We start from the raw sequence: 57,671 nt of genomic DNA, 5'->3' as shown, positions 1-57,671 counted from the left end.
TCGTACCATTACCGTTGTCGTTAATGACGGTGCCGCTAACAGCAATGTTGCTACCACAACGATTAGCATCACACCAGTCAATGATCCACCCGTGCTGGATCTGGATGGTAATAACAGCAGCACAGCAACAGGTGCAGACTACAAAACCACCTTTACCGAAGGCGGCAGTGCTATTGCTATTGGCGATGTTGATGTCAGTGTAATGGATTTCGATAACACCAACATTGCCTCGGCAACCATTACCTTAACTAATCGCTTAGATGGTGCGGCTGATGTCTTGAGCGTTTTAGGGGCGCTACCGGGTGGCATTACGGCGAGTGCTTATAATCCAGCCACAGGCGTGATTACCTTGACGGGTGCAGCAACGCTAACCGCTTATCAAAGTGCGATCGCCCAAGTCACCTATAGCAACGCCTCTGACAATCCTACAGCAACCGATCGTACCATTACCGTTGTCGTTAATGACGGTGCCGCTAACAGCAATGTTGCTACCACAACGATTAGCATCACACCAGTCAATGATCCACCCGTGCTGGATCTGGATGGTAATAACAGCAGCACAGCAACAGGTGCAGACTACAAAGCCAGCTTCACCGAAGGTGGTAGTGCTATTGCTATTGGTGATGTCGATGTCAGTATAACGGATCTTGATAATGCCAATATTGTCTCAGCAACTGTCAAGCTGACCAATCCTGTAGACGGTGTGGCTGATGTCTTAGGCGTTGTTGGAGGGCTACCAAGCGGTATTACAGCAAGTGCTTATGACTCAACAACAGGCGTGATTACCTTGACGGGGTCTGCTACTTTGGCAGCTTATCAAAGTGCGATCGCCCAAGTCACCTATAGCAATACATCTGACAATCCTACAGCAACCGATCGTACTATCACCGTTGTCGTTAATGATGGGGCTGCCAACAGCAACATTGCTACCACAACGATTAGCATCACACCAGTCAACGATCCGCCCATGCTGGATCTGGATGGTAATAACAGCAGCACAGCAACGGGTGCAGATTACAAAACCACCTTTACCGAAGGCGGCAGTGCTGTTGCCATTGGCGATGTTGATGTCAGTGTAACGGAGCCTGATAACGCCAACATTGTCTCAGCAACTATCACACTGACTAATCGATTAGACGGTGCGGCTGATGTCTTGAGTGTTTTAGGAACATTGCCAAGCGGCATCACGGCGAGTGCTTACGATCCTGCCACAGGTGTAATTACCTTGACGGGTGCAGCAACGCTAGCCGCTTACCAAAGTGCGATCGCCCAAGTTGCCTACAGCAATACCTTGGACAATCCTACAGCAACCGATCGCACCATCACCGTTGTTGTCAATGACGGCACAGCCAACAGCAATGTTGCTACCACAACTGTTAGCATCACACCAGTCAATGATCCTCCCGTATTAGATCTGGATGCTGATAACAGCAGCACAGCAACAGGTGCAGACTATAAGACTAGGCTTACCAGAGGCAGCAGTGGCGTTGCCGTTAGTGATGTTGATGTCAGTGTGACCGATCTCGACAACACCAATATTGCTTCCGCAACCATCACGTTAACTAATCGGTTAGATGGCGCAGCTGATCTCTTGAAGATCGTGGGAACACTGCCAAGCGGCATCACGGCAAGTGCTTATGATCCAGCCACAGGTATCATCCTCCTCACGGGTTCAGCAACGCTAGCAGCTTATCAAACTGCTCTACAAGCGATCGCGTTCCAGAATACTAGCGCTACTCCAAATATCAGCGATCGCATTATCACGGTCAAAGTTAATGATGGGAATGCTGACAGTAACATTGCAACTACAACCGTCACCGTTAATGCTGTTCCCAATGCAGTCAATGACACCATCCCGGTAGAAGAAGATAGCAGCAGCAACGCCCTTAACGTTCTGATAAATGACCTTCAAGGAGATGGTCTCTCTACCATTACTGCGATTTCTGCGCCGAGCAAAGGGACTGCCGCTATTGATACTAAAGGTACATCTGACCCCACTGATGATGTCCTCCGCTATACTCCCAATGCTGATTTCAACGGTAGCGACACCTTTACTTACACGATCACGGATGCTGATGGGGATACCAGTGTTGCTACGATCGCAGTTACCGTTAATCCGGTTGCTGATGCGTTCAACGACACTCTAATCACCGCAGAAATAATACCCCGTAGCCTAAACGTACTGACCAACGATCGCTTCCAACCTGGCGCACAGCTGACAGGGATAACCCAAGGCATTCACGGTAGCGTTCTCTTTAAGCCGGACGGAACGGTTACCTACAATCCAATCAAGGGTTTTGTAGGTAGCGATAGTTTTACCTACACCATAACCACAACAGCAGGTAACACTGAAACTGCAACCGTAAATGTTACTGTAAATCGGGATACAGATGGAGATACGATCGCTGATCTGGATGATCTGGATGATGATAACGACGGCATCTTAGACACGATTGAACAAAACGGTAACCTCAATCGAGATACAGATGGGGACGGTATTATCGATCGCCTTGATCTCGATAGCGACAACGATGCTATCCTCGATATCAAAGAGGCGGGTCACAAGGGACTCGATACCGATGGGGATGGTAGAGTCGATGGTCCCTATGGCAAAAACGGCTTGGCAGACTCAGTGGAAACCGCCGCTGAATCTAATGCTCCCAACTATACACCTTTGAACACAGATGGCGATAGCACTCCTGATTTCCAGGATCTTGATAGCGACAATGACGGTATCTCCGATGTACTTGAGGCAGGGGGTAAAGATCCAGACGGCGATGGCATCATTGGTCAAGGCAAGCCGGTTGATACCAACGGCAATGGTTTAGCAGATACCGTTGATCCTCAGAAGAGCGGAACTCCCGTACCTATACCGGATCAAGATGGTGACGGTCAACCCAACTTCCGCGACCTTGATAGTGATAATGACGGTATTTCTGATCTGGTCGAACAAGGACTGACTCGATTAGACACCAACAGTGACGGCAGAATTGATGGCGCAGATATCGATCGTGATGGATTAATTGACACTCTAGATGGCAACAGCAGCATCTTCGGCAGCGGCACTACACCACTTCCAACTCCTTTAGATAAAGACGGAAATGGCATCCCCGATTTCCTAGAGCCACCTGTAGGAGCAAGAGGTTCTCAAGGTGGAGACAATGTTGTGGGAACCAGCGGTGACGACATCCTCAATGGCTTTAGCGACATTGATGTTCTACGAGGACTAGGAGGCAATGACCTGATCAATGGCGGCAGCAGCCGCGACACCATATACGGTGATGAGGGTAACGATATCCTCAACGGCGGCAGCGACGACGACTATATGGAGGGTGGTATCGGCAACGATCGCTTGAGCGGTGGGACTGGTAACGACACCATGTTTGGCGGTGATGGTGAGGACATCCTTGACGGCGGCGAAGGCAATGATCTCATTAGAGGTAATCGCGGCAAAGACATCATTAATGGAGGAGATGGTAACGATCGCCTTTATGGAGATCAAGACAACGACATCATTCAGGGCAATCGTGGCAAAGATTTGCTGGTAGGCGGCTTTGGCAAAGATACTCTGACGGGAGGGCAAGGACGCGATCGCTTTGCTTACACCTCTGTCAAAGAGTTTGCAGACATCATCACTGACTTTGAAATCGTTAAAGATCGGATCGATGTGAAGCCCATCAGAGGCATCAACTCAATTAAAGATCTAAGGTTTATTCAGCAGGGACATAACACCTCAATCCAGGCTCATGTGGGTAAAGGGTTTCAACCGCTTGCTGTTCTTCAAGATGTTCGTGCAAACACCCTGACCCGACATCACTTCATTTTCTGATGACCTCAGCAGAGACTATTGCAGCCGCCTTTGCGGTGAGGCTGATGAGGTCTTTAGATAGTGCGCTTCCGCACCAAAAATCTCATCAGCCAGATTCTCATCAGCCAGATAGTGATGGCTATACAATCCCCCTGCTAAAGCTACCAATAACTGACTTGATATAGAAACCGCCTTGGCGGTTAGGACCGGGAAATTTATGGTGGGACGCGAAGCGCCCCACCATAAATTTCCTAAGCAAACTGGCGACAGCTATATCTATGAGATGCCTAAGTCATCAGGGAGGAATGTCATTAAATCCGTTGAACCTAGAAAAAGTATTTTTTGGGAACAATAAACATGACTACGACCTGAAACTCAGCTGCCATATCAGGATTCTCTCACTATCTTTTTCACCATGACACTTATGAAATATGCCCCTTTTCTAGTCGCAACAGGGCTTTTGATAGCAGCAGCCATTTGTCCACCTGCGATCGCCCAAACTTCAGAAACCAGTTCTCCAGAATCCACCAATGCCCTTGATCTAGCTATCCCGGCTTGGGGTGGAGTGGGGCATACTTCATCCGGCGCAGGTTGGGATGGCGTAACCCAGTTTGAAGGATTCATTCCTTTGCGACAAACACCGGGTGAAAATATCACCTTCTTTGAGCCTCGATTTCTATTAGACAACAATGGCAACATTGGCGGCGGTTTACTGCTGGGACATCGGATTTATGACTTTCAACGCAATCGTACTTTTGGCGGCTATGTTGCCTTTGACCATCGTCAAACCCATGAAAGTAGCTTTTCTCAACTCGGCTTAGGGTTAGAAAGTTTGGGTGAAGTTTGGGATTTTCGCATGAACGGCTATATTCCTTTGGGAGACAATCGCCATCTGGTTGATGAAAGCCGTTCTGACACAGGATATAGTGTCTCAACCCAGTTTGAACGCAACCTGCTGCTCCTCTCCAGTCGTCGAGAACAACAGGTAACCCGTATTTATGAAGCTGGACTACTGAGTCTAGATGCAGAAGCAGGGGCAAAACTTGCGGAATGGACTGATGGAGATTTACGCGCCTTTGGGGGTGTCTATTTTTACGATGCGAAAGGCACGGATAGCACATTGGGATGGCGGCTGAGACTGCAAGCTCGCCCTACCCAAAATCTATCGCTAGGGCTGGCTGTGCAAGACGACAATCTATTTGGCACAAACATCGTTGCATCTATAGGCTTTACTTTTCCCAGGATTCGTCCTAGAGGGCCGATCACCCGTACGGAGGAAGTCGTTGCCCGATTGGGAGAACCTATTGCTCGCAATCCCAATATTGCTGTCGATACTCAGCGAGATACTCAGACGACCGTTGAAGAAAATGTAGAACCTCTGAAAAACCCTGAAGAAGAACAAGCCTATCGCTTCATCCATGTCACATTAGGGCAACAGGGCGGCAATGGCACCTTTGAGCGTCCTTTCGGTACCGTTCAGGAAGCCCTTGATGCAAGTGTTTCAGACGGTAACACCGTTGTCTATGTTGATGCTGGGAACAATTCAACGATAGCAGCATTTACCATTCCCGATCGCGTTCGCGTACTGTCTCAGGCACCCGTCCAGCTACTTGCAGGTCTGCCTTTCCCTGGTTTTCCAAGCGCGCCCGCTCGTCTGCCCTTCTCTCCGGTTGTCAACTATCGAAACGGGATTTTAGTAAGAATTCCTCTTTCGGGTGACAGACAGTTTCCTAATATCAGTCAAACAGGCACAGCTGATTTGGTGACCATGGGCGATCGCACTATTCTTTCCGGTTTTCAAGTAGCTAATTCATCGGTAAACGGAATCGCTGCTGATGGAGTGGAAAATATTGAGATTCGTGATAATACTATTATCAACGCCGCAGAGAGAGGCATTTTTCTCAATAACGTCTATGGTAGCGTCGTACTATTTAACAATCGTATTACTGGCTCTCAGGGGGGTGTTGGTTCGGGTCAAGGGTTACTCATTCGAGACGATGTCGATCGAGCAGTGGATGTTTCTATTCAACGACAGCAAATTGCAAACAATCGGGTAGGTATTGAAATCGCTGCCTCCGGAAGTCCAGCAGAGCAAATTGATCCTCAGCAAACTGTCAGCATCAGTCGCACTAACATTCAAGGTAGCCGCGAACAAGGCATTTTATTAACCGCAGACCAGTCAGGAAATCAACAGGTTGCCTTCCGCAACGGCAGCATTCAAAGCAGCGGATCAGAAGGGGTCTTTGCTCGCGCCACCACTACGGGCGCTCAAGAGCTTACTATTGAGGACAGCACCATTAGCGGTAGCGGCGGAGACGGTATTCGAGCACAGGATGGAATTCAAAATGGCTCTTCTACAGCTGCACAAGAAGTTTTTCTGAGACGTAATCGGATTGAAAACAATGCAGGGAATGGAATTACAATTGAAGCTAATGAAGTTGCAGCTCAAGAGTTTACGATCGATAACAACGTTATTCAAAACAATGGGGGATATGGCATTCAAGGTACGGTGAACAATGTTGCCTTTCAAGAATACATCACTGATCCAGATAATGGTTCTTTAGGCATTAGTAATAATACGATCGCTAACAACGGCAACCAGGGCATTAGTTTAACGGCAACAAATTCTGGTACGTTGGTCGCCGATATTCAAGGGAACAATTTGTCTAATAATGAAACAGGCAGCAATTCTGATATAGAGGTAACTGCCACCGCTAACACAAACGATGTCTGTATTGTCCTAACTGGTAATAGCAGCATTGATGGCGTTCAGTTTAACAACAATATTTCTGGAAGTCCTGCACTATTTCAAGTTGGAGACATAAACACTTTATCTACCAGAAATACTGGAAGCATAACGCTTCAGCCCGATCTAGCTGCATTTACCGATCGACCGGGGATCTCCTCTTGCTTTAGAGACTAGACAGGGCTAGGGGCAATGGTTCTAACTTCTTCATTAACCTTGCGGCAGTCAGCCTACTGCTTGACTACCTTGCTCTATCTCTTTCATCCAAATCTCATACCAATTTAAGACCCAAAAGGGGCAGATGATTTTCGAGAGTCGCGCGGAGCGCGCGACTCTCGAAAATCATCTGCCGCCTCATCAATTTTAAAGTGGTATCAAGTATAGCTGTCGCCAGTTAGCTCAGGAGATATAGGGTGGGGCGCGAAGCGCCCCACCCTATATCTCCTGAGCTAACTGTCTTGGCAATTGCTGTAGATTAGGATTGAGTCGGCGTTTCATACGCCTCATAGGCTGTCACAATCCGCTGAACTAGCGGATGCCGCACGACATCGCCCTGGGAAAGTTGACAAAAGGCAATCTCATCAATGTTGCGGAGAACTCGTTGCGCCACAGATAGCCCTGACTGCTGGGAAGTAGGCAAATCCGTTTGGGTAATGTCTCCCGTCACCACCATCCGCGATCGAAATCCTAGCCGCGTTAGCATCATTTTCATCTGAGCCGGGGTCGTGTTCTGGGCTTCATCCAAAATCACAAAGGCATTATTTAGCGTGCGCCCCCGCATGTAGGCGAGCGGAGCAACTTCAATCACGCCGCGCTCCATCAAACCTGCAATTTTCTCAGGGTCAACCATTTCATGCAGCGCATCGTAGAGCGGTCGCAGGTAAGGATTCACCTTCTGCTGCAAGTCTCCGGGCAAAAACCCCAGTTTCTCTCCAGCTTCTACAGCAGGACGCGTCAAGATCAGCCGCTCATACTGGTTGTCTAGGAGAGCCTGCGCAGCAACCAATGCCGCCAAAAAAGTTTTGCCAGTTCCAGCTGGCCCAATGCAAAACGTCAGATCGTGACTGCGAATTGACTCGACATAGCTACGCTGCCGAAAAGTCTTGGCGCGAATTGCCTCGCCGCGACGAGTGCGGACAATCACATCTTGTTGAATTTCGCGCAGTTCCTCTTGGCGATCGTCACTCAAGGCATAACGGGCTGTCACAATATCAGCCGAGTCAATCCGTCTGCCCTGACTCCAATAAGGTTCCAACGCTCGCACCAACCCCCCAGCCAAAGCAACCTGCGTTTCTGTTCCAGCGATGACTAATGACTGCCCTCGCAAGACAATTGTTGCGCCCGTCTGCTGCGTCATCAGCTTCAAATTTTCTTCCCGCTCTCCGGCAAGGGCGATCGCACTTTCGGGGCTAGGGAGGTCAAGCGTTAAATTCGTTCCCATGCAGTGGCTATCGGGAAACCATAGTTTATATGACTGATAAAAGTTAGATGAGTGAAAAGCTGAGCTAAGGAAAACCTACTGGGCTTGAGGGCGAACCGGACGAGGGGGAGCTACGCGAGGCGGATTCGGCCGCTCTTCTGATTCTTCGCGATCCAGCGAAGAGCTGCCAAACACCTCTAAGTGAGCCATTCTCCCTGCCGACTGCGCTACAGCCTGAAGCACAGTCCGAATTGCTTGAATATTTCGCCCACCCCGACCGAAAACGCGCCCTTTGTCCTCGCCCTCAAAGGCGACCCGCACCAAGACCCGCGAGGTGCGCGGCGAAATTTCGCAATCAACGCGCAGAGACTCAGGTGACTCCAGAAAGGGCAAAGCTAAGAAGCGCACTAGCCCAGCATAATCTGGGCTACTTGTGGCTTCATCTATAGCTTCATCTGAAGAAGGTAAGAGCGGAGGAATCTGATCAGGCACAGCTAACATCCCGTTGCAAGGCTAATCTTAGGCAGTAGGTGCCGCTTCAGGAGCGACCTGTTCATATACATTAGCTTTTTCCAGGAGGCGACGGACGGTTTTGGTAGGCTGTGCGCCTTGCTGCAATCGTTTTTGCGCAGCGGGCACGTTCACCCTCAGCTCGTCCGTTCTGGGGTTGTAGAACCCTATCTCCTCTAGGGGCCGACCATCACGGCGTGTATCGCTATTCATCGCCACAATCCGGTAGCTTACTTCAAATTTCTTGCCAAATCGCTTTAAGCGCAGCTTAATCATGCTGAAAAATCTTGCTCCTGTGAATCTTTAAAAATTATCAGCTAAGGTTGCGGGTCTAGCATTAGCCTGACTCAGCTTAACACTATAGCTTCAAAGCTGAAATTATATCATTTATTTAGGCGACCTGTAACCTATTGAATTAGCTTGCCACTACAGCGATAAAGCCGATATTCATAGCCGCTGATATAGGGGTTAGGCTGTGAGCCTGTCGGAGAATCTGGCTGGCAGCGCTGTTCATCCAGCGCGATCGGCGCATGGAAATTGACAAGCCACAAATCAACAGGCGCAAGGTTCTGCTCCAGAGCGTTCTGAAGGCTTGCGGTTGCAGCACAGTTCGTCATACAGGGATTTTGTCGCTCGTGAGCCAGCAAAAATTGCGGAGCATCCGATCTCCCTGCCTGCAAAAACTGCCAGCCAATTCCCATCATTTCACCCGTTTGCACTAGGGTATTTTGTGTAGTGGCAATTAAGATCGGATTCTGCGATCGCTCTGCCATCACAGACATCAGCACATCTGGGCGGTAATATTTGCGATATCCCAGATTATTCACTACCGTCAGGCTGCTGAGAAAGCCAACCAGCAGAACGATCGCCACACTCTGCTTAGACTTCCATACTGCCAGACTGGTGCCCAGCAGCAAAATGACTGCGGGAAAGTAGACAAAGCTGTAGCGTGCGCCCCGCGTAATATCTGTTCGCAAAACATAGCTGATGAAGAAAAAGAGCGCGATCGCTGCCCAAAAAACGCCGCTCATTAACCAAACGGTGCCTCCCGTATCTGGATCAGCAATCTGCTGTCGCCACCCTTGCCAGAACTTCGGCATCGCCCACAAAATGAACGCCAGCATGACTGACCCTGAAGCGATCGCTACCGCCAACCGATCGGACTCTATCGGCAGCAACACCAGCATAGTCACCCAAGCAGCCAGCGATTGAGCGATCGGATTAATCAGATCAAGCCAGTTGAACGGCTGGACATTACGAATCCACTGCGTAATATCCCGGCTGCGGATATCTTGGACAACAGGTATCCAGAGCGCTGCGGCGATCGCAGTTCCCAGCATTACGGCATAGAGCCGCCGCCAAGGCAAAGACAGCAGTGCTTTGTTATCCTCTCTGACTTGATGAATGGCTAAACCCAGGAGTGCCAGAGCCATAGCGCTGAGGCTGAGCATAAAAAAATAGTGGGTGGCAATGCCTAGAGCATTCACCACAACCCATAAGCCGCCTAACCAAAGTGGAAAAGCTCGATGCTGCATTCGACGAACTGCCACCACAAAGCAGCACAACGATGCAATCACCCACAACACTCCCAGCGTGTAGTGACGAGCTTCTTGAGCCAAATAAACTCCAAATGGTGATACTGCCATTAGCACAGCAGTTAAATGGCTAGCGATGGGCGATCGCAACGTCAGCCAGCTCAGCCCAAACATGGCAGGAATTGAGGCTACCCCCAGCAGGGCAGGCAGCGATCGCGCCAGCCAAAGCGATACTATTCCAGTGTCTGCTGAAAACAGGTGCAGCCAAGCATTCGCCAAGATAAAGTAGAGCGGCGGATGCACATCTTCCGCGAATAGGTAATGCCTCACGGCAGCGGCAGATTGAGGGGCAAGCTGGAGCGGCTGCATCAGGGTTTCTAGGGCGATCGCCTGGTTGAGCGGAACGGTCTCAAAGCTGTGACCCAAGCTAAACACCAGTGTGGCAAACTCATCTGTCCAGGGGGGCTTATCGGTCAAATGGGCAAACCGAACCGCTGCCCCAATGCTAATCCACAGCAGCAAAAGACAGGGCTGAAACCAGGCAGTTTGAACTAATTGTCGCTCCATGGGTCACAGATGTTTTTCTCAACCTAACCTGTATGTGCAACCCGTACAAGCAGCTCATGCAAAGTCTGCAATCAAAGTCTGCAATCTTACAAAGCTGGTCACCTATAGATTAAGATTCCGAGGTATTTGCGGCGATCGCTTCGTCGATTTCTTCTGTATTCTGAGCGTAGTAATTTCGAGCTGCTTTCAAGTCGTCTTTGGTAATCATGGGATAGTCACTCAGGAGTTCCGCATCTGATCCTCCCAGCGATCGAAAATGGATTAAAGTCCAAACTGGAACCTGAGTCCGACCTATGCAAGCAGCTCCGTTACAAATTCCAGGAGTTTTTCTAATCTTTGTTGTTGCCATATCTAATCTCAGAGATTTTTGCTTCGTGTTGGTTTGTGAGCATACTTCTATGATATCTCAAAGCACTTTTGAGCCAAGTATAGCAACCGCCAAGGTGGTTATGACGAGGATATTTAGGGTAGAGCGCTTTGCGCTCTACCCTAAATATCCTAAGCAAACTGGCGACAGCTATATTTCTAGCCTATTCAGCAAGACTAACGTTGAAATCCCGTCCCTAATTTCTTTTTGGTCTTAGTTTTAGACTTATCTTTGTTGACTTCTTGCAGAGCTTCTTGAAATAAGTTGTGTAAGTGGAGGGGCACACTTGCGATCTCTGGAAGAGCCGCTTCAGACTCTTTCCCAAACTCTTCTAGCAGTGCATTGAGCTGGCTAATCTGGAAGTCTGGACGCTGTAATGCCTCCTGCAATAGAGTCTGCATTTGCACGGGATATTTCTCAGCTAAGGAATGCCAGACAAAGCTATTGAAGTCTGGATCTTTCAGGTGCTTTTGAACAGCCTCTTTAGCCGCTGCCTGCTCCGCTTTGCTAACGGGGGGCGTTGTCAACAGCGTTTGGAATTGGGTGTAGGTTGGCAAAAACATTTGTCCCCAGCGCGGATGGGTCAAGATCGTCACTTGCTCTGCTTTCTTGAGCGGCGCGGGTAGCTCGATCGCAGGAGCCACCATTTTAGACTTGCCTGTGCCCTCCAGAATTTGAGAAACCGACTCTTCGTCAGCTCCTAGCTCTTTTGCAGCTTCAGCCATTTCTTCCTTAGAAACGCCCGATCGCTCTGCCAGTTCTTCTAGAGAAAGCGAGGGATCAACGCCCGCCGCTTCCAGATTTTTTTGCGTAATGATCTCCTGAAATTCTGCCAACTTTTTGTTGAGCTGGTATCCCGGCATTGTCACCTCTTCACTGCCAAAGAAGTCAACAAAGTTTTGGTGATGTTGTTCCACTGATTTCCAGGCTTCTTCAAGCAGCTCAGGAGCATCGCTGTAGAGATGCGTCTTATAGTTTTGCTTGAAGTTGCCGATCGCCACCGCTAATTTAGGTTTACCTAGCTTCCCAAAAGATGTCCAGGGGCTTGAAAACATCCATTCCGACTCAGTGACAGGAGCGATCTGAGCCAGCAGGACTTCTCCTTTCCCCAAACGGTTTTTCTCAGCTGATTCGCTCAGGTTAACTTGGTAGGTCTTAGCTGTCGTCCAGTTAAATAACTCAAGCGTATTCTCCGCCATCTCTTGAACAGCAAATAAACCCACAAAGCTGCGTTTCCAGCTGGATACTAAACGGCGATCGCTCCCGCTCAATTCTGGATGCTCTGCCAAAAATAGATCGATCGGGTTTGTATCCCCAACTGTTCCCTCTGTGATAAAGCGATCGATCAATAGAGTTCGCCGCTGCATATCCTGGTGAGCAATTCGAGCCATCTGAGTCGCGCTGTAGGATTCTAGGGCGACTGCAAGCTCGCCTTCCGCCTCTAGGACAAAATCAGTCAACTCTTGCTTTAAAGCTTCAGCACGACTCAAATCAGCTTGGCTCAAATCAGCTTGGCTCAAATCAGCTTGGCTCGAATTAGCTTGGCTTACAGTCTTCACGGCTATCCTCAACGTCTTGATCAAGTCTTGATTCTAAGGGTTCTCATGCAGAAATGTCTTAATCTCGTTTAATTCAAGCTCGCTCAAACGAAATTCCATCGCCCCAATGATGCCCTCAACCTGCTTACCGTTGCGTCCTCCAACGATCGCCGCTGTAATTGCCGGATGCCGGAGCGTCCAGGCGATCGCCACCTCGCCAGGAGAGCAATCGTGCCGTTGCCCAATCTGCCGCAACAGCTCAACCAGCTTGAGATTACGCGATAGCCGAGGCTCTTGAAACTCAGTGCTATTGCGCCGCCAATCGTCGTCTGGCAGTTTGACAACTCGCTCAGCCGTCATTGCACCCGTCAGCAAGCCCGACTGCATAGGGGAGTAATTGATTACACCAATATGCTGCTGCTGACAGAAGGGCAAAATTTCGCTCTCAACGTTCCGATTCACTAACGAGTAGGGCGGCTGTAACGAAGTAATGGGGGCGATTTGCTGAGCGCGGCGCATCTGCTCTACGTTAAAATTGGACACCCCAATATAGCGAACCTTGCCCTCTTTTTGAAGCTGTGCCAGCTTTGTCCAGCCTTCTTCTATCTCTGGGTCTGGATTCGGCCAGTGAATCTGGTAGAGGTCAATTGTTTCCACATTCAGGCGACGTAGGCTGGCTTCTACCTCTCGCTGCAGAGAATCAGCCTTGAGGCTTCGCCCAATCTCGCTTTTCTCATTCCAGATCATGGAGCATTTTGTGAAAACATAAGGCTGGGTCGATCGCCCCTTCAAAGCTTGAGCCACGACTTCTTCGGAGTGACCCAAACCATAAATTGCCGCAGTATCAATCCAATTGACACCCAGATCTAACGCCCGATGAATTGCCTCAATAGACTCCTGATCTTCCTGATGCCCCCAGCCAAATGCCCAGCCGTTACCCCCGATCGCCCAAGCTCCAAAACCAACGGGTGTAAGGTGGAGATCAGAGTTACCTAGCTGTTTCGTTAGCATATTTATTCTCTTAGTACGGGACAAATAGTACGGGACACAAGCTTGTAGAAGGGGGCATGAGGATTACCACATCTGACCTGAAGCCTCATGCATCAGGCTACTTCAATTCAAAAAAAAATGCAGCCTCACCTGCGGTGGCATGGCGTCAGAGTGAAGTTTCTCGCCTGTTCTTGATCGAAAAAAATGAGACATAGGGCTGATGTGGGGCGATCGCATTGAGATGACTGACTTGCTCAAGTCACCGGATAATGCAAGGATTACATCAGATCACAAGGGGATCTACCAGAGAGTAGCATGAGGCTCATTATCTCTACGCCAATAGGAATACAACCATGGATCTTCAACTCACAGATAAAGTTGCGCTGGTCAGCGGTTCCACGGCTGGGATTGGGCTGGCGATCGCCACCACCCTGGCTCAGGAAGGGGCAATGGTGATAATTAACGGACGGACACAAGACCGGGTGGATGCAGCGATCGATCAAATCAAGCAGAAAACGACCGATGCCAAGCTGCAAGGCATCGCTGCCGATTTAGGCACCGTCAATGGCGCAAATGCTCTATTTCAGCAGATTCCAGAAGTAGACATTTTGGTGAACAATTTGGGCATCTATGGTGCCCAAGCCTTTGCTGAAATTTCTGATGACGAATGGATGAAATTCTTGGAAGTCAATGTCATCAGCGGCGTTCGTCTATCTCGTTACTATCTGCCGAAAATGTTGCAGAAAAACTGGGGACGGATCATTTTTATCTCTAGTGAATCGGGTATCAATATCCCAGCTGAAATGATCCATTATGGAGTCACAAAAACTGCTCAACTGTCTCTAGCGCGAGGGTTAGCAGAGACGACAGTAGGTACGAACGTTACAGTCAACTCGGTCTTGCCAGGGCCAACGCGATCGGAAGGTGTAGAAGACTTTATTCAAGGTTTAGCAACCGATCAGAACATCTCATCGGAGCAGGTTGAAAAAGAATTCTTCGCTAAAATGCGTCCCTCTTCCCTGATTCAGCGATTTGCCACATCCGAAGAGGTTGCTGCCCTGGTTGCCTTTGTTGCTAGCCCGCTATCCTCTGCCACAAACGGTGCGGCATTACGTGTAGATGGCGGCGTTGTGCGTTCTATCACATAATGCTCAAAATAAATAGGCTCTGGTGACGGGGGCATTTCATGTTTTTCCATTGGTAGTCCTTAAGAGGTAAGGATTTTTTGTTGCGTGGGCAAAGCCCACGCAACAAAAAATCCTTACCTAAATACCACTACCCATGAGCAGCGAGTTTTAGGGCAGAGCTTCAGAGCATTGGGCTAAAGTATCCAGTATGTCTGGGCTTGCATATTTCCGGAGGGTCTGGAAGAAGGGGAAAGCATCCCAGCGGTTTGCCACATCAGGGTAGAGCTGCAAGCTCTCAACGATCGCATCGGCAACGTTGTAAGCCGGATCGCTACCGTAGTTGAGGATGAGGTATTCCAGCAGCTCTAGGGCATAGTCAGAAAACTCCAGCACATCAGCAAGGCAAGCTAGCTTTAGAATTTGCTCCGGGGTTTTTCGGCGCATTTTAGCCTCGCTACTCAGGTCAGAGCCAATGAGATCGCAGAAGTAGTAGGCATCGCCCCACAAGAGCTGTCCAGGATGGCGGCTGGTCTGCAAGAGCGATCGCGCCCGTCCGCAGGCGGTATGACTCAAATCAAACAACGTGAAATCATTTGTCCGCATGAAGGCATCCACATCGGCAAATAGCGGCTGACCTTTGTACAGATGAGAAAATTCGACTTCCACCTGTGTTGCCAGCACCGTTTGCAAAATTTGATTGGCTCCCTGCAAGACGTTAAGATCGGCACCTTGCACATCAATTTGCAGAAAGTCGATCGCCTCAATGCCTTCCTGCCGACAAAATGCGTCCAGCGTAGTGGTTTCGACCTCGATCGTGAAATCGGTTGCGACCAGTTTTATCAGTCCGGTAAAGCGCTCTAAGTATTCCTCGTTGGGCGGATACAAAGAGCTACACATCGGATTTTGAGTTACATACAGCGTTGCCTCACCGATCGCATTGCTGAGGGCAAGCGGAATATGGTGTTCTGTCCAGGGCACCTGCTGCGCTGTTGAGCGATCGTTTGCGGCTTCACAAGCATCGGCATCGGCATCAAACCCGTAGATGGTCAAGTTGGGAGCAAATATGCTCCAATCTAGACTGCCATAATCATCCTTATCGTTGATTTTGCGGGAGCCAACATTACAAACTGTCAGATGAATGCGATCGAGATGACCGCGCTTTTTGAGGCTGTGTAAAAAAATAGACATGAAGGCGTAGAGATAGGGGGATAAATGAAAAGTTGGCAGCATTACTCCGCTATCAGCGGATGACCATCTGGAAGCGCAATGATGTTCAGGTTGCCCTGGAGCTGTTCGGTCGTCTGGATTGGAATTAGGGTTTGCAGGTAGGGCTGATAGCGAAAGAGGCTGTAGCCCTTAGCTTGCAGAAGTTCAGCGACGGGAGTGTTGCTGCCGCTTGCCCCAGCAATGTTTTCATAGAGGATAGCAGGTGCGAAATGGGTCAGCAGGCGATCGCTGCCTGCCAAGACCTGCATCTCGTGACCTTCAGCATCGATCTTCAGCCAATCGACCTGCTGGAGATTTTCTTGCTCGATCAGATCGTCTAGGGTGAAGCAATCAATATCTTCAAAACTGCCCGATGCTCCGCCAAACGAACTGCTATCAGCATCTCGAACCACTTCATTGAGTTCGCTAGAGCTATGGAGCGAGAGACGAGCGGTGCCAGAGCGATCGCTAGCGGCTCCCGCGCAGACCGTAACCCAATGCAGCTGATGCAGGCGACAAGTTTCTCGCAGGCAGCGAACGCAGCTAGAGAATGGTTCGATCGTCAGCACCCGACCCGATGTGCCCACCTGCTGAGCTGCACTGAAGGTGTAAACCCCTACATTCGCGCCTACATCAATTACCGTCATACCGGGCTGAATTTGGGCGCGCCAGAATTCCATTTCAGTTTCAAACCAATCGCCCTCCGCCAATAAAACGCTGGTGACAATGCTGTGGAAGCTCGGATCAACCGCTAGTAGAATACCGTCTGGAGTTGGCACATAGGTAAACGGGCTACCTGTTCCTAGGGTTGTCCATTGCCATTCAGAGGCATCTGGGGCTTGCTGAGCAGTGCCTTGGGCTGTGCGCAGCCAGGAATCTGCAACATCCTGATTCAACTCTCGGTAGGTCAAGTAAAGCGCTTGGAGGATAGCGGGATCGGCTGGCGCAATTTGGTGGGCCTGCTGCAAATCCACCAGACCTTCCCAGAGCTGGTTCATGAGCTTTGCCAAGCCCAGCTTGAGACGCAGAGAGGCGGATTGAGGGATGAGGGTGACAGCAAGCTGCAAAAATCTTAATCCACTGGCGCTGTAGAAGACCTGCTGCGATCGCCACAGCGCCTCAGTCAGCAAAAGCAAAGCCTGAGTCATGCCATCCTTAGCTTGGAGGATCAGTGGCAAATGATCGGTGGGGCGATCGCCAGGTAGATAAACCAGCCCTAAAGGGAAAGCCTCAGAAGGCTGGAAGACAGGCTGAAGCCCTTGCAGCAGATTGGCAAAGCTGATTTGAGCAGCGGCAGCATTTTCACCCGTCAAATGACGAGCGATCGCCAGATGCGCTGCACAAAGTGGATGACTGGGCTGTTGCTCTATGCCCTGCTCCAGTGCTTCCAGGGCAATTTCTAAATTCATCGATCGCAGCATCATGTCGTTACACTGGTCTGCCTCAATCAACGCCATCACCGCGAAATTGTTCAAATCTAGCGCTGACTCAGGCTGTTCCCAAGCCATGCCTTCTAAATCGTCAGACAAGCCTGAAAGCGTTTGAAGATCTAATGCAGGGCAAAGACGCTGAAGATACTGCCAATACGAAACAACTGGAGATACCACAGAAGAAGTCATAGGTGCCAAGGGGGATTAGTTGCCTCTATATTGCCCATTTCGACGAAGTTTTTCACATTGAGCTGATCGCGCCTGTTGGAACGATTAACCTATCAATTCTTAGCAGATCGTAAAGTCCCCCTGATTTTTCCAAAAGCTGGATTTCAAAGGCGCACTGCGCCTTTGAAATCCAGCTTTTGGAGTTTTGTGGCGCGCGCCGCGCGCCACAAAACTCTAATTTGCGATCGACTGATTCTTAACAAGTTATGCGATTTGTTAGCCTCTGTAACTAAATTGTCAATTGCCCCCATTCTCAATGATTAGAATGGGAATGTTAAAGGAGTAACGATATACAACAATCTTGAAAAATCAGCGCTGCGTCAATCGGTTTTTCCAGAAGGTTTTCTAGACTGTATTCGATCGCTCCACACTCATTGTTTTAATTATGGCCATTGCAACAATTAACCCCGCAACCGGGGAAAAGGTTCAGGCGTTTGAGCCGCTGCCCGATACAGCGATCGCCCAAAAGCTTGATCTAGCTCAGCGTACTTTTGAGAAATATCGGCATACGAGCCTTGCCCAGCGTGCCGAGTGGCTGCTGACCGCCGCCAAAATCCTAGAGGACGAAAAAGAAAGCTTCGGTAAAATCATGACGCTAGAGATGGGAAAACTCCTGCAAGCTGGCGTTGGCGAAGCTGAAAAATGCGCTACCGTCTGTCGCTATTATGCCGAGCATGGGGCAGAGTTTCTCAAAGATGTCGAATTGACCTCCGATGCCAGCCACAGCTTCGTTCGCTATCAGCCACTGGGCATCATTCTTGCCGTTATGCCCTGGAATTTTCCCTTTTGGCAGGTGTTTCGGTTTGCAGCTCCAGCGCTGATGGCAGGCAATGTCGGCATTCTCAAGCACGCCTCCAACGTGCCGCAGTGCGCCTTGGCGATCGAATCTATCCTGCGCCGAGCCGGATTTCCAGAGGGGGCATTTCAGTCGCTGCTAGTCGGTTCTGATAAAGTAGCGCAAATTATTGCCGACGATCGCGTCAAGGCGGCAACGCTAACCGGGAGCGAAGGCGCAGGCGCCAGCCTTGCCAGCGCTGCCGGAAAGCATCTGAAAAAAGTGGTTTTGGAACTAGGCGGCAGCGATCCCTTTATTGTGATGGAGAGCGCCGATTTAGACACCGCCATCTCAACGGCTGTCGCGGCTCGAATGTTGAACAGTGGACAAACCTGTATTGCTGCCAAACGGTTCATTGTGCAGGAATCGATCGCCGACACCTTCACCCAAGCACTGATATCAAAATTTGGCGCACTGAAAATCGGTGATCCCATGCAGCCCGAAACCCAAATTGGCCCCTTGGCAACCGCCACGATTCTCAAAGAGCTAGATGCTCAAGTACAGTCCTGCCTTCAGCAAGGTGGCAAACTGCTGACAGGCGGTGAGCCACTTCCCAACACCCCAGGCAACTACTACCCGCCCACGATCTTGACCGATATTCCGCCCGAAGCCTCAACCCACCAAGAAGAGTTTTTCGGCCCCGTAGCGCTGCTTTACCGCGTCCCCGACTTAGATGCCGCCATCCAACTTGCCAACAGCACCCCCTTTGGGCTAGGTTCCAGCGCTTGGACGCAAGTAACAGCAGAGCGCGATCGCCTCATCAACGAAATCGAAGCTGGATGCGTCTTCATCAACGGCATGGTCAAATCCGATCCACGTCTCCCCTTTGGCGGAATCAAGCGATCGGGCTTTGGGCGCGAGCTAAGCGCCCAAGGCATCCACGAGTTTGTCAACATCAAAACCGTTTGGGTGAAGTAGAAGCAGATGTAAAAAGCAACTTCCGTGCGACCCAGCAATGCGAAGCGCTATCTCCCTCCCACAATTGAACCCTTCTGGAGGGGGTTCGGGGGACGCAGCCGTCCCCTGATTCCGGGGGTTTGGGGGTCGCCCCCAAGGCTCGGATTATTCAGAAATAATCCCACTCAGCTATTTTTTCCACTTTTTCCACAAGTTTACGGAGAACACAATGTCTGAATTAAACACTGCTCAGCTATTAGTAAAATGTCTGGAAAATGAAGGCGTTGAATACATTTTTGGCTTACCCGGAGAAGAAAACCTGCATGTCTTAGAAGCCTTAAAAGACTCCTCCATTCGATTCATTACCACTCGCCACGAACAAGGTGCAGCCTTCATGGCAGATGTTTACGGACGGCTAACCGGCAAAGCAGGAGTCTGTCTCTCGACCCTAGGCCCCGGAGCCACAAACCTAATGACAGGCGTTGCCGATGCCAACCTCGATCGCGCTCCGCTAGTTGCCATCACAGGACAGGTGGGAACCGATCGCATGCACATCGAATCCCATCAATACCTGGATCTGGTGGCGCTATTTGCCCCCATCACCAAATGGAATGCCCAGATCGTTCGTCCCAGCATCACGCCAGAAATTGTCCGCAAAGCCTTCAAGGTTTCCCAAACCGAAAAGCCCGGTGCAGTTCATATTGATTTGCCCGAAAACATTGCTGCGATGACGGCAACAGGTGCGCCCTTGCAGCTTGATCAGCGTGAGAAAGTGTACGCTTCTTTCAGCAGCATTGAGCGGGCGGCGGCAGCCATTTCTAAAGCCGAAAATCCCATTATTCTGGTGGGCAATGGCGCGATTCGAGGCAATGCTAGCGAGGTGTTGACCGTCTTTGCCACTGAACTCAACATTCCGGTGGCAAACACTTTTATGGGTAAGGGTGTAATTCCCTACAAACACCCCCTAGCGCTGTGGTCAGTGGGGCTGCAACAGCGGGATCACATCAGCTGTGGGTTCGATCGCGCCGATTTAGTCATCGCCGTAGGCTATGACCTGATCGAGTATTCGCCCAAGCGCTGGAATCCCGGCGGCAAAACTCCTGTGATTCACGTCAATCAAACTCCTGCTGAGGTAGACAGCAGCTATATTCCTACTGCCGAAGTTGTGGGCGATATTTCTGATTCGCTCTATGAAATTTTGAAACGGATCGATCGCCAGGGTAAGCCTGAACCCTATGCGCTACAGCTTAAGCAAGATATCCAGGCAGATTATGAGGAACATGCCCATGATGATGGCTTTCCCGTCAAGCCGCAAAAGTTGATTTACGATCTGCGGCAAGTCATGGGACCTGAAGATATTGTCATCTCGGATGTGGGAGCGCACAAAATGTGGATGGCGCGGCACTACCACTGCGATCGCCCTAACACCTGCATTATTTCTAATGGCTTTGCGGCTATGGGGATTGCAATACCGGGGGCGATCGCGGCAAAATTGGTGGCTCCTGAGCGGAAGGTGGTGGCTGTGACAGGAGATGGTGGTTTTATGATGAATTCTCAGGAACTGGAAACGGCGCTGAGAATCGGTACGCCTTTTGTGACAATTATTTTTAATGATGGTGGCTATGGGCTGATCGAGTGGAAGCAGCTCAATCAGTTCGGTGAGTCGTCTTTTGTGAAGTTCTCTAACCCTGACTTTGTTAAGCTTGCTGAAAGTATGGGATTGAAGGGCTATCGGGTGACTTCTAGCACAGATTTCTTGCCAATCTTGAAGGAGGCACTAAGCCAAGATGTGCCTGCTGTGATTGATTGCCCGGTGGATTATTCTGAGAATCTTCGCTTTAGTAAAAGGGCGGGGGATTTGAGTTGTGCGATTTAGAGATGCTGGGGTGTCATGTTGAGAGAAAATCAATTTGAGAGAAAATCAACTTGAGAGAGAACCAACTTGAGAGAGAACCAACAGCCTTGGGGGTTTCCCCCAAACCCCCAGCAGGGGACGGGCACGTCCCCCACACCCCCTCCGCATGAGAGGTGGGATGAGCGGCAGAGGTCGCGCTGCATTGGTGGGCAGATCTGGTTGGTCGTAGCGCTACGTGCTTAGATCCAATGGGTTATTTTTTGAGAGCTGCGCGGAGCGCAGCTCTCAAAAAATAACTCGTCCTAACTCAATTAAGTAGTGCTGTACTCAGTGAAGAAGTGTTTGATGTGGTGGATAAATAGAGCTGTGTTTTCGAGGTGGATGTTGTGACCGCAGCGATCGATCGTTTTGTATTGAATGAATGGCGATCGCTCAGCCATTTCGATATTGATTGTAATAAATTTTTTATCTAGCTCCCCGGCTAAGAGCAGCATGGGAACAGTATTGTGCTGCAATTTTTCCCAGAGTGAAGGCTGCTGACCTGTGCTTGAGTGGCGCAGTGATTTGGCTAAGCGCAGGGGGTTGTTTTGAAGCCGATGGTCTAACATCTGATCAAAGCTGGGATGATTTTGCAGAGAGGCAAATAGTGGCTGGCTATACCATTGCGCTAAAAAGGTTGGGAGGTCTTCGGTTTCTAGTCTTTGTGCTAAATCACGATCGCGCTGGGTTCGTTGAGTTTGCTCTGCTTCGGTTTTCAGTCCCGGTGAAGCAGATTCTAGAAGGGTTTTATGGAAGTGTTCTGGAAAGTTTAATGTCAGGTATAGGGCAATTCTCCCGCCCATGGAGTAACCGACTAGAAAGAATTTCTGAATGCTGAATATCTTTAGTGCCTGAACTAATCCTTCAGCTGTATCTACCAGAGTGTAATATCGATCGCATCCCAAGACCTGAGTTTTGCCATGCCCCGGTAGATCAATGGCTATGCAGTAAAACTGATTAGAGAGGAGAGACATAGCCTGATCAAATTCACGTAGATCTCCTAGAAAACCATGTAGAAAAAGAATGGGCGGATGGCTTGATCGCCCTCTGACACAGTAGTGAAAGCGATAGTGATTGACTTCTACAAAATTCTCCATATCAAATCAGCTATTAACCCGGCAATTAAAGATTTTTTGTTGTGAGGTGAGCGAAGCTCGCCTCACAACAAAAATCTTCCAATAATGCACTCTCAATTATTGCCAAGTTAATAGGGCTTATGGATTAGGGCTGCCAGGATTTACCTGTAGCAACCGTCAAGGCGGCTAGGACGGGGACTTTTTGGGTGGGGTGCAGCGCCCCACCCAAAAAGTCCTAAGCAAGGCAATAGCCATATCTTATGACGGCAGCGTCAATTCAAAGAATTAGGGCACTTTCATACCCGCCCTAGCGCGGCAAACATGGGCTATCTGTTAATCTGGCATTGGTTGATGATGTTGTGGGCACTTTTGCGATCGCTCAGGAGTTAGGATTTGAAGATCAAGCTGAATAAGCCGATCAAGTTATTCAGCCTTGCTAAGTTCTCTTCGAGCTAAGTTCTCTTCGAGTTAAATCAGTCCAGCAAAGCAACAATTTATTGAATTCCCACCTTCTGATGAAGAGATCATGATCGGCAACACTGAAGCATTTGTTTTGGGCAGGGCACTCTGAAAGATAGATTTGAAGAACAACTATCTAGACCACTGCCCACTCATCTACGTTAGGAGAGTCTGATGGATTCTGTATCACAACCGCCTTTGTCTAGAACGCCCCGTCATGTCATCATTACGGGCGGCGCAGGGTTTATTGGCTCTAATTTTGTCCATCACTGGTGTCATCAGTATCCGGGCGATCGTGTCATTGTTTTAGATGCCTTGACCTATGCCGGAAATCGCGCCAATTTGGTGGGTCTAGAAGGACATGCCAATCTGCGCTTTGTGCAGGGCGATATTTGCGATCGTCCCCTCATTGATGCGCTCCTCCAAGAAGAAAGCGTGGATACGATCGTTCACTTTGCCGCTGAGTCTCACGTCGATCGCTCCATTCTGGGACCTGGAGCCTTCGTGCAAACCAATATGGTGGGCACATTCACCTTGCTGGAAGCTTTTCGGCAGCACTGGAATCAGGCTGGGCAGCCCGATCGCTATCGGTTTCACCATGTTTCGACGGATGAAGTCTACGGAAGCCTCAGCCCCACCGATCCGGCATTTACTGAAACAACGCCCTACACGCCTAACAGCCCCTACTCGGCATCCAAGGCAGGGAGCGACCACCTCGTGCGGGCATACCATCACACCTACGGGTTGCCGACTCTGATGACCAATTGCTCCAACAACTATGGAGCCTATCATTTCCCTGAAAAGCTGATTCCATTGATGTGTATCAACATCTTGATGGGTAAGCCTCTGCCTGTCTATGGCGACGGGCAAAACGTGCGGGACTGGCTCTACGTGGGCGATCATTGCAGCGCGATCGATGTCGTCATCCACGGGGGCAAAGTGGGCGAAACCTACAATATTGGCGGCAATAACGAAGTGAAAAATATTGATCTGGTCTATATGCTGTGCGATTTGATGGACGAGTTGGCTCCTGCTCTGCCCATTCATCCTGCGCGCGACCTGATTACCTTTGTCAAAGATCGCCCAGGACACGATCGCCGCTATGCCATTGATGCCACCAAAATCAAAACAGAGCTAGGCTGGACTCCTTCCGTAACTGTGCAGGAAGGTCTACGTCGCACGGTTACATGGTATCTAGAGCATCAGGACTGGTGGCAGCCGCTGCTCTCGCAGGAATACCAGGAATATTACCGCAAGGTCTATGCCTAATCTGCGCCTAAATCTGCGCCTAAATCCGTGAATGGGCTGTGTCTATCCCATGCGTTATCCACAGCCTACCTAGAATACAGCCTACCTAGAATAGGGATGGAAGTTGGAGGACTCAATCATTATGGCTCTGCGATTCTTTGGGCTTCACGATCGAAAGCTGTTCTCTCGGACGATCACCTGGTTAGCAACCCTAGGGCTGACTCTGTATTTATCGATCGCCTGCTCAGGTCTAGCGCAGCCGGAAGTACAGCCAGGAACACAGCCGGAAGCAGGCTATCAATTGGGAAATGGGCTAGCGCTCGGCACCAATCTCAACGGTATCGCCGATTGGTCAACAGAAGTTCCGTTTTTGGATCTGTTTAAAAGCGCTAGAACTTGGATTCCTCAATGTGGATACGGGGAGCCGGGATGCAGTAACTCTTGGGATACTGGAGAGTTTGCCAAGCTAGATCTAGATCGGCAGGGCTGGGTTAAGTCTCTGCCCAAGCCCGAAGACGCACCTGAATATACTCGCGTCCGCACCATCATGTTCGGCAGCAGCGGCAAATATCCTCAGGGGCAATATGTCGTGCTTTACGAGGGCGAAGGCACGATCGAATATGTCTTTGATGCGCGCAAAAACGAGGCGGCTTCTAAGCCAGGTCGAGATGTGATTGATGTCAACCTCGCTAACGATGGGGACGGCATTCATTTAATCATTACGGCAACCGATCCACGCAAAACCGGAAACTATATCCGTAACATTCGAGTGGTGCCGATCGCCTATGAAAACACCTATAAAACCGAGATCTTTAACCCCACCTTCATTCAAAAAACGCAGAAATTTAGCGCCCTTCGCTTCATGGATTGGATGAACACCAATGCCTCAGAGCAGAGCAAGTGGAGCGATCGCCCCAAAGTAGAAGACGCTTCTTACGCATTCGGGAAAGGGGTGCCTCTGGAGATCATGCTGGAGCTTGCCAATCGGCTGGGCGCAGATCCCTGGTTTAATATGCCTCACAAAGCCACCGATGACTATATGCGAAAATTCGCGGCTGTGGTCAAAGCAAAGCTCGATCCAAAGCTCAAAGTCTACGTCGAGCTTTCCAATGAGGTCTGGAACTGGACTTTTCCCCAAGCCCACTATGCCTTAGAGCAGGGGAAAGCCCGCTGGGGACAAGACAAGGGCGATGCTTTTGCCCAGTGGTATGGGATGCGATCGGCTCAGATGGCAGATATTTGGAAGCAGGTGTTTGGCTCCAGTGCGGGGCAAGACCGCCTCATCGCAGTTTTCGGAACTCAGACGGCTTGGCAGGGTTTGGAAACAACGATTCTGGACTGCTCCTACTGGGTTGCTGAAGGGAATACACCCTGCTATCAGCATGGCAATGCCTATGCAATCACGGGCTACTTCAGCGGAAACTTAGGCTCACCCGCAACGGCACAACAGGTGGAGTCTTGGCTGGGAGAACCTGACGGCGGCTTTGGTCAGGCATTAAAACGCCTTAACGAAAAAGGCGAGTGGGGGGATAGCGTTCAGGATACCATTGGCGGCTTTGTGTATCATGCAAAAGTTGCCCAAGCCAGAAGGCTAAAATTTGTTGCCTACGAGGCAGGACAGCACATTGCAGGCGCTCAAGGGGTTGAAAATAACGCCAAGCTGACCCAATTTTTTATCGATTTGAATCGTCGTCCGGAAATGAAATCGCTGTACACAAGGCTATTAAATGGCTGGAAAGAGTCCGGCGGAAGCTTACTCATGCATTTTTCTGACATTTCTGAACCTAGCAAATGGGGGAGCTGGGGTTCTTTGGAATACGTGGAGCAACAAAATTCTCCTAAATATGATGCTTTGATGGACTTTATCAGGCAAAATCGCTTGCGATAGCCTGAACAGAGCTACCTTAACGCCTCTCTAGCAAATTGGCTTTTCTGGTTTTCTGTAGGAATTTTTTGAGAGGGGCGTACGCCCCTCTCAAAAAATTCATGCCCAGATTCAGCAGTACCAGAAAATCTGCGTTTGGGATGGCGATCGTAACCTGCTATACCAAGTTACAGGTCTAACTCTCGTAAATTGGGCTGACGGAGCCTATGAAATGTTGCACCCAATTTTTGCTGCAATCTTTCATATCTTCTCAGTTCTATCCTCTGAACTTCTATGCGCCTAGAGCAGTTGCAGGCTTTTTTAGCAGTTGCTGAAACTGGTAGCTTCCAGCAGGCGACCCATCAATGTAAGGTGACGCAGCCCACCATCAGCCGCCAAATTCAGGGCTTAGAGGCAGAGCTGGGCTTGCCGCTCTTTCATCGCAACTCCCAAGCCAAGCTCACGATCGCTGGAGAGCGCCTTCTACCTCGCGCTCGTAAGATTTGCCAGGAGTGGCAAAATGCAACGGCTGAGTTTGCGAATTTGTTAGCTGGAAAGCAGCCAGAGTTGTGTGTCGCCTCAATTCATTCTGTGTCGGCTCATTTTCTGCCGCCTGTTCTCCAACAGTTTTGTGCAGACTATCCCGACGTTCAGCTACGGGTCACGTCGTTGGGCAGCGATCGCGCCCTGAAAGTCTTGAAGGACGGATTGGTCGATGTGGCGATCGTCATGAACAACCGATTTATGACGGCAAGCCCCGAAATGGTGGTGGACTTACTCTATGAAGAGCCTGTGCATTTGCTGATGGCGACTGATCATCCCCTGGCTCAGTTTAAGCAGGTGCCCTGGGAAAAAATTGCCGACTATTCTCAGGTTGTTTTCAAAGATGGCTACGGCATGCAGCGCTTAGTTCATGAAAAATTCCAGCGTCATGGGCTAACCCTAAAGCCTGCGATCGAATTGAATACGCTAGACGGGTTTCGGGGGATGGTACGCCAGGGTGGTTTGGTGGCTCTGCTACCGCGATCGGCGCTGCTCGATATTCGCAATGACGCTGCGCTAGTCGTACGCCCGACTGAAGAGCCTGTCTTGAGTCGCCAAGTGGCATTGGTGACGACTCAGGATCGGCTGAGCATTCCGCCCATTCAGCATTTTCGAGGTCTGGTGCAACAGCTCATTAAGGCGCAGATGAGCGTTGCGCTCCTCCTCAACTCACCCTCTATTCCTGCGGCTCATGAGTAATGTATTTCGCGAATTCCTGCGTAAGGTGGGCAGCGGTGCACACACTAGCAAGGACTTAAGCCGAGCTGAGGCTGACCTAGCGACTCAAATGATGCTGAACAAGGAAGCAACCCCTGCTCAAATCGGCGCATTTATGATCGCCCATCGGATTAAACGACCCACTGGGGAAGAACTGGCGGGTATGCTGGATGCCTACGATGCCCTAGGTGCAAAGCTGAAGCCCATCACGGCTGCCTATCCTACAGTGGTGATGGGCAGCCCCTACGACGGGCGATCGCGCACTGCGCCAGCCTCCCCCTTAGTGGCGCTGATCCTGACCTCGGCTGGGTGCCCAGTCGTTTTGCACGGCGGGCGACGAATGCCCACCAAAGAAGGATTGCCTTTGATAGAGGTCTGGCAAAAGCTGGGAATAGATTGGACGGAGCTGAATTTAGAGCAGGTGCAGCAGATTTTTACCCAGACCCTGCTGGGATTTGTCTATCTGCCTCATCATTTTGGCTTGGCGGAAGATATTGTTACTTACCGAGAACAGTTGGGCAAACGTCCGCCCTTTGCGACAGTGGAGCTGTTTTGGTGCCCTTATGAGGGAGACGCGATCGTAGTTTCAGGGTTTGTGCATCCACCCACGGAGGAGATGGGGCGTGTGGCGGCTGAGCTGCGAGGCGTACAGCGTTTCATTACGGTCAAGGGGCTGGAGGGAAGTTGTGATCTGCCCCGCGATCGCACCTGCATTATTGGCGTGAATGATCCCCACACCGATCCAACCTTTACCCGGCTTTTGCTTCAGCCCCGCGACTACGGATTTGCGGCTACGGATGTGCCGTTGGTGTCTGACGATCGGCTCATTGAAGACATGAAATCAGTGTTGGCGGGAGTTTCTAATCCACTCATGGAGTCAGTGGTTTGGAGTGGCGGCTTTTATTTGTGGCAGGGTGGAGTTTGTGCAGATTTAGAGAAAGGTTTGGCGCTGGCTAGGGAGCTGCTGGTTTCAGGTCAAGCATCCAGAAAATTGACGGAATTAAGGGAGGCGATCGCCTCCCATCAAGATGCGCGCTCCATACTTTTGGGATAGGACTACTCCGCAGACTCAAGCTCTGATAAAGGCTTTCCCCAAAGCGTCTGGGATTTTGCTGCCTCAAATCCAGGGAGGGGGTTGGCAAAAAGCTCGATCGCCTCTTCAGCCCGGATCGATTCCCCAGCAAGTATTGTCTGTGCTTCTGCCCACGCCACAACTTCAAGGTAAGTTTGGGCAGAAGCTAGAAGCTGTCCCTGCTGATCAAAGATGAGCAGCAAGCCGTCGTCGCCATCCGTTGTGATGCGAACGGCATAGGTAAGCTGTTGCTCAACCGAGATTTGGTAAACGTTAGCGTAGTAGCTATCGCCTTGATCCAGCGCTTCCTGCCACAAGGTCTGCACCGCTGGAGGCAAGGCAGCAATCGTTTCGTCTGCAACTCGATTACTTTTACCCAAATCGTAGCGATCGCCACCCTCCTGCTCCTGGCAGTAAGCTCTGTATTGCGCCAGATAGTGGGCTTTTAGCTGGTGCTCATAGACCTGTTTAATCGCCGCAATCCACTCGCTCATGACTTACAGCGCTTTGCGCTTGGTTAAGTGTGGGTTATTTTTAGAAGCCCCGCTCCGCGGGGCTTCTAAAAATAACGGTGGTTTATGCCATTGAAAATCGCTGTATCTTGCTAGAGCGCTGACTCTAGCCCCCCGGCGACAGGTGAGTCTTGAGAAATCCTTCCAGCTTTTGCTTATTAATGGCTCCCTCGGTGGCTTCCAGCAGCTCTCCATCGCTAAAGAGGCGCAGGGCTGGAACCCCTTCGACCTGGTATTGCGCGACCGCTTCAGGGTTGGGATCAACCTCCATTTTGACAATCTTGAGGCGATCGCCATACTCCGCAGCCGCCCACTCCAAAACGGGAGCCATCAATCGGCACGGCCCACACCAGGAAGCCCAAAAATAGACCAGCACAGGCTGGGGAGCCTTGAGTACCTCTGCCCCAAACTCTGCATCTTGAATCGTAATGACGCTACTCATGCCAAATTTGTGACTCGATTTGTGACTCAGACAATGTGACTCAGACAATGTGAACTAATCAGTATGAACTAGACCGTATGGACTGATCAGTATGAACCAAACAAGGGTGACTCAGACCAGGGATTTATGACCAAGCTTGAAGAATTACCCATTTCTAGCTTACAGTTCTGTACCCTGTCTTGAACAACAACAAGCTGAAAGGTGTATAAAAAAGGGTATCGCTAGGATTAAAGTGTGACTTGTGCCGCTTTGAAGACAAGTGGAACGCTGCCCCTCACCCCTAGCGAAATTTAGCAACGTTATTCTACCCTCAACATTTAACCGTATGACTGCTCCTTGTCTTGCTCCTTACGGCTCCTGGAAATCTCCTATCACCTCCGACCTCATTGTGGCGAGTAGCATCCGTCTGGGTGAAATTGAGCTAGATGGCGAAGCTATTTACTGGAGCGAGGGGCGACCCTCAGAAGGAGGACGCTGCCCGATCGTGGGCATGATCGAAGGCGAAATTCACGACATCACGCCCTCCCCATTCAACGTCCGGACGCGGGTGCATGAGTATGGGGGCGGCTCGTACTTTGTCTCAGAGGGAACCGTTTACTTCTCCAATTTTGCCGATCAGCGGCTCTACCGTCAAAGCCCCGGCGCGGCACCCGAACCCCTCACCCCTGAAATCGAATTTCGCTATGCCGATGCGGTGAGCGATCGCTCTCGAAATCGCCTCATCTGCGTCCGCGAAGATCATAGAGCAGAGGGCGAAGCTGTGAACGCGATCGTGGCTATCGACTGTGCCGCTTTAGAGGACGGTGGGCAGGTTCTTCTGTCTGGCAGCGATTTCTATGCAGCTCCACGCCTGAGTCCAGATGGATCGCACCTCTGCTGGCTGAGCTGGAATCACCCCAATATGCCTTGGGATGGCACTGAACTCTGGGTGGCGACGGTGCAGACCGATGGCAGCTTAGGCAAGGCGGAATTGATTGCGGGCGGATTAACAGAGTCGATCTTTCAGCCAGAGTGGTCGCCAGATGGCAGGCTCTATTTTGTCAGCGATCGCACCGGATGGTGGAATCTCTATCGCTGGAACCCAGCAGCTAGATCACTGAACAGCCCTTCGGCTAGCTCTGAGGCACTTTGTCCTAAAGCTGCCGAGTTTGGACAGCCGCTCTGGGTGTTTGGCATGACAACCTATGGTTTTGAGTCAGCAGATAGCTTGATTTGCACCTACATTGAGGCGGGAATTCAGCATTTGGCAAGGCTAGATACGCACAGCCTGGAATTGACCGAAATCCAAATTCCTTTTGCAAACTTGGGCGGTCTGAAAGTCGGCAAAGGCTATGCAGTATTTGCTGGCGGCTCGGCAACGGCACCTGGCGCGATCGCCCGTCTAGACCTCCGCACCGGAGAAGTTTCCGTCCTGCGCCGCTCTAGCGATCTGACGGTCGATCCGGGCTACCTTTCGGTGCCAGAAGTGCTTGAGTTTCCCACCGAGAATGGCTTGACGGCATTCGGCTTCTACTACGCGCCCAAAAATCAAGACTATGCGGCTCCGGCAGATGAAAAGCCGCCCTTGCTGGTGAAAAGTCATGGTGGCCCCACAGCTTCGACTTCTGCCAGCTTCAATCCCGGCATTCAGTATTGGACAAGTCGCGGCATTGCCGTGTTGGATGTCAACTATGGCGGCAGTACGGGCTATGGACGGGCATACCGAGAACGGCTCAAGGGCAACTGGGGCATTGTCGATGTCGATGATTGCGTCAATGGAGCAAAATATCTGGTGGCGAAAGGGCTGGCAGATGGCGATCGCCTTTGCATTGACGGCGGCAGTGCCGGGGGCTACACGACGCTAGCGGCGCTCACCTTCCGCGATGTGTTCAAAGCGGGAGCCAGCTTCTACGGAGTCAGCGATCTGGAGGCTCTGGCGCGGGATACCCACAAATTTGAGTCGCGCTACCTGGATGGGCTGATTGGTAAATATCCCGAAGAGCAGGAAATTTATGTGGCGCGATCGCCCATTCATGCGGTTGATCAGCTCTCCTGTCCGCTGATTTTCTTTCAGGGGGATGAGGATAAGATTGTGCCGCCCAATCAGGCTGAGATGATGGTAGATGCCCTCAAAATCAAAGGTTTGCCCGTTGCCTATGTGCTGTATGAAGGTGAGCAGCACGGCTTCCGCAAGTCTGAAAATATTAAGCGAACGCTGGATGGAGAACTCTATTTTTATGCTCAGGTGTTTGGGTTTGAGTTAGCCGATGCGGTTGAACCTGTGGCGATCGAGAATTTAGTCCTCAATCACTTTCCATAAAAAATCTCCTGCCAGTCGTCTGAACCAAATTCCTGCTGAAACTCGTCAATCACCCAGGACAGATCTTTGCCTTGGCGCTGGGCGATCGTCCCTAAATAATTTCGGTAGGTATGCTTATCGCGCAAAGTCGGTTCGTCGCCAAAGATTGCTCCTTTACCCCAGGCAGTTTCTGGCTGGCGATCGAACTTTTCTTGAAACACATGCTTTGCCCAGTTGGGGGCGGCGGATTCACGGAAGGCTTTTTGACGCTGCTGCCGAAAAAACTCAATCATCGGCAGCATTTGCTGATGTTCGCTCAAGACTTCCACTAGCTCAGCCGTATGAACTTGTACTTCCGTTTCCCACTGGTAGCCGCAGCCCGGACATTGCAACACAAAGCCCCACACTAGGCGATTGCAGCAAGGGCACTGCTTCATCGGCGAAACGGTTTGATCTCCTGGCTCCTTACTTGTGGGCAGATGATAGGCTTTAATGTCTTCCGGGAAGCCCAACCGCTGTAAGTTTCCCGCCTGATCGAGAATGATGCCGTGGGTTTTGCCTGTTGTGGGCGAGATGCGCATGACTCTGCCGATCTGCTGCTGATGGAGCGCTTTCGATTGGGTAGGTCGCAGCATCAAGCCGACTTCAACGCTCGGCTCATCAAAGCCAATGCTGATGACGTTGCAGGAGGTCAGCACCCGCAGCTTTCCTGATCCCAGATCGCGATAAAGCCGCTGGCGTTCTTTAATGGGCGTGCCACCATCTACCACATCGGCTGCTATGCCCGCCATCTGAAAAGCTTCAGCAACGTGACGAGCATGTTCAACATCCACACAAAAGGCGATCGCCCGTTTCCCTGGAGCGAGCCGCTGATATTCCTCGACAATGCGCTGAATTAGCTCAGGGCGATCGCAGGCATTCTTCAAATCTCGTTCATCAAAGTCTCCCGCGATCGTTCGCACATCTGATAAATTAATTTGCGAATCGCGAGATACGCCGTAATACTGCATGGTTGCCAAATAGCCCATGCGCTGCAACTCTGACGGTACAGGAGAAGATACCAAAATCTGCATATGATCGCCCAACTGCGCCCTGCCTAAACGATAGGGCGTTGCCGTCAGCGCCAGATGTACCGACTTGGCATGGGTTTCATACATCACAGCTTGCCCAACTTGGCTAAACACCGTCGTATGCCCTTCGTCGTAGAGAATCACCTGCGCTTTCCAGTCTTTCCACCACGATCGCTGTGCCATCGTTTGAATGCTGGCAATTTGGATAGGCGCACTCGGATCTTCCTTCCATCCGGCTTTGATGAAGCCGCAGGGCAAGCCAAATGCCTGCATCTTTTCATAGGTTTGCCCCACTAGCACATCTAGATGCACCAGAAAGAGCAGCCGACATCCCCGCGAAGCAGCATCGGCACAAATCTTGCCGCCGATCACGGTTTTTCCGGCTCCAGTCCCAGCAATCACGGCAATTCGCCGATAGCCCTCTCCCAGTTTGGTATAGAGGTCTTTGACTAATTTTGCCTGGTAAGGTCGGAGGACAGGTTGCAGCGGTATGGACTGCGGTTCCGGATGCATCAAAGGTTTCTCCTGCCCCATTTTGAGTTTATTAAGAGTGCGAGTTTGTTAAGAGTGCAAGTTCATTAAGTACAAACGCATTGGTAAGGCACCAAATTGTACAGCATCTTGCTCACGACTGGACAAGATGCTACAGACCAAAGAGCTTGCTCCAATCAAGGACATCTTGATCAGCCCGGAAATCGATAATGCGATCGCCGCCCCGCCCTCCAGCCAAGATATCGCGTCCGATACTGCCAACTACCGCCAATTAGGACATCGCCTCCACAAAAATTCCCCTCACCTAGGGCGACCGCTAGGACGAGACTTCCTACCGAAAGGAGCGCGATCGGTCAGAATAGATCATGCGACAGCCGCTCCTCAACTGAGCCTATTGAGATGCAGCGCTGACCTTATCTTTTGCCTTACCTTTTTTAGTTGATGGGGACTCCTAGCCGTGGTGACACAGATTTCTAAAGCTCAATATTCTGACCGATACGAGAATCAAACCCAGGCGATCGCCCGGACGCTTCTGTCTGCGACGCGAGAAAATCGATCGCTGTTTGCCCAAATGCGCGATCAGATGCGTTGGGATGATAAACTGCTGGGCTTTGCTATGAGCAATCCAGGTCTGCGGGTGCAGCTCTTTCGCTTCATTGACTGTCTGCCCGCCCTGCATAGCAAAGCCGAAATTGCCAGCCACATGCAGGAGTATTTGGGCGATCCGTCCGTGGAGCTGCCGAGCCAGCTTAAGGGAATGTTGAGCTTTGCCAGCCCAGAGTCGCTACCCGGACAGGTGGCAGCAACCACCGTATCAGGTGCCGTTGAAACCTTGGCACGCAAATATATTTCGGGTGAAACGATTCAGCAGGCGATCAAAACGATCGAGCAACTCCGCAAAAACAAAACTGCGTTTACGGTGGATTTGCTGGGAGAGGCTGTGATTACCGAGATTGAGGCACAGTCCTACCTCGATCGCTATCTAGAAATGATGGAGCATCTGACTGAGGCGGCAAAGCGCTGGTCTACGGTGGAGCAAATTGACATGGCGGACGGACAGCCCCTGCCGAAGGTGCAGGTTTCCGTCAAGCTCACCGCTTTCTACTCGCAGTTTGATCCGCTGGATGCGACAGGCAGCGAAGCCAAAGTCAGCGATCGCATTCGCACCCTGCTCCGCCGTGCTAAAGAGTTGGGGGCGGCAGTCCACTTTGATATGGAGCAGTATGCCTATAAGGATTTGACGATCGCCATTCTCCAGAAAATCCTGCTGGAAGCAGAGTTTAGCGATCGGACTGATATTGGCGTAACGCTGCAAGCCTATCTGCGCGATGCTGAGCAAGACTTGCAAAGCTGGATTGATTGGGCAAAGGGTCGGGGCAACCCGATCACGATTCGCCTGGTGAAAGGTGCGTACTGGGATCAGGAAACCATCAAAGCCGCCCAGCACGACTGGCAGCAGCCCGTGTTTTCCCACAAGCCCTCTACCGATGTCACCTTCGAGAAGATGACGCGAATGCTGCTAGAGAACCACGAATACCTAAATGCGGCGATCGGTAGCCACAATGTTCGCTCTCAGGCACACGCGATCGCCATCGCCAAAGAACTCAACATCCCCCGTCGCCGGATTGAGCTACAGGTGCTATACGGCATGGCGGATAAGCTAGCAAAAGCGCTCGTAGATCAAGGCTTCCGAGTGCGGATCTACTGTCCCTACGGCGATCTCATTCCTGGCATGGCATATCTGATCCGCCGTTTGCTGGAGAACACCGCCAACAGCTCTTTTCTACGTCAGAACCTAGAAGAGCGACCCGTAGAGGAATTGCTGGCTGCCCCCGTAATGCTGGACGAAACAGAGCATAACAAATCTACTCCCCCGATCTCTACTTCCTCCCCCTTCCCCAACGCTGCCGACACTGACTTTTCCATGGTTGAGGAACGCGATCGCATCTTCGCCGCTCTCAAGTCAGTTCGGCAACAGTTCGGCAAAACCTACCTGCCGCTAGTCAACGGTGAATCAGTAAACACGGTAAGCCTTACCAACTCGCTGAATCCTTCCAACCCCAGCGAAGTCATAGGACAAGTGGGTCTGCTGAGCGTCGAGCAAGCCGAGCAGGCTATCCAAGCAGCAAAGGCGGCATTCCCAGCCTGGAAGCGCACCCCGGCAAAAGAGCGGGCAAGAATCATTCGCAAAGCAGGCGATTTAATGGAGCAGCGTCGGGCTGAACTCTGCGCCTGGATGGTGCTGGAGACAGGTAAGGCGATCGGACAAGCTGACCCCGAAATTTCAGAGGCGATCGACTTTTGCCGCTACTATGCTGACGAAATGGAGCGGCTGGATCAAGGCGTACATTACGACGTGCCCGGAGAAACCAATCGCTACCACTATCAGCCCAGAGGCATTTCGCTGATCATCTCTCCTTGGAACTTTCCCTTAGCCATTCCTACAGGCATGACCGTCGCATCCCTCGTTGCAGGGAACTGCACCTTGCTCAAACCTGCCGAAACTTCTTCAGTGATTGCGGCTAAGCTAGCTGAAATTTTGGTGGAAGCGGGTGTTCCCCCAGGCGTGTTTCAGTTCGTTCCCGGCAAAGGTTCTACAGTGGGTTCGCATATGGTAAAACACGCGGATGTCCACATGATTACCTTCACGGGTTCGCAGGAGGTTGGATGCCAGATCTACCGTGAGGCAGCAGAACTCCAGCCCGGACAAAAACACCTGAAGCGAGTGATTGCTGAGATGGGCGGCAAAAACGGCATCATCGTCGATGAGAGTGCCGACCTCGATCAGGCAGTGCAGGGCGTGGTGTATTCCGCCTTTGGCTATAGCGGACAGAAATGCTCAGCCTGTTCGCGGGTGATTGTACTAGAGCCAATCTACGACACCTTTGTCGCCCGACTGGTGGAAGCAACGCGATCGCTCAATGTTGGCACAGCCGAAAACCCCAGTACGCAGGTGGGTCCCGTCATCGACGCTGCTGCCCAAAGCCGCATCCGTGCCTACATCGAAAAAGGCAAGGAGGAGGCGACATTGGCGCTGGAAATGCCTTCGCCCGACTCCGGCTATTTTGTTGGCCCCGTGATTTTCACCGATGTCGCGCCCACGGCAAAACTCGCCCAGGAAGAGATCTTTGGACCTGTGCTAGCGGTGATTAAAGCCCAGAGCTTTGAGGAGGCATTGGCGATCGCCAACGGCACCAACTTTGCTCTCACCGGGGGACTCTACTCCCGCACACCCTCCCACATTCAAAAAGCCCAGGACGAGTTTGAGGTGGGCAATCTGTACATCAATCGCAGCACGACGGGGGCGATCGTCTCTCGGCAGCCCTTCGGCGGCTTCAAGCTCTCAGGGGTTGGCTCCAAAGCTGGTGGCCCTGACTATCTGCTGCAATTCCTGGAACCCCGGACGATTACGGAGAACATCCAGCGTCAGGGATTTGCCCCGATCGAGGGAGCTGAGTAGAGCAATCTGAGTTGGGTGTAACAGAAGAGTTCTCAGAAAGATCCGCTGTGCGGATCTTTCTGAGAACTCACGCGCTAAGGGTGACAGACTCGCCTATTTACAGCTAGGCAGCCGATCGCTGTTCCAGCCATGAAGTGCCAGAGTATATCGCCAGCGCCAACCAGATTAGCCCAAAGGTAACGGCGTGAGTGGTCGTAAATGGCTCACGGTAGACAACAACTCCTAGCAAGAGTTGAATGCTGGGGGCGATGTATTGAAAAAAGCCCAGTGTCGAGAGCCGTAGCCGCTTTGCTGCATTGTTAAACCAGAGTAACGGCATAGAAGTCATTACTCCTGCGCCGATAAACAGCAGCGTCATCGAAAGGCTAGTGCCCAGATGTCCTGTTCCCGAAACTGCCCAGAACCCCACCAATGCCAGCGCTACGGGGGTAATGAGCAGCGCTTCGACCGTTAGCCCCACGAGAGGCGAAACCGCCACAATCTTGCGCAGCAGACCATAGCAGGCAAACGAAAATGCCAGCGCCAAGGCAATCCAGGGAACTGAGCCGAGCTGCCAAATGAAGTTGGCTACGCCCAAAGCTGCCAGCAGCACGGCTACTTTTTGTCCCCAGTGTAGGCGTTCTCTGAGAAACACAAAGCCCAGCAGCACGCTAACCAATGGATTAATGAAATAGCCCAGGCTCGTTTCCACCACCCGATCGCTATTCACGCCGTAGATATACAGCCCCCAGTTAAAGGTCAGCAGCATTGCCGTGGTGAGCAGAACCGCGACTTTTTTGGGCGATCGCCAGATTTGTCTCAGCTCAGCCTGACGGTGCTGCAACCCCACGAGTGCCAGCAGAAAGACTAGCGACCAGATCATTCGATGGCTCAGCACCTCGATCGCCGGAGTTTGTCCAAACAGCTTCCAGTAAATCGGCAGCAGACCCCAGGCAACATACGCCAAAACGGCATAAAGCCTACCTGACGGGACAATGGGCGGCAATGCAGCCGAGTCTTGTGATTTAGTGTTCAAGCGAAAAACCTGTGGAGATGCCCACTGATCCTAGCGATCGTCTACAAGTTTAGGCAGAGGCAGTTGGCGATCGGATGTGGCAGCACAGTTAGCTAAGATGATTGGCTGAATCTAGAATCAAGGGTTGCGTGCCATTCCTTGGATCTCCAAATTTCGACATAAGGTGACTTCAAAGAGAGGTGCGGCAAGACTTCCTTTGGAGACAGCTTCCCTTGATGAACCAAGCTAATCAGAATATCCTCTGACAAACTCTTAAGATTGACTTGCTCTAGAAAATATTCGCAATCTTCACCATACCGAGTATTAAAGTCGGCAACTATTTTTTGAGCCACTTCAAAATCATGAAAACCACCGGGTCTGTGAATTTCATGACTCGCGTTAATTCTGTAGCAAACCCTGTATAAGTTTACGCCTTCTTTTCTAAGGAGAGGGAAATCTTGCATAGGGTAACTTCTATGAGTGGGATTAGTACTCACCACCCTAGGCGAACTTTAGAGTCTAAATTGTGAAAAAACAGTGAATTTATTGGAGTAGGGTTGCAGGTTTCATTGAATTTGTATATTGACATCGGCATCAATGCTGGAAAAATAAGCAGGTCGTGCAAATCTATCGCCCTCTTCAAAGGGATGGACAACAGCCCCCAAAATTACGTAGTCAGAAGATATTAATTTTGATATTGTTGAGTCTAAGGATAATACATGACTTTATCGCTGCTTTTCTTGGTGGCTGCTTCTACGAATCATTATGGATCTCTCTATCTCTACCGATCCCCAAGGACTATTACCCCTAGAAGCCGTTCAGAAAATTCTCAACCGTTCTAGGGCTTCAGTCTATCGCTATGCCAATACCGAGCTGGATGTGCTGAACCCTGCTTACGATCCGCGCAAGCTTAATCCTGAACATCGGGGCGGCAAGGACGACCCGCTGCTGTTTCATCCTAACGAGGTGGCTCGGTTTGCCAGGGATATTTTAGGCATTAAACCTGTGACGATCGCCATCCAGCAAGCCCCTCAAACTGAGACTCAAGAATTGCTGCAAGCTATCCTGAGTGAGCTTCAGAGCATTCATCAACTGCTGCGATCGCGCCCATAGTCCTGTCAAAAATTCTGATCTGTCATCTGATCTGTTGATCTGTCAAAAGGATGAATTCGTAGTAATTTAGCCCTCTGTGCCTTGTTCACTCAGCGTTCTCTCATTTTTTTAATCCCTGTTGAACGCTAAAATTAACGAGCATAGATTTATGGCAGTTATGCTTGGTCGCTCTGAATCAGTGACCCTTATATCTAGTGACCCTACGCAACTCTGCAAGGTTCGCTGTTTACAACCTCTGCTGTTTGTAATCTCCACTGTTCGTGATCTCTATTGTCTTAAGCGGGGTAACTACCTGTGTTTAAAACGCTACTGGACGCTCTAGCTACTGACTTCCGCATTGTGTTCGATCGCGATCCTGCGGCACGCAACTGGCTAGAGGTTCTCTTCTGTTATCCCGGCATTCAGGCACTCTTCTTCCATCGGTTTGCCCATCAGCTTTACCGTCTCAATCTGCCTTTCATCCCTCGTCTGATTTCTCACGTTGCTCGCTTCTTGACCGGGATTGAAATTCACCCTGGCGCCACCATTGGCAAAGGGGTGTTTATTGACCACGGTATGGGGGTCGTAATTGGCGAAACGGCAATTATTGGCGACTATGCGTTGATTTACCAAGGCGTGACCTTGGGCGGGACAGGCAAAGAAATCGGCAAGCGCCACCCCACTCTGGGCGAGAATGTGATTGTGGGGGCAGGGGCGAAAGTCTTAGGCAACATCACGCTTGGGAATAATGTCCGCATTGGAGCAGGCTCGGTCGTGCTACGGGATGTGCCTTCTGATTGCACCGTCGTGGGTATTCCGGGTCGGATTGTGTATCGGGCTGGAGAGCGAGTTGATCCATTGGATCACGGTCGTCTACCGGACTCTGAGGCTCAAGTCATTCGAGCGTTAGTCGATCGCATTGAAGGTTTAGAACAACAGGTTCAAAGCCTACAGGAATCGCGTCAGCCGTCTGACTATGCGTTAGCGCACTCACTGGCTGCAGCTTCACCAACTGCGGCTTCACTAGCTGCGGCTCATCTAGCGCGGGTACCCGATTTCGCCGATCATCGCGCTCAAGACAAGATAATTGAGCAATTTCTGGATGGTGCAGGAATTTAGAAGCGAGAAGTTTTCTGCTCACTCAAAACTAGGCTAACCTGAATTAGGCTATCGTGAGTCATGGCAGGGTCTTGGGAAAGATGGTAAAGGAATTAGCGCTAGGAATTGAGGGATCGGCAGTTCGGGCTGTGGCGGCTTCGCCCACGATCACGCCCGATCGCGCGGCGACTCAGCCAAAAACCTATCCGAATTACAAGATAATCGTCCTCAATGACGATTTCAACACGTTTCAGCATGTTTCCGAATGTCTGATGAAGTATGTCCCTGGCATGACTAGCGATCGCGCCTGGGATTTAACGAACCAGATTCACTTTGAAGGACAGGCGATCGTCTGGGTTGGGCCGCAAGAACAGGCTGAACACTACCATCAGCAGTTGAGCCGAGCTGGGCTGACGATGGCTCCTTTAGAAGCCTCTTAATCTTTATCCCTTTTATCATGGGTACTCCCTCCAAAGGCAGAATCGTCTGGAATCACTCGACTCATCTTCCGGGACTGATTCCTATTCTGGAGAGGCTTACCTATTTTGAGGGGATTACCACCATCACGCCTGCCGTCCTTGGCAACACAAAATCTAATATTCCGGTTTTAAAGATAAAAGTCTCTGTACCCATTCGGGGAGGCTTCAAGCTGATCGCTCGCAAGGGAAAAACCTTTCAGGAAGTCTTTATTTTGACGAGCTTGGGGCAAGAAGAATTGGAGGCTGCGATCGGACAGGCTCTGCGATAAGAGTTCTGAGCCATACCCTATAAGTAGCTCACGGGATCAATGGGTTCACCGCTGATGTGTACCTCAAAATGCAGGTGAGGACCTGTCGAAAGTCCGCTGGAGCCAACGGCTCCAATCACCTGCCCGCGCTGTACGGTCTGCCCCTCCGAAACATGCATCTCACTGGTGTGCCCATACAAAGTCGTGATGTTTTTGCCGTGGTCAATAATAATTGCCTGACCGTAACCGCCATACCACCCTGCAAAAATCACGACTCCTGCATCGGCGGCGTGGATAGAGCTACCATAATCAACCCCAAAATCGATGCCTGAGTGAAATCGGGTGTAGCCCAGAATGGGATGCATTCGGTAGCCAAAGCCGCTGGTGATTTCGCCATCGCTGGGATAAGTCATCTTGCCTGTGCCGCGCAGGATGTATTTGTTAGATGCGGCTAGGCGCTGTTGAATCAGAGCCGTTAGATTAGCAGAATCCTGAGTGAGCTGATCTTCGGCAGCTTCCAGCGCCTTACGGTCTTGTCGAAGATGGGTAATAAGACCCTGCTGATACTGGGCTGCCTCTTGCGCCTGGGCTTTTTGGGCTAGTAGCTCTTGCGTCAGGATAGCAATGTCGTTCTTCTGAGTTTCTATCTTACGGCGGCGGAGATTTAGGTCATTGGCTTCGGCTTGCAGGTCTGCCAGGATGGTGCGATCGCGCCCATACACAAGCCGCAACTGCTGACGGCGATCGAGAAATTCGTTAAGATTTTGGCTTTGCAATAGCACTGCCAGACCTTGCCCACTCTGCTGCCGCTGCAAAAAACGCAGCCGCGCTACGGTGGCTGTCTGCTTCGCAGCATAGCTTTTCTCAGCTTTAACTAAATTACTTTCTAGCGTCTTTAAGCGGCGATTCGCGTCGGCAATCTGCTTTTCGTTTTGGGCAATCTGCTGACTGGTGGCTTTAATATCCTTTTGCAATCCACCTAGCTTCTTCTGGGCAGATTGTTCCTGCTGCTGAAGCTGATCCTGCTTTTGATTGAGGTGCGATCGCTCTTGCTCAATCTTTTGCTTCTGCTGCTGGAGCTGCTGCACAGAGTCGGGGGCTTGCGCTAGGGTCAAAAAATTAAGTGGAGAGGCGATCGCAGGGGATACCAGCATCAGGCTCAGAGCGCATATTCCCACGCAGGTTCTTACGCCTACGGTCCAATCGCATATTGTCCAAGCATATAATGCGGTGAGCGCTCTTTTCTTGAGCCAATTTAGCCAATTTGCCCGCATTGTTTCCTCTTTAACTTCTGGTCTGACTTTTAGCCTAGTTTCTGGCACTGAGGGCAATTATGCCAAAGGTGAGGAGAATCAGCCCGGAAATTCTGTTAAGTCCTCGCAATCTCTGAGGCGTGAATTTACCGCGCAAAAGGTCGGCTCCACTGCTGAGCAACAGCCACCACAATGCCGAACCGCTAAATACGCCCGCTACCAAAACCGCTGCCGTTGTGTAATTGCCACCCATAGTTGCCAGCCCTAAGCCCACAAATACTGCCGCAAACGACAGAATTGTCGCGGGGCTGGTTAAGGTCAGCAAAACTGTGGAGGTATACATAGACCAGTAGGCGCGGTTATTTTCTATGACCCCAGTTTCTTCAGCAGGGTGACTGATAAAGGTTTTCACGCCTAGGTAGCAGAGAAACAGACCGCCGACTAGCTTCAGCCAAAACGCCTGACCGAGCAGCAAATCTGAAACTGCTGTAAGACCAAATCCGGCAATGCAGCCATAGATAGCATCTGCCGTTGCTGCTCCTAATCCCGTTACTAACCCCGCCCGTTTGCCTAAAGTTAATGTCCGACGAATGGCCAAAATACCGATCGGCCCGACAGGAGCGGCGATCGAGAAACCAATGAGCAAACCTCGCCCATAAAAATAGAGATCCATCGAGTATTACTCCTTTCCCATGACTCCAATGGGCAGCACAGGAGTTTCTTTGACTGTAGACAGCGCGATCGTCGTGCGGGTTTTGAGCAGACCTGGAAGCTCTTTTAGCTCTTTACTAATCAAATGCTCTAGGGCTTGTGTGGTCTGACAGCGAACTTTAAGCAGATAGTCATCGTCCCCCGTGACATGGTGACATTCTTGAATTTCAGGCAAATCCTGAACCTTTTGTATAAAGGCAGCACGGTGGCGGGGATGCTCTAAGGTCACGGCAATAAACGCCGTCAGATGACAGCCGATCGCTGCCGGATTAACCAGGGCTGCGAAGCCCATAATCACCTGTCGCTCTTGCAGCCGACGCACCCGATCGCCTGCCGCAGGTGTCGAAAGTTCTAGCTTGCCCGCTAACTCCGACCAAGTCATTCGTCCCTCTGCCATGAGATGCCGCAGAACTTTCAAATCTATCTCATCAAGACTCATTGAATTTATTTTGTAAGCTTTTAGTGATTATAAGGCTAAAAATATAAGATTTACAAGACTCTCACTTAGAATTATTAGCTAAAATAACTTGGTGGTACAAATTCAAAACCCAAACAGGGCAGATGATTTTCGAGAGCTGCGCTCCGCGCAGCTCTCGAAAATCATCTGCCCTAACTCAATTACATAGATGCTATGGAGGTAAAGTTTGCTTAGAGAGGCGCAAAGCGTCCCTCTAAGCAAACCTAGATGACTTGGCGAAGAAACTGCCCGCAGTAGCGATCGTCTCCAGCGACAATGGTAGAAAAGCGACAATAGCGAAGAACAGTAGGTAAAATCTCTTCCTGGCAGAAATTTCTATGAGCTTATTGCCCGATGCCCGTCAGTTTGCACCCGCCACTCAGCGCAACCAAGAGCCAATCCTGACCGTTCTGCTAGAAGTCTTGCCACCAACGGGCACGATTTTAGAGATATCCAGCGGGACAGGCGAACATGCCGTATTTTTTGCGCCCCGATTACAGCCCCGTCAATGGCTTCCCTCTGACCCTAATGCAGAGGCACGAGCTAGTATTGCCGCATGGCAGAGCGATCGCCCAGCCAAAAATCTACATCCACCGATTGCCCTGGATGTCCGTGAGCCGATCTGGCTAGTGGAGCAATTCCCAGAGCTGCCAGGTCTGGATCTTCAGCGTGACCCTGTTCAGGCGATCGTTAATATTAATATGATTCACATTGCACCCTGGTCAGCCTGTCTGGGACTCATTGCCGGAGCCAGACGCATCTTGCCAGCTAGCGGAATCTTATATCTGTACGGGCCATTCAAGCGGGAAGGGCAGCATACAGCGCCCAGCAATGAAGCCTTTGATACTAGCCTCAAACAGCGCAATCCAGAATGGGGCGTACGTAATCTGGAAGATGTTGTGGCGATCGCTCAGGCACAGGGTTTCTCGCTAGCTAAAATCTGCGAGATGCCAGCCAATAACCTATCGGTCGTTTTTCGGAAGCAGTAGGTCTGAGGATGTGGGTCTAAAATTTGGCAAGGTCTAAAATTTGGCAACGTTACGAAGGCGATCGGGTCGGCGGATAGGCTACAAATTTTTCAGAAGGTCGGGTATACCACCATGCCCAAGCAATCAGAACGGCTTGAAGGGGCAACCGACCCCAGAGCAGCCAAGGCGAATCGGGTATACCGTCTAGGTGAATGCGATTCACCGCCATGTTAATATTGGCGGGAAAAACGGCAATGAATAGCGCAATGAGTCCCCAGGCAGCCGCACGGCTTACGAAGGGAATTAGCAGTCCTGCGCCCCCTAAGATTTCAAATACACCGCTGATGTAGACCAGTGCCAGTGGGTAAGGCAAAAAAGATGGCACGATTTTGACAAACGGATCGGGAGTGACCCAGTGCAGAACTCCTGCCGTCACCATAAAAACAGCTAGGATAACTCTGAGAATAGCTTTGAGGGCGTTCACAATTGATTCACTTATTTTCCTGATTTATTCTAAATCGAGAGTCATCTGAGCTGCATCTCACCGAAGACAGGGGATTGCTAGAGGAACTTTTGCTGTCTGTAAGCATCTGTAACTCCAGGTCATTGAAGCCATACCCCCTCAATTAAAGATATGTCATTATCTGACGCACAAGTTGCTACACAGTCGAGAAATAACGCTCGATCTAGCAACGAACCCACAGACGAAAATATTTTGGTTGCTGCTGCAAGTCAGTTCAGCAAACTCGTGCAGGTTCATAAACTCTCGGCATCTCAGACTGGGATCTCAGCAGATGACTTGGCGCGAGTGGATACTGTCAAAAAGGAGGCGATCGCCAAAATTATTGTGCTGCTGACAGCCTACTACAAGACTCAAGGCTGGAATCCGCAGGACATTAAAGCCTCGGCTTTGAGTATGTTGGATCGGGGTTAGGGATTGTAGATTACCAAACTCGCGCAAGACATTAAAATATCTGAGTTTGAAATAGCGCAAACTCAGATATTCCAGTTGATATAGCTGTCGCCAATTTGCTTAGGATCGTGGATTAAATAACCTGTACAACCGATCTTCTGTAAGAGCTTAGCAATGCTAAGCCCTTACCCCAAGCATTACATCTTGTTAAATCCATGTTCCTTAAGAAATTCAGGGTGGGGCATGAAGCGCCCCACCCTGAATTTTCCCATCTCTACCAGCCCTTACTCATAAAGGTAGAACAGCGCCTCTGCATAGCTCTTGCCATTAGGCATATGAACTTCTAGATAGGCATTGGACTGGTCAGGTTTAGCGCCATCTCGATAGAGAATGTAAGTATAGTCGCCATTCTTGAACGTGAGCTGACGAGCTTCATTCAAGTCGCTGCTGGTAATGCGAAGCTCGCTACCGCCATCTTTTGCCTGACCAATGTAGTATTTCGGAAGCTGTGGATCGTATTCTCCTGAGCAAATTTGCACTCGGTAGTGAGTGCTTTCTGCCAAAGCGTAGGGGGCAGTGTCGGTGGGGCAAGCGGTCAACAGCTTATCTGAGTCTAGGAAACGAATGCGATCGCGTACGGTAACTTTTCCAGTGGTGGCGATCGGCGTTGTAACCCCGTAATCTCGCTCCATTTCAGGCTCAGGGTTGGGCTTGACAGTTAGAGGACCTGAGTTTGCTGGGGGATCAATCCGCTTGCCTGGAACAGGTTGCGCTGAAGAGACGCGGGGAGGAGCCGTCTGGATAGGCGACGCTGAGGAAGTGCTGGGTTTGACGCTGGGACTAATGCTGGGCTTGAGCGGTTGCGCCGATGCAGTAGGTAGCGGTGAAGAAACGCTAGAAACAGGCGATTGCGATGGAGCTTGGTCGCTAACAGCACTGCTGCATCCTGTCACACAGAGCAACAAAGCGAGTCCAAGAAAGCTTTTAGGGTTCATTGATTTAGGCAGGTTTTGTAGATATTTTTGGTAAATATTTCTTGTAGGCAGTCTTTGCAGACAGACTTTGCAGACAGATGATATGAAGCGAAGACGAATATAAATGTTCCGGGGAATAAATAGGTATTCTGAGAATGTTCCGGAGATGTAAATTGGTTCAGGTAACGTGAACCAAAATAGGTATGGCATCCCTAATTCATAATTATCTATACAGGATCAGCGCGATCGATTTCGGAATTCAGCTTGAGATTCGGTTTGAGGCTTATAACCTTAATCATCGGGCTTAGGACAGTTTAAGGATGCGCTCCGCGCATCCTTAAACTGTCCCCGTCCTAACTGCTGTGAATACAGCTATAGCATTACGTAATTGAGTTAGGACGAGTTATTTTTTGAAAGCCCTGCGGAGCGGGGCTTTCAAAAATAACTCACTGGATCTAAGCGCGTAGCGCCACATAACCATGACTCCCCCAATTGATCGTCAGCGAGAACACCAGGCCAATGAGCGAACCTTTCTAGCATGGCTACGCACTTCCATTGCGCTGATTGGCTTTGGGTTTGCGATCGCTCGTTTTGGGCTATTTATTCACCAGCTTGAATTTGCCCTAGATCAGGCACAGTCTGCCGCTGGCACTTTCAATTCCGAGAACTTGGGTGTGACTTTGGTCATCACAGGCATCTTGACGATCGCCTTAGCAGTATGGCGCTACAACCGCGTCTTTTGGCAAATTGAACGAGGCAACTATCGCCCCAATCGGCTGATTGTTTGGGCGACTGCGGCGATCGTCATAATTTTGGGGCTATTGAGCCTGCCGCTGGTGATTTGGCGAACTCCAGCACCCACTTCCCCAACTCGTCCGAAGCCGATGCAAAAACAAATGGGCGATCGTCTACCGCCCGACCAGAAAGCCAGAAGCTAGATCCAAAAGCTAGATCTAAAAGCTAGAAATTGCCGAAATGGGCGATCGCGTCCTTAATTTTCTCAGTCACCTCTGCAACCGGAACCGAACCTAGCTCACCTGAGGCTCGTGTTCGGATGCTCAGAGCCTCAGCCTCGACTTCTTTTGCCCCCACAACCGCCATTACCGGAATTTTCTGTTTTTCGGCATTGCGGATCATCTTGCCCAAGCGTTCGCCGCTGGCATCCACTTCAACCCGGATGCCCACCGAACGCATTTGGGTCGCCACCCGCTGAGTAAACGCCATCTGCTCTTCGGTGACGGGCAGCAGCCGAATCTGCACGGGAGACAGCCAGAGGGGAAAGTCTCCGGCATATTCCTCGATCAAAATGCCAATCAAGCGATCCAAGGAGCCAAAGGGGGCACGGTGGATCATCACCGGACGTTTGCGCGTCCCGTCCTCGGCGACATACTCCAGCTCAAATCGCTCTGGCAGGTTGTAGTCAATCTGGACGGTGCCGAGCTGCCATTCGCGATCGAGCGCATCTTGAAAGATAAAGTCGAGCTTGGGACCATAAAACGCCGCTTCGCCAATGCCCTCAAAATAATTCATGCCCAGCGTTTCGACTGCTCGACGGATTGCCCCTTCCGCCTTGTCCCAGCTTTCATCTGAGCCAATGTATTTGTCGGATGTGGGATCGCGGAAGCTGAGGCGCACCCGAAAGTTCTTAAGCTGCAAGCTCTTAAACACCGTCAGGGTCAGATCTACGACGCTGAGAAATTCTGCATCAAGCTGTTCAGGCGTGACGAACAGATGAGAGTCATCTACCGTGAAGCCGCGCACGCGAGTTAGGCCGCCTAGCTCCCCGGACTGCTCATAGCGGTAGACCGTGCCAAATTCGGCAAGCCGCATAGGCAGCTCTCGGTAAGAGCGCAGTTCACTCTTGTAGATTTGGATATGAAACGGGCAGTTCATCGGCTTCATGACAAAGCCGATCTCGTTGGCTTTGTCTTCCTCCGACTCCGCCATCATCGGAAACATGTCTTCCTTATATTTCTGCCAGTGCCCAGAAATTTTGAACAAATCGACCCGCGAAATGTGAGGCGTAACGACAGGCAGGTAGCCCCGCTTGATCTGCTCCTGCTTCAGGAAGTCTTCAAGGAGCGATCGCAGCACCGTGCCCTTCGGTGTCCAGAGCGGCAGTCCGGGTCCCACTGGATCAGCAAAAATAAATAGCCCCAGCTCTCTGCCCAGCTTGCGATGGTCGCGCCGCAGAGCCTCTTCCTTGCGACGCTTGTATTCCGCCAACTGCTCTGGGGTTTCCCAGGCGGTGCCGTAGATGCGCTGAAGCTGAGCTTTGGTTTCGTCGCCGCGCCAGTAGGCTCCAGCAACGCTTTCCAGCTCGATCGCCTCTGGGTTCAAATCAGCCGTGTTATCTACATGCGGCCCTGCGCAAAGATCCCACCACTGATCGCCCACATGATAGATCGTGATTGGCTCTGTTTCAATGTCGTTGAGGATTTCTAGCTTGTAGGGTTCAGCGATCGCCTCAATTCGCCTTTGTGCCTCTTCGCGGCTGACTTCTTCGCGAGTCACGGGCAGTTTGCGGTTGATAATCCGCACCATTTCTTTCTTAATTGCCTTCAGATCCTTTTCAGTAAAAGGCTCAGGGCTATCAAAGTCGTAGTAAAAGCCATTCTCAATCCAAGGGCCGATCGTTACCTGCGCTTTGGGAAACAGTTTCTGTACCGCCATTGCCATCACGTGCGAAGTGGTGTGGCGAATCTTTTTAATGGGTTCAGACTCACTGGTTCGGGGCAGATGAATTTTATCGGGCTGTTCTGAGTTAGACATGGATGGTAATGACAGGGTTTAAGAGAGCGTGTGGCTAGGCATTCGGCTATCTAGCCTCTATCTTATCGATCTGTAGCCTAAATCAGAACCCTCAAGATCAGAAGGCTAACTCCTAAAGCATTGTGTTCAGCGCGATACCGTTTTAAAATTACGGAAAAACAAGCTAATCTTTTCATTAAGAAACGTAAATTACGTTAAGCTTAGACTTATAGCCAAACCGCAAATTTAAATACTAATGTTAGATTCCAGCCCAAGTTTTCAGTCTAAATCAGATCTGCTGAAGACTGTCTTGCAGCCTCTATTGGAAGACTTTCAGTATTGGTTTAATCAGGGGCGATCGCTACTGGAGACGCACAGGCTTGATTTTCTGAGCGTCGGGCAGCAAGCAGATTTGTTAGAGCGCATTAAGCAAGCTGAGCAAGAGCTGGCTGCATCTCAAGCTCTCTTTAACGCGACGGATGGGCAAGTTGGGGTGGACACTGCTGTCATGGTGAGTTGGCATCGGCTTATCACGGAGTGTTGGCAAGTCAAAAGACAGTTCCGCACAGAAGATCAGGGCGTCTAGCTAGATTCTTGAGAGCAGTCCTTAACTGCATTTAAAAATCTGAGAGACTAGAGTAACTTTATATGTATCGATAAATAATGTGTGAATAAACGTCCGCGTTGAGAAATATGCGTTGAGAGCAGAGCTGAAAAATGGATGAACCCACAGCTCTTGAGGCGATCGATTCAAAATTTTAATTGAAGACTTAAGAAATCATCGACTTAAAAATATTGGTTAGGAAGGTGCAAGCCTTACCCCTGCCACATTGACCTTAAGGAAAACCCATGTTGCATTTAATTTACATTCTTGCCTTTACAATTTTGGCTTTTCTGGCAGTCGGTAATCTGATTCGCAATCTCGTGACCTTGGGGCTAGAGTCGCAGCGTCCACCCACCACTAAGGGTAGTTTTACGCCCAACTCTGAACCTCAGCCGATGGTGCGTCAGAGCCGAGTCAGGGCAGTTCCCCATCCTGAACTGCTGGATGACCATGGCAATGTTGTCGATGAACCGTTTTTGGTGATGCGTTCGATGACTGTAGAGGATGCCCGCGAACGCCTTGATGCTCTCTACAATTCATCTCCAGGTCAAAGCGACGAATCTTCAGGCGAAGTGTAATCTAGAATCTCCAGCCGACTGCTTAATTGGGGATAGATTTTTTGAAGGGCGCAAAGCGCCCTTCAAAAAATCACAGCCAGTCCGAAAGGGGTCTGTGTTGCCGCAAGTCTAAGTTGTCTGCAATGCTAGGTTCTTCCCAATCCAAAGGCTGACTGATTCTGGATGGAACTACAGAAGAAACTGCCGACGGAACAGTAGATGCACTGGCAGAATGAGCAGGTGCGACATACTGAAATCTGGAGTTCGCTCTTGTAACTGAAGCTCTGGATTTGTGAGAGGCATTTGAGAATGCAGACTTTGAAGGCACAGACTTTGAAAGTGGGGACTTTGAAAATACAGATGAATGCGATCGCTCAGGCGGACGGCGCGGCTTCAGACCCTGCAAGATGATCATGCAGCCTATCGCACAGCTCAAAGCGATCGTCACCAGTGAGAGCAACTGCAAAGAAGGGCGCCCTGGCTGAGGCGATGTCTCAGGAGCCGTCGGGGAACCCTGTGAAAGAGGAGCTTCGGAGGACTGTGCCGACAAATCAGGCGATGGGGCGATCGGCGCAATCGCATCTGCTCCACTAGAAACTGGCGGTTTAGCGGCGCCTAAACTGGTCATATCCAGGATAGCTACCCCAGCCAGCAGCATGAGCACAACCCAGACTGCCAGCAGCAACGCCAATGGGTAGCGTCGGAGAAACTGAACCAGTTGCGACCCCTTATGCCCCCTAGTTAACCTCTCATTGGGTTCAGCCGATTTTTGCCGGGTAGGCTCTACGGCTGAGTGCCGGACTTTTGAAGAGCTGTGTCGATGGCGACGAGGATCATTGTGATGCTGTCGGACAGCCTGATGACTCATACCTTGACCCCGCTATACCAGAGCTGTGGTTAGACCTTACATATGAAGATCCTTTGCTCATATTCTATGCGGTTCTGAGGATGGTGACTAGACTCAGGCTGTGGGCACAAGATTTGAAAGCACAAGATTTGAGGATGCTGCTATTTGGCGTTAAACCGCTCGATCGCCAGCTGAATCAGGCGATCGGTTAGCTCTGGAAAGTCTATGCCGCTGGCTTGCCACAGCATCGGGTACATGCTGGTAGCCGTGAAACCCGGCATTGTGTTGATTTCGTTGATCAGCACTTCGCCTGTTTCTTCAACGTAAAAGAAATCCACTCTAGAAATTCCGGCAGCATCCACAGCCTCGAAGGCGCGGAGCGACATCTCTTGAATTTGAGCAGTGACGGCAGGCGATAAGGGAGCCGGGATTTGTAGTCCCGCCTTTCCGGCAGTATATTTGGTTTCGTAATCGTAGAAGTCGCTGTCATAGGTGATTTCGCCGACGACAGAAGCCTGGGGGTGGTCATTGCCCAAGACCGCGCATTCTACCTCGCGTGCCTTTACCCCTGCCTCAACAATGATGCGGCGATCGTAGCTGGCCGCACTATCTAAAGCGGTTTCGAGCTGCGATCGCGTCTGCACTTTGGCAATTCCCACCGATGAGCCTAAATTGGCGGGTTTGACGAAACAGGGGTAGCCCAGCTCTGTTTCAATCTGGTCGCAGAGCTTGGGAAATATATTGCCGTCTGATCGAACCTGCGATCGATTGACGGCGATATATTTCACCTGCGCCAATCCGGCTTGAGCAAACGCCATTTTCATGGCAATTTTGTCCATTCCCAGCGCTGAGCCTAAAACACCTGACCCGACGAAGGGCTGCTGCATCAGCTTCAACAATCCTTGCACGGTACCGTCTTCGCCGTTAGGGCCATGCAAAATGGGAAACCAGACATCTATTTCTGCCACCTGTACAGGAGGCTGCCAACGCTGTAGCCGCTGGGAAATGCCTTCGAGGTGCGGCAGGGCAAGATCTGGTGAGGCGATCGCTCTCGCCTGCAATTCACCAAACTTTAGTTCACCTGACTCTAAAGGCTGCGATTCTAAAGTCTGTGATTCTAAAGCCTGTGGGGACAGACCTCCTAGGACCTGTTGAGCCACTTTACCCATCTGCCAATGCCCGTCTTTCTGAATGTAGATCGGCATTAACTGATACCGATCGCCGTAGGATTCTAGGGCATGGGCGATCGCCCTAGCGGAGCTAATCGACACCTCATGCTCTCCAGAGCAGCCCCCAAACAGCAGACCGACTTTCAGTTTTGACATTGGCTTATCCTTTTACCCAACTGGCTTTGACCAAACGTGCTTTACCCAACGGGCTTATGCCCAACGTGATGGGGAGTAGCGTATCACAGGATAGCCTATGTTGACTCGCGTCTGTTGAAAGCGGACGCTGCTGATTTTAGGGATGAATTCTTTAAGAGGAGTGCCATAGCCGTATTCAATTTCTTTAGGACATTTAGAGTGGGGCGCGAAGCGCCCCACTCTAAATGTCCCCGTCTTAACTGCCTTGGCGGTTGCTATACTTGCCGTGCCGGAATCTCAATCTTAAATTCGGCACCCTGTCCGGGAGTAGAGACACATTGCAGCGTGCCGCCATGCCGCTCTGTCACAATTTGATAGCTAATCGAAAGCCCCATGCCTGTGCCTTTGCCCACCGGCTTTGTGGTAAAAAAGGGATCGAATAGGCGATTGCAAACTTTTTCCGTCATGCCCATACCGTTGTCAGCAATGCGAATACAAATTTTGGGACTGTCCGGCAGCTCAGTTTGAATTAGCTCAGTTTGAATATGAATAGTCGGAATGAAGCCTTCTAAATCCTGGTCGGGGCAAGCTTGGCGACTAATTGCCTCTCTGTTAACCATCATCTCCTCTAAAGCATCGATCGCATTAGTTAAAAGGTTCATGAACACCTGATTAAGCTGCCCTGCATAACATTCCACCATCGGCAGCGTGCCATAAGTTTTGATGATCTCGATCGCGGGACGAGTTGGGCTGGGCTTGAGGCGACTCTGCAAAATCATCAGCGTACTATCAATGCCATCATGGATATTGACTGATTTCATGTCAGATTCATCCATGCGGGAGAAAGTACGCAACGAAGCGACAATGCCCTGAATTCGATCGGCTCCGACCCGCATAGAGCCAACGAGCTTGGGCAAATCCTCAACTAGAAAAGGTAGCTCGATCGCCGCTATCTCATCCTGAATTTCAGCCACCGGATTGGGATAGTGAATCTGATAGAGATGAACAAGATTGAGCAAATCTTGGGTATATTCGATGGCATGGCTAAGATTGCCAGAAATGAAGCCCACAGGGTTGTTAATCTCATGGGCTACTCCAGCAACAAGCTGACCCAGTGCCGACATTTTTTCACTTTGAATCAGATGCGTTTGGGTATTTTGAAGTTTTCGCAGCGTGGTTTCTAGGTCGTGAGCCTGCTGCCTGAGCTGCATCTCTGCCTGCTTGCGATCGCTAATATCCATCATTGAACCCACAGTGCCAATGAGTTGCCCCGCCTCATCAACAATGACATTCGCCCGCAGTAAAGCAGGGAGAGAACGACCACTCAAAGAACGCACCTCGACTTCACCCACCCACTGTTGTTCTTTCATCGTGGCTTGTACCACCATCTCCGCAACCGACGGGTCTGCAAATATATTGGGGATACCGCCCGCCTGACGCAGTTGGTCGGGCGTTTCACAATCGAGCAGCTTGGAAAAAGCGGGGTTGTGGTAAATATGAGTTCCGGACGCGTCAGCAATGCCGATCGCATCACCTGAACACTCAACTGCTCGCTTATAAAGCCTTAAATCTTGTTCAATTTTCATGCGCTCAGTGATGTCTTCAAACATCAGCAGCACGCCCACAACCTCACCTTCAGCATCGTAGAGCGGTAGCTTGCTGGTATCTAGCCAAACGCTCTTGCCGTCGGCTTGGAGCTGGGGTTCGACCACATGACGCCTGGGTACGCCTGAATCCATAACTTGGGCATCACAGTCTCGATAAAAGTCTGCGATGTTTTTCTCCCAACCCAGAGCATGAGCCAAATCATAATCTGTTTTGCCGACGATGTTTTGAGGCGTTTCCACTCCTGAAACCTTCGCCATGTTTTTGTTGCAACCCACATAGAACGAGTTGCGATCTTTCCAGGCAATCAGTTGAGGAATGGTATCCATCACCAGCTGTAAAAGCTGCTGAGAGTTACGCAGTTCGTCTTCAACCTGCTTGCGATCGGTGATATCCACCACTAGCCCATCCCAAACGATCGCGCCATCGGGCTGGCGTTCGGGTCGGGAGATGCCCTTGATCCAGCGATATCCATTTGCCCTGTGCAAACTGCGCCCCGTCCACTCCCAGGATTTTAGAGTGGCGGCAGAGCGCCTCACAGAAGCCTCGAATCCCTCTCGCTCATCGGGATGGATGCGATCGAGGATTAGGTAAGCGTTATCTTGCAGTTCTGCTGCCTCGATCCCGTATAGCTCTCGGCAAAAACTGCTGACATAGGGAAAAGAAACCTGACCGTTGGGAGCCAAGCGGAACTGATAAATCATGCCTGGTACATTGGCAACCACGCGCTGAAAGCGTTCCTCGCTTTGGCGGAGAGCATCTACGGCATGCTTGCGATCGGTAATATCTTCTGTCAGCAGCAGCAGGTATTCGGGATTGCCGTCCACATCCACGATCAGAGTCTTTTGGCTGTGAAAAATGCGTTCTTCACCGTTGGCGATCGTGGTAGCTTCTTCCACATCCAGCATTTGTCCACTCTCTAAGACCTGGTAGTCTTGAGCCAAAAAGATTTCTGCCTGTTGGGTTGGGTAAATTTCAGAGTCAGTCTTACCCAAAATCTCGCGGGCAGAGCGACCTAAAACCTTCTCAGCACCCGTGTTCCACAACACATACCGCAAGTCTCTAGCATCTTTGGCAATTACCCCAACGGGCAAGTGTTTCAGCACCGATTCTAGAAATATGCGAGTTTTCTGAAGCTCTAGCTCCACCTGTTTGCGCTGGGTGATGTCGCTAGCGGTGCCCGTTGCGCCAATGATATTGCCGCCTTCATCTTGCAGGGCGATCGCATTAAACGCTAAGTAGACTGTCCGACCCGCTTTGGACAAGTAGGCAGTCTCGTACTGCTTCACAGATTGTCCTGCCAACACCTGCTCAAAAACTTGCTGATCTCTTTGGATGCAGTCTGAAGTCTGAAAATCAGAGAAAGCGCGACCGATCATCTCGTGCGGCTCATAGCCAAAGATATGCTGGGCAGCAGGATTAATGAAGGTGTAGCGTCCTTCTAGATCGATCGACCAGATCAGATCTTGAGAAGTTTCTACCAGGATGCGATACTTACGCTCACTGGCTTCGAGGGCAGCTTCAGCGCGTTTGCGATCGCTAATGTCTTCAAGCGACCCAAACACCCCAAACACTTCGCCCCTTTCATTGGTCATAGGAATCTTGCTCGTGATCACCCATGCAGAAGCACCATCTTCTGATGTGTAGGGTTCCTCAAAATTGAGGCGTGGGATATTTGATTCTATGATGGCGGCATCATCAGCTCGGTAAAGATGAGCAAGCTCTTTCCAGGACAGCTCAAAGTCATTTTTGCCAATAATCTGTTCCGGCGACGCCAGACCCGCATCTTGAGCAAACAGCTTGTTGCAGCCTAGGTAGTTGAGCTGTCTGTCTTTCCAAAAAATACGCTGGGGTAGAGTATCAAACACGAGTTCCAGCATTTGTTTGGACTCTCGAAGCTCAGCTTCTGTTCGCTGTCGCTCTAAAACCTCTTGTTCTAGCTGAGCGACGAGTTGCTGAAGTTCGATCGTTCGCGCTGCAACCCGGCGCTCTAGGTCTTCATTGGTCTGTTGCAACAGCATCTCATGGTGCTTGCGATCGGTAATATTTTCATACATCCCAATCATGCCGACCACGGTGCCCTCGGCATCATACAGAGGAAATTTGCTGTAATCTAGCCAAACTTGCTGATGATCTATACTCTCAAATAGCTCTATCACATGCAGAATTGGAGTGTCGGATTCCATCACTTGGGCATCCATGGCACGAAACGCATCCGCCTCTTCTCGCGACCAGATGAAATCATAATCCGTTTTACCAATTACCTCTCTAGGGCTATTTACGCTACAGCCATGGGCAAAGTTTTGATTACAGCCTAAAAAAACCGACTGGCGATCCTTCCAAAAAAGGGACTGCGGGATGGTGTCCATCACCGATTGTAGAATTTGCTGCGATTTGTATAGGTCTGTTTCGATCCGCTTGCGATCGCTAATTTCCTTGAAGTAAACCGACAGCCCCTCCTCGAAAGGGTGGGCATGAACCTCAAACCAGCCCTCTAGGGGCGCGTAGTACGTTTCAAAGGTAACGGGAAGATTTTCAGCAATCGCTTTGCGATACATGCTGCCAATCATCGAGCCGAGCGCATCGGGAAACTCGTCCCAAATGCTGTTGCCCAAAAGATCGATCGCATTCCGTTCTAGCAACTCTTCTGCTTTGGCACTTATAGCAGTGAACTGCCACTGCTGATTCAGGATATAAAAAGCGTCGTCTTCTATAACGCTGTTGATCTGGGTGGCGGCTTGCTGCGACACAGACTGCGGATTCCTATCAAGGTTTAACATCCTGTCAGTTCGCAACCAATGCAGGCATCCCATCACCCCTAGCCCTGCCAATATGCCCAGACAAAAATAGAGCAACTCCCCTAAAGATTTGGGCAGGGACGAAGGCTCAGATATAAAGCTCAGCCATAAACCCATAACCAGGGGAGTCAAAATTGTCAGAGAATAGTCAAACATTGGGGTTTCCCACAATCAATTTATAGCGAGGGGATGTTGGTATTCATGTAATGATTTTTTACTGAGTGGGCAAAGCTCACCCAATAAAAAATCATTACATTTTGAGAACGACCAGTGAGGGCACTCGCAGGCGGCAGTTTGGAGTTGGAAGGAGGCAAGCTGACAGGATCATTCAGGAACCTAACGTGCAACTGAAGTTCAGCCTTCAAGTTTTCTACTACATAGAGCGTTCCACGAATTTTACTTTTCTATCATTAGACCATTGCAGCTTGCGCTGTATGTGATCGAAAGTGTAAGTAAAGAACTTATCTTGAACTCGGCAACAGAATATGAAGCTATCGTCTCAGGTTGGACGGCTCCTTAGTTTACTGATGTTGACGCTGATGCTAGCGCTGGGCTGGCAATCCTTATCTTCCGCACAGTCGTTCTCAGTACCCCTCATTGCCCAGTCAACCACACAACTTGAATCACGGGTGTCTCGGCTAGAGTCTGAGAATTCGACGCTGCGATCGCAGATTAACCAGCTGCAAAATAGCGTCGCTCGACTGGGTCGAAACTCTAGTGTTGAAATAGCTCCGCCAGTTATAAGTTCAGCTCCGACCGGGTCTAGCTTAGCGGATGATCCAATGTTCAAGCGGCTGGCTACTCTGGTGATTGAACTGAAAGAACGAGTGGTCGCAGTAGAAGATCGCTTAGGCGGGTCAACTGCGCCGCGTTAGGTTTTTGCGCAAGGCTACCCTAGGCTGCTGCGACAAGATGCTGCGCTAAGATGCTGACATCTCTATCTCCATATCCGTATGCCGCTTGCTCCCTGGCGATCGCCTCTAGCACGAGCTTTACATCGAAATCGATCGCTGGTTCATGCCCGCTATCTGCAATTGGCGACCGTGCGTTCAGATGGTCGTCCTGCCAACCGCACGATTGTCTTTCGAGGATTTCTAGATCAAACAAACCAGCTTGAGTTTATTACCGACACTCGTAGCTCAAAAGTAGATCAGCTTTTACTGCATCCATGGGGCGAAGCTTGCTGGTATTTCCCCAAAACCCGTGAGCAGTTTCGGCTCATGGGAAAATTGACGATCGTTTCAGCCAATGCCGAGGCAGAGCTGCTAAAGGCACGTCAAAATCTTTGGCATAGCCTCTCGGATGCGTCTAGAGTTCAATTTGTCTGGCCAGAACCCCGAAAACCGCGCTCGGATGAGGCATTTGAGCAGCTGCCACCCGATGCGGCTGACCCGTTGCCTAACTTTTGCCTGCTGTTATTTGACCTAGATCAGGTGGATCATTTGGAGTTGCGGGGCGAACCGCAAAATCGCTATCTGTATCTCAAAAATACGGCAGCGGCAGACGAGGACTGGTCTATACAAAGCATTAATCCTTAGGCTCCATAGCTGTTTCAGGGAGATGAGCCATGGGGGAAAGCTGAAAGATATGAGCCAGCTAGCATTTCAGCAGCGTTTCAAGCCCTTATCTCTAAATATAGCGCTACGAGAACGAGTTAGGACATTATTGTAGAGGTAGAGAAGCGTTC

47 protein-coding genes and 1 pseudogene (1 of these 48 running past the window's edge) are annotated in these 57,671 nt (G+C 50.6%); 23 read left to right on the top strand and 25 right to left on the bottom strand.

The features are described from left to right. A protein-coding gene (locus AC5JMP_RS21945; RefSeq protein ID WP_495853626.1) for a cadherin-like domain-containing protein crosses the window boundary here: on the top strand, window positions 1-3,829 show its final stretch. 7,469 nt of this gene lie to the left of the window's left edge; only the last 3,829 of its 11,298 coding nucleotides appear in the window; its start codon lies beyond the left edge, outside the window; it ends in the stop codon at window positions 3,827-3,829. A 394-nt stretch (window positions 3,830-4,223) separates the two neighbouring features. Then, complete coding sequence (locus AC5JMP_RS21940) at window positions 4,224-6,731, top strand: right-handed parallel beta-helix repeat-containing protein (RefSeq protein WP_495853625.1); 2,508 nt, start codon at window positions 4,224-4,226, stop codon at window positions 6,729-6,731. A gap of 298 nt (window positions 6,732-7,029) precedes the next feature. Here AC5JMP_RS21940 and AC5JMP_RS21935 read toward each other — a convergent pair whose 3' ends face one another. The 7 genes from AC5JMP_RS21935 to AC5JMP_RS21905 all read right to left on the bottom strand — a co-directional run bounded on the left by AC5JMP_RS21935 (window position 7,030) and on the right by AC5JMP_RS21905 (window position 13,502). Continuing rightward, window positions 7,030-7,995: a PhoH family protein gene (locus AC5JMP_RS21935; protein WP_495853624.1), complete on the bottom strand. Its 966-nt coding sequence runs from the start codon at window positions 7,993-7,995 to the stop codon at window positions 7,030-7,032. 75 nt (window positions 7,996-8,070) lie between these two features. Then, window positions 8,071-8,466: a KH domain-containing protein gene (locus AC5JMP_RS21930; RefSeq protein ID WP_495853623.1), complete on the bottom strand. Its 396-nt coding sequence runs from the start codon at window positions 8,464-8,466 to the stop codon at window positions 8,071-8,073. 27 nt (window positions 8,467-8,493) lie between these two features. Further along, window positions 8,494-8,760: a 30S ribosomal protein S16 gene (rpsP, locus tag AC5JMP_RS21925; protein ID WP_495853622.1), complete on the bottom strand. Its 267-nt coding sequence runs from the start codon at window positions 8,758-8,760 to the stop codon at window positions 8,494-8,496. 131 nt (window positions 8,761-8,891) lie between these two features. Then, window positions 8,892-10,586, bottom strand: coding sequence for a glycosyltransferase family 39 protein (locus tag AC5JMP_RS21920; protein WP_495853621.1), 1,695 nt, complete (start codon window positions 10,584-10,586; stop codon window positions 8,892-8,894). 109 nt (window positions 10,587-10,695) lie between these two features. After that, complete coding sequence (locus AC5JMP_RS21915) at window positions 10,696-10,935, bottom strand: DUF433 domain-containing protein (protein WP_495853620.1); 240 nt, start codon at window positions 10,933-10,935, stop codon at window positions 10,696-10,698. Window positions 10,936-11,129: 194 nt separating this feature from the next. Continuing rightward, entirely contained in the window at window positions 11,130-12,512 is a 1,383-nt protein-coding gene (locus AC5JMP_RS21910) for a pentapeptide repeat-containing protein (RefSeq protein WP_495853619.1), read from the bottom strand. 33 nt (window positions 12,513-12,545) lie between these two features. Further along, window positions 12,546-13,502, bottom strand: coding sequence for an aldo/keto reductase (locus tag AC5JMP_RS21905; RefSeq protein WP_495853618.1), 957 nt, complete (start codon window positions 13,500-13,502; stop codon window positions 12,546-12,548). A 332-nt stretch (window positions 13,503-13,834) separates the two neighbouring features. On the opposite strand from AC5JMP_RS21905, the gene AC5JMP_RS21900 reads away from it, so the two are divergent. After that, window positions 13,835-14,629, top strand: coding sequence for an SDR family NAD(P)-dependent oxidoreductase (locus AC5JMP_RS21900; RefSeq protein WP_495853617.1), 795 nt, complete (start codon window positions 13,835-13,837; stop codon window positions 14,627-14,629). Between the two features lie 147 nt (window positions 14,630-14,776). Here AC5JMP_RS21900 and AC5JMP_RS21895 read toward each other — a convergent pair whose 3' ends face one another. Then, window positions 14,777-15,796, bottom strand: coding sequence for an FkbM family methyltransferase (locus tag AC5JMP_RS21895; protein WP_495853616.1), 1,020 nt, complete (start codon window positions 15,794-15,796; stop codon window positions 14,777-14,779). A 41-nt stretch (window positions 15,797-15,837) separates the two neighbouring features. Beyond that, window positions 15,838-17,433 (bottom strand): FkbM family methyltransferase, encoded by a 1,596-nt coding sequence (locus tag AC5JMP_RS21890; protein ID WP_495853615.1) that lies wholly within the window; start codon window positions 17,431-17,433, stop codon window positions 15,838-15,840. A gap of 424 nt (window positions 17,434-17,857) precedes the next feature. On the opposite strand from AC5JMP_RS21890, the gene AC5JMP_RS21885 reads away from it, so the two are divergent. Together AC5JMP_RS21885 and AC5JMP_RS21880 are read left to right on the top strand one after the other, a co-directional pair. After that, window positions 17,858-19,225: an NAD-dependent succinate-semialdehyde dehydrogenase gene (locus tag AC5JMP_RS21885; protein ID WP_495853614.1), complete on the top strand. Its 1,368-nt coding sequence runs from the start codon at window positions 17,858-17,860 to the stop codon at window positions 19,223-19,225. Window positions 19,226-19,433: 208 nt separating this feature from the next. Next, on the top strand, window positions 19,434-21,080 hold the full coding sequence (locus AC5JMP_RS21880; protein ID WP_495853613.1) for an acetolactate synthase large subunit: 1,647 nt from the start codon (window positions 19,434-19,436) through the stop codon (window positions 21,078-21,080). A 290-nt stretch (window positions 21,081-21,370) separates the two neighbouring features. On the opposite strand, the gene menH is transcribed toward AC5JMP_RS21880, so the two are convergent. Continuing rightward, complete coding sequence (gene menH, locus AC5JMP_RS21875; RefSeq protein ID WP_495853612.1) at window positions 21,371-22,195, bottom strand: 2-succinyl-6-hydroxy-2,4-cyclohexadiene-1-carboxylate synthase; 825 nt, start codon at window positions 22,193-22,195, stop codon at window positions 21,371-21,373. 612 nt (window positions 22,196-22,807) lie between these two features. Between menH and rfbB the strand changes: the two genes are divergently transcribed. The 4 genes from rfbB to AC5JMP_RS21855 all read left to right on the top strand — a co-directional run bounded on the left by rfbB (window position 22,808) and on the right by AC5JMP_RS21855 (window position 28,059). Further along, on the top strand, window positions 22,808-23,902 hold the full coding sequence (gene rfbB / locus AC5JMP_RS21870) for a dTDP-glucose 4,6-dehydratase (RefSeq protein WP_495853611.1): 1,095 nt from the start codon (window positions 22,808-22,810) through the stop codon (window positions 23,900-23,902). A gap of 121 nt (window positions 23,903-24,023) precedes the next feature. Then, window positions 24,024-25,769, top strand: coding sequence for a cellulose-binding protein (locus AC5JMP_RS21865; protein ID WP_495853610.1), 1,746 nt, complete (start codon window positions 24,024-24,026; stop codon window positions 25,767-25,769). Window positions 25,770-26,039: 270 nt separating this feature from the next. After that, entirely contained in the window at window positions 26,040-26,987 is a 948-nt protein-coding gene (locus AC5JMP_RS21860; RefSeq protein ID WP_495853609.1) for a LysR family transcriptional regulator, read from the top strand. Beyond that, window positions 26,980-28,059: an anthranilate phosphoribosyltransferase family protein gene (locus tag AC5JMP_RS21855; protein ID WP_495853608.1), complete on the top strand. Its 1,080-nt coding sequence runs from the start codon at window positions 26,980-26,982 to the stop codon at window positions 28,057-28,059. The genes AC5JMP_RS21860 and AC5JMP_RS21855 overlap by 8 nt, the downstream gene beginning before the upstream one ends. Before the next feature lie 2 nt (window positions 28,060-28,061). Here AC5JMP_RS21855 and AC5JMP_RS21850 read toward each other — a convergent pair whose 3' ends face one another. Together AC5JMP_RS21850 and AC5JMP_RS21845 are read right to left on the bottom strand one after the other, a co-directional pair. Further along, window positions 28,062-28,571 (bottom strand): hypothetical protein, encoded by a 510-nt coding sequence (locus tag AC5JMP_RS21850; protein ID WP_495853607.1) that lies wholly within the window; start codon window positions 28,569-28,571, stop codon window positions 28,062-28,064. Between the two features lie 124 nt (window positions 28,572-28,695). Beyond that, window positions 28,696-29,031 carry a thioredoxin family protein gene (locus tag AC5JMP_RS21845; RefSeq protein WP_495853606.1) on the bottom strand — a complete coding sequence of 112 codons (336 nt, stop codon included), beginning with the start codon at window positions 29,029-29,031 and terminating at the stop codon, window positions 28,696-28,698. 325 nt (window positions 29,032-29,356) lie between these two features. Between AC5JMP_RS21845 and AC5JMP_RS21840 the strand changes: the two genes are divergently transcribed. Further along, the gene (locus AC5JMP_RS21840; RefSeq protein WP_495853605.1) at window positions 29,357-31,330 is read left to right on the top strand and encodes a S9 family peptidase; all 1,974 of its coding nucleotides are present in this window, start codon (window positions 29,357-29,359) and stop codon (window positions 31,328-31,330) included. Here AC5JMP_RS21840 and AC5JMP_RS21835 read toward each other — a convergent pair. Next, window positions 31,318-32,892: a DEAD/DEAH box helicase gene (locus tag AC5JMP_RS21835; protein ID WP_495853604.1), complete on the bottom strand. Its 1,575-nt coding sequence runs from the start codon at window positions 32,890-32,892 to the stop codon at window positions 31,318-31,320. The genes AC5JMP_RS21840 and AC5JMP_RS21835 overlap by 13 nt on opposite strands. 127 nt (window positions 32,893-33,019) lie before the next feature. Here AC5JMP_RS21835 and AC5JMP_RS21830 point away from each other — a divergent pair, with 127 nt between their 5' ends. Both AC5JMP_RS21830 and pruA read left to right on the top strand, forming a co-directional pair. After that, complete coding sequence (locus AC5JMP_RS21830) at window positions 33,020-33,313, top strand: hypothetical protein (RefSeq protein ID WP_495853603.1); 294 nt, start codon at window positions 33,020-33,022, stop codon at window positions 33,311-33,313. A 15-nt stretch (window positions 33,314-33,328) separates the two neighbouring features. Beyond that, window positions 33,329-36,331, top strand: a complete 3,003-nt coding sequence (pruA, locus tag AC5JMP_RS21825) for an L-glutamate gamma-semialdehyde dehydrogenase (protein ID WP_495853602.1) — start codon at window positions 33,329-33,331, stop codon at window positions 36,329-36,331. A 103-nt stretch (window positions 36,332-36,434) separates the two neighbouring features. Here the strand turns inward: pruA and rarD are convergent, their stop codons facing one another. Then, the gene (gene rarD / locus AC5JMP_RS21820) at window positions 36,435-37,346 is read right to left on the bottom strand and encodes an EamA family transporter RarD (protein ID WP_495853601.1); all 912 of its coding nucleotides are present in this window, start codon (window positions 37,344-37,346) and stop codon (window positions 36,435-36,437) included. Window positions 37,347-37,438: 92 nt separating this feature from the next. Further along, complete coding sequence (locus AC5JMP_RS21815; protein ID WP_495853600.1) at window positions 37,439-37,789, bottom strand: hypothetical protein; 351 nt, start codon at window positions 37,787-37,789, stop codon at window positions 37,439-37,441. A gap of 301 nt (window positions 37,790-38,090) precedes the next feature. On the opposite strand from AC5JMP_RS21815, the gene AC5JMP_RS21810 reads away from it, so the two are divergent. The 4 genes from AC5JMP_RS21810 to AC5JMP_RS21795 all read left to right on the top strand — a co-directional run bounded on the left by AC5JMP_RS21810 (window position 38,091) and on the right by AC5JMP_RS21795 (window position 40,263). Further along, window positions 38,091-38,438: a DUF8631 domain-containing protein gene (locus tag AC5JMP_RS21810; RefSeq protein WP_495853599.1), complete on the top strand. Its 348-nt coding sequence runs from the start codon at window positions 38,091-38,093 to the stop codon at window positions 38,436-38,438. A 294-nt stretch (window positions 38,439-38,732) separates the two neighbouring features. Beyond that, window positions 38,733-39,536 carry a serine O-acetyltransferase gene (cysE, locus tag AC5JMP_RS21805; protein ID WP_495853598.1) on the top strand — a complete coding sequence of 268 codons (804 nt, stop codon included), beginning with the start codon at window positions 38,733-38,735 and terminating at the stop codon, window positions 39,534-39,536. Window positions 39,537-39,616: 80 nt separating this feature from the next. Then, the gene (gene clpS, locus AC5JMP_RS21800) at window positions 39,617-39,955 is read left to right on the top strand and encodes an ATP-dependent Clp protease adapter ClpS (RefSeq protein WP_495853597.1); all 339 of its coding nucleotides are present in this window, start codon (window positions 39,617-39,619) and stop codon (window positions 39,953-39,955) included. Window positions 39,956-39,972: 17 nt separating this feature from the next. Further along, entirely contained in the window at window positions 39,973-40,263 is a 291-nt protein-coding gene (locus AC5JMP_RS21795; RefSeq protein ID WP_495853596.1) for a DUF2103 domain-containing protein, read from the top strand. A 17-nt stretch (window positions 40,264-40,280) separates the two neighbouring features. Here the strand turns inward: AC5JMP_RS21795 and AC5JMP_RS21790 are convergent, their stop codons facing one another. The 3 genes from AC5JMP_RS21790 to AC5JMP_RS21780 form a co-directional block, all read right to left on the bottom strand. Beyond that, complete coding sequence (locus tag AC5JMP_RS21790) at window positions 40,281-41,396, bottom strand: murein hydrolase activator EnvC family protein (protein WP_495853595.1); 1,116 nt, start codon at window positions 41,394-41,396, stop codon at window positions 40,281-40,283. 154 nt (window positions 41,397-41,550) lie between these two features. Next, window positions 41,551-42,168, bottom strand: a complete 618-nt coding sequence (locus tag AC5JMP_RS21785; RefSeq protein ID WP_495853594.1) for a LysE family translocator — start codon at window positions 42,166-42,168, stop codon at window positions 41,551-41,553. 6 nt (window positions 42,169-42,174) lie between these two features. Next, the gene (locus tag AC5JMP_RS21780) at window positions 42,175-42,645 is read right to left on the bottom strand and encodes an Lrp/AsnC family transcriptional regulator (protein WP_495853593.1); all 471 of its coding nucleotides are present in this window, start codon (window positions 42,643-42,645) and stop codon (window positions 42,175-42,177) included. 356 nt (window positions 42,646-43,001) lie between these two features. Here AC5JMP_RS21780 and AC5JMP_RS21775 point away from each other — a divergent pair, with 356 nt between their 5' ends. Then, complete coding sequence (locus tag AC5JMP_RS21775; RefSeq protein ID WP_495853592.1) at window positions 43,002-43,652, top strand: DUF938 domain-containing protein; 651 nt, start codon at window positions 43,002-43,004, stop codon at window positions 43,650-43,652. Window positions 43,653-43,701: 49 nt separating this feature from the next. On the opposite strand, the gene AC5JMP_RS21770 is transcribed toward AC5JMP_RS21775, so the two are convergent. Further along, the gene (locus tag AC5JMP_RS21770; RefSeq protein ID WP_495853591.1) at window positions 43,702-44,115 is read right to left on the bottom strand and encodes a DoxX family protein; all 414 of its coding nucleotides are present in this window, start codon (window positions 44,113-44,115) and stop codon (window positions 43,702-43,704) included. Window positions 44,116-44,265: 150 nt separating this feature from the next. Here AC5JMP_RS21770 and AC5JMP_RS21765 point away from each other — a divergent pair, with 150 nt between their 5' ends. Then, entirely contained in the window at window positions 44,266-44,565 is a 300-nt protein-coding gene (locus AC5JMP_RS21765) for a hypothetical protein (protein WP_495853590.1), read from the top strand. A gap of 263 nt (window positions 44,566-44,828) precedes the next feature. Here the strand turns inward: AC5JMP_RS21765 and AC5JMP_RS21760 are convergent, their stop codons facing one another. Beyond that, window positions 44,829-45,539, bottom strand: a complete 711-nt coding sequence (locus AC5JMP_RS21760; protein ID WP_495853589.1) for a hypothetical protein — start codon at window positions 45,537-45,539, stop codon at window positions 44,829-44,831. A 458-nt stretch (window positions 45,540-45,997) separates the two neighbouring features. Here AC5JMP_RS21760 and AC5JMP_RS21755 point away from each other — a divergent pair, with 458 nt between their 5' ends. After that, a complete protein-coding gene (locus AC5JMP_RS21755) occupies window positions 45,998-46,456 on the top strand; it encodes a YidH family protein (protein ID WP_495853588.1) in 459 nt (152 codons plus the stop codon). 22 nt (window positions 46,457-46,478) lie between these two features. Here AC5JMP_RS21755 and thrS read toward each other — a convergent pair whose 3' ends face one another. Continuing rightward, complete coding sequence (thrS, locus tag AC5JMP_RS21750; RefSeq protein ID WP_495853587.1) at window positions 46,479-48,290, bottom strand: threonine--tRNA ligase; 1,812 nt, start codon at window positions 48,288-48,290, stop codon at window positions 46,479-46,481. A 235-nt stretch (window positions 48,291-48,525) separates the two neighbouring features. Between thrS and AC5JMP_RS21745 the strand changes: the two genes are divergently transcribed. Both AC5JMP_RS21745 and AC5JMP_RS21740 read left to right on the top strand, forming a co-directional pair. Further along, window positions 48,526-48,855, top strand: a complete 330-nt coding sequence (locus tag AC5JMP_RS21745) for a DUF2605 domain-containing protein (protein ID WP_495853586.1) — start codon at window positions 48,526-48,528, stop codon at window positions 48,853-48,855. Window positions 48,856-49,118: 263 nt separating this feature from the next. After that, window positions 49,119-49,451, top strand: coding sequence for a DUF2973 domain-containing protein (locus AC5JMP_RS21740; RefSeq protein WP_495853585.1), 333 nt, complete (start codon window positions 49,119-49,121; stop codon window positions 49,449-49,451). A 70-nt stretch (window positions 49,452-49,521) separates the two neighbouring features. On the opposite strand, the gene AC5JMP_RS21735 is transcribed toward AC5JMP_RS21740, so the two are convergent. The 4 genes and pseudogenes from AC5JMP_RS21735 to AC5JMP_RS21720 all read right to left on the bottom strand — a co-directional run. Next, window positions 49,522-50,298 carry a hypothetical protein gene (locus AC5JMP_RS21735; RefSeq protein ID WP_495853584.1) on the bottom strand — a complete coding sequence of 259 codons (777 nt, stop codon included), beginning with the start codon at window positions 50,296-50,298 and terminating at the stop codon, window positions 49,522-49,524. Between the two features lie 140 nt (window positions 50,299-50,438). Further along, on the bottom strand, window positions 50,439-51,602 hold the full coding sequence (locus AC5JMP_RS21730) for a D-alanine--D-alanine ligase family protein (RefSeq protein WP_495853583.1): 1,164 nt from the start codon (window positions 51,600-51,602) through the stop codon (window positions 50,439-50,441). A gap of 254 nt (window positions 51,603-51,856) precedes the next feature. After that, window positions 51,857-53,167 (bottom strand): sensor histidine kinase, encoded by a 1,311-nt coding sequence (locus tag AC5JMP_RS21725; protein ID WP_495853692.1) that lies wholly within the window; start codon window positions 53,165-53,167, stop codon window positions 51,857-51,859. Next, window positions 53,159-55,966: pseudogene (locus AC5JMP_RS21720) on the bottom strand (PAS domain-containing protein); the annotation flags it as partial. The pseudogene AC5JMP_RS21720 and the gene AC5JMP_RS21725, both read right to left, overlap by 9 nt. A 503-nt stretch (window positions 55,967-56,469) precedes the next feature. Between AC5JMP_RS21720 and AC5JMP_RS21715 the strand changes: the two are divergent. Both AC5JMP_RS21715 and AC5JMP_RS21710 read left to right on the top strand, forming a co-directional pair. Further along, window positions 56,470-56,859: a hypothetical protein gene (locus AC5JMP_RS21715; protein ID WP_495853582.1), complete on the top strand. Its 390-nt coding sequence runs from the start codon at window positions 56,470-56,472 to the stop codon at window positions 56,857-56,859. A 78-nt stretch (window positions 56,860-56,937) separates the two neighbouring features. Then, window positions 56,938-57,522, top strand: coding sequence for an Npun_F5749 family FMN-dependent PPOX-type flavoprotein (locus AC5JMP_RS21710; protein WP_495853581.1), 585 nt, complete (start codon window positions 56,938-56,940; stop codon window positions 57,520-57,522). Window positions 57,523-57,671: the final 149 nt, after the last annotated feature.

Source organism: Drouetiella sp. (assembly GCF_059504425.1).
Note: the sequence above shows the minus strand (reverse complement) of the source record. Positions and strands in the feature narration are given on the sequence as shown.

Coding starts and splice junctions, on each gene's coding strand:
- AC5JMP_RS21940 (WP_495853625.1), top strand. CDS start 4,224: ATGACACTTATGAAATATGCCCCTTTTCTAGTCGCAACAGGGCTTTTG.
- AC5JMP_RS21935 (WP_495853624.1), bottom strand. CDS start 7,995: ATGGGAACGAATTTAACGCTTGACCTCCCTAGCCCCGAAAGTGCGATC.
- rpsP (WP_495853622.1), bottom strand. CDS start 8,760: ATGATTAAGCTGCGCTTAAAGCGATTTGGCAAGAAATTTGAAGTAAGC.
- AC5JMP_RS21920 (WP_495853621.1), bottom strand. CDS start 10,586: ATGGAGCGACAATTAGTTCAAACTGCCTGGTTTCAGCCCTGTCTTTTG.
- AC5JMP_RS21915 (WP_495853620.1), bottom strand. CDS start 10,935: ATGGCAACAACAAAGATTAGAAAAACTCCTGGAATTTGTAACGGAGCT.
- AC5JMP_RS21905 (WP_495853618.1), bottom strand. CDS start 13,502: ATGCTAACGAAACAGCTAGGTAACTCTGATCTCCACCTTACACCCGTT.
- AC5JMP_RS21900 (WP_495853617.1), top strand. CDS start 13,835: ATGGATCTTCAACTCACAGATAAAGTTGCGCTGGTCAGCGGTTCCACG.
- AC5JMP_RS21895 (WP_495853616.1), bottom strand. CDS start 15,796: ATGTCTATTTTTTTACACAGCCTCAAAAAGCGCGGTCATCTCGATCGC.
- AC5JMP_RS21890 (WP_495853615.1), bottom strand. CDS start 17,433: ATGACTTCTTCTGTGGTATCTCCAGTTGTTTCGTATTGGCAGTATCTT.
- AC5JMP_RS21885 (WP_495853614.1), top strand. CDS start 17,858: ATGGCCATTGCAACAATTAACCCCGCAACCGGGGAAAAGGTTCAGGCG.
- AC5JMP_RS21880 (WP_495853613.1), top strand. CDS start 19,434: ATGTCTGAATTAAACACTGCTCAGCTATTAGTAAAATGTCTGGAAAAT.
- menH (WP_495853612.1), bottom strand. CDS start 22,195: ATGGAGAATTTTGTAGAAGTCAATCACTATCGCTTTCACTACTGTGTC.
- rfbB (WP_495853611.1), top strand. CDS start 22,808: ATGGATTCTGTATCACAACCGCCTTTGTCTAGAACGCCCCGTCATGTC.
- AC5JMP_RS21865 (WP_495853610.1), top strand. CDS start 24,024: ATGGCTCTGCGATTCTTTGGGCTTCACGATCGAAAGCTGTTCTCTCGG.
- AC5JMP_RS21860 (WP_495853609.1), top strand. CDS start 26,040: ATGCGCCTAGAGCAGTTGCAGGCTTTTTTAGCAGTTGCTGAAACTGGT.
- AC5JMP_RS21855 (WP_495853608.1), top strand. CDS start 26,980: ATGAGTAATGTATTTCGCGAATTCCTGCGTAAGGTGGGCAGCGGTGCA.
- AC5JMP_RS21850 (WP_495853607.1), bottom strand. CDS start 28,571: ATGAGCGAGTGGATTGCGGCGATTAAACAGGTCTATGAGCACCAGCTA.
- AC5JMP_RS21845 (WP_495853606.1), bottom strand. CDS start 29,031: ATGAGTAGCGTCATTACGATTCAAGATGCAGAGTTTGGGGCAGAGGTA.
- AC5JMP_RS21840 (WP_495853605.1), top strand. CDS start 29,357: ATGACTGCTCCTTGTCTTGCTCCTTACGGCTCCTGGAAATCTCCTATC.
- AC5JMP_RS21835 (WP_495853604.1), bottom strand. CDS start 32,892: ATGCATCCGGAACCGCAGTCCATACCGCTGCAACCTGTCCTCCGACCT.
- AC5JMP_RS21830 (WP_495853603.1), top strand. CDS start 33,020: ATGCTACAGACCAAAGAGCTTGCTCCAATCAAGGACATCTTGATCAGC.
- AC5JMP_RS21815 (WP_495853600.1), bottom strand. CDS start 37,789: ATGCAAGATTTCCCTCTCCTTAGAAAAGAAGGCGTAAACTTATACAGG.
- AC5JMP_RS21810 (WP_495853599.1), top strand. CDS start 38,091: ATGGATCTCTCTATCTCTACCGATCCCCAAGGACTATTACCCCTAGAA.
- clpS (WP_495853597.1), top strand. CDS start 39,617: ATGGTAAAGGAATTAGCGCTAGGAATTGAGGGATCGGCAGTTCGGGCT.
- AC5JMP_RS21795 (WP_495853596.1), top strand. CDS start 39,973: ATGGGTACTCCCTCCAAAGGCAGAATCGTCTGGAATCACTCGACTCAT.
- AC5JMP_RS21790 (WP_495853595.1), bottom strand. CDS start 41,396: ATGCTGGTATCCCCTGCGATCGCCTCTCCACTTAATTTTTTGACCCTA.
- AC5JMP_RS21785 (WP_495853594.1), bottom strand. CDS start 42,168: ATGGATCTCTATTTTTATGGGCGAGGTTTGCTCATTGGTTTCTCGATC.
- AC5JMP_RS21780 (WP_495853593.1), bottom strand. CDS start 42,645: ATGAGTCTTGATGAGATAGATTTGAAAGTTCTGCGGCATCTCATGGCA.
- AC5JMP_RS21775 (WP_495853592.1), top strand. CDS start 43,002: ATGAGCTTATTGCCCGATGCCCGTCAGTTTGCACCCGCCACTCAGCGC.
- AC5JMP_RS21765 (WP_495853590.1), top strand. CDS start 44,266: ATGTCATTATCTGACGCACAAGTTGCTACACAGTCGAGAAATAACGCT.
- AC5JMP_RS21760 (WP_495853589.1), bottom strand. CDS start 45,539: ATGAACCCTAAAAGCTTTCTTGGACTCGCTTTGTTGCTCTGTGTGACA.
- AC5JMP_RS21755 (WP_495853588.1), top strand. CDS start 45,998: ATGACTCCCCCAATTGATCGTCAGCGAGAACACCAGGCCAATGAGCGA.
- thrS (WP_495853587.1), bottom strand. CDS start 48,290: ATGTCTAACTCAGAACAGCCCGATAAAATTCATCTGCCCCGAACCAGT.
- AC5JMP_RS21745 (WP_495853586.1), top strand. CDS start 48,526: ATGTTAGATTCCAGCCCAAGTTTTCAGTCTAAATCAGATCTGCTGAAG.
- AC5JMP_RS21740 (WP_495853585.1), top strand. CDS start 49,119: ATGTTGCATTTAATTTACATTCTTGCCTTTACAATTTTGGCTTTTCTG.
- AC5JMP_RS21735 (WP_495853584.1), bottom strand. CDS start 50,298: ATGAGTCATCAGGCTGTCCGACAGCATCACAATGATCCTCGTCGCCAT.
- AC5JMP_RS21730 (WP_495853583.1), bottom strand. CDS start 51,602: ATGTCAAAACTGAAAGTCGGTCTGCTGTTTGGGGGCTGCTCTGGAGAG.
- AC5JMP_RS21725 (WP_495853692.1), bottom strand. CDS start 53,167: ATGAAAATTGAACAAGATTTAAGGCTTTATAAGCGAGCAGTTGAGTGT.
- AC5JMP_RS21715 (WP_495853582.1), top strand. CDS start 56,470: ATGAAGCTATCGTCTCAGGTTGGACGGCTCCTTAGTTTACTGATGTTG.
- AC5JMP_RS21710 (WP_495853581.1), top strand. CDS start 56,938: ATGCCGCTTGCTCCCTGGCGATCGCCTCTAGCACGAGCTTTACATCGA.